This window comes from Pseudoalteromonas sp. EB27, from assembly GCF_001974875.1.
Lineage (GTDB): Bacteria > Pseudomonadota > Gammaproteobacteria > Enterobacterales > Alteromonadaceae > Pseudoalteromonas.
Window position 1 is genome coordinate 173,015 of record NZ_MTQD01000005.1, and the last position, 57,671, is coordinate 230,685.

Genomic DNA, 57,671 nt, shown 5'->3' on the forward strand with positions numbered 1-57,671 from the left:
ATGCCTGTATTTTGGCTCGCATTGTTATTAATAATGGTTTTTTCGTTAAAGCTTGGCTGGTTTCCTATGTCAGGCCGAATGGGGCTCCTTTATGAGATACCCGCAAATACTGGGTTTATTTTAATTGATATTGCACTGGCTGGTTTTCCATATAAAGGAATGGCCTTTATTGATGCGCTACGCCATTTAACGCTCCCTACTATTGTACTGGCCATGTATCCGACCACTGTATTAGTGCGCTTTACTCGCGAGTCTATGCTTAAGGTAATGGATCAAAACTTTATTAAAACAGCTAGGGCAAAAGGCCTTAATCGCCGCCAACTTATCATGCACCATGCACTGCGTAATGCATTACTGCCGGTAATTAAGCAAATTGGTTTGCAATTTAGTACGCTAATAACGCTTGCGATGATTACCGAAGTTATTTTTTCTTGGCCGGGTATTGGCCGGTGGTTAATCGATAGTATTTATCAGCGTGACTTTCCAGCAATTCAAGGCGGATTAATGGCAGTATCTTTATTTGTTATTTTAGCCTCTATTACAGCTGAACTTACTTACACTTTATTCGATCCACTCTCGCGGAATCAGGCCCATGGCAAAGTTTAATTTATTTTCTGAAGAGTCGAATAAATCGCCACTTGCGCGATTTTGGCGAAAGTTTAAAAATAACCACCCTGCTTTGGTTGGTTTATGGATATTTATGGCGTTTGCATTATTGGCCGCCACAGCTCCTTTTTTAGCCCCTTATGGTGTAAACCAACAGCATAGTGATGCACTACTTATTCCACCATCGTGGCGAGAAATGGGCGATGTACGCTTTATTTTAGGCACCGATGATTTAGGCCGTGACGTGCTCTCGCGCTTAATGAATGGTGCTACGTATACGTTTGGGCTTTCTGTTGTAGCCGCCCTGATCACAACTATTTTTGGTGTATTAGTGGGTACTTTTGCAGGAATTAGCAAAGGACTTCGTTCAAGCTTTTTAAATCACTTACTTGATATAACCCTTTCTATTCCTTCTTTGTTATTAGCAATAATAATAATTGCCATACTCGGCCCGGGTTTAATGAATACCGTATGGGCAATTATTTTAGCGTTACTGCCGCAATTTATTCACTCAGTGCGTAACCTGATTGTTGATGAATTAAGTAAAGATTACATTACCGCGTTTAGGCTCGATGGTGCGTCTAATTGGCATATTATATCGCGTGGTATTTTCCCTAATATTTATGAGCATATTGTGGTTATATTCACGATGGCGCTTTCTACCGCTATATTAGATATTTCAGCACTGGGGTTTTTAAAATTAGGAGCTCAGCCACCGACGACCGAATGGGGCGCAATATTAGCCGAAAACTTAGGCCTTATTTATTTAGCACCTTGGACTGTAGCGCTACCTGGTGTACTGTTATTTTTAGCCGTGTTATCTACTAATTTAGTAGGCGATGGCCTGCGACAAGTGCTAAAAGCACGTAAGGCTGATTAAATGCAATTACTCGATGTTCGTAACTTAACAATTGAACTACGTACCTCTGAAACTGTAATTAGAGCCGTAGACAGAGTGAGCTTTAGCTTAAAAGAAGGCGAAGTACATGCGCTTGTGGGCGAATCGGGCTCTGGTAAAAGCCTAATAGCAAAAGCGATTATTGGTGTATTAAACGAACGCTGGGATATTACGGCCGACCGTATTCATTGGCGCGGCGTAGACTTAATGCGTTTAAGCCCAGAAAAACGCCGTAAGATAGTAAGCCAAGATATAGCGATGATTTATCAAGATCCAAGTCGCTGTCTTGATCCGACCGCTAAAATATTTGATCAAATTGCTGAAACACTCCCAGAGGTCGCAACTAAAGGTTTCTTTTTAAAACGCAACCGCGAGAGAAAAGACAGAGTAAAAGCGCTTATTCATAAAGTGGGTATTAAAAACCACGAAGCGGTACTAAGTAGCTACCCTCACGAGCTCTCAGAAGGCGTATGCCAAAAAGTAATGATTGCAATGGCCATTGCCCGCACTCCAAAGCTATTGATAGCTGATGAGCCAACTACAGCGCTTGAGAGCACAACTCGCGCACAAGTATTTAGGTTATTAAAAAGCTTAAACCAACTTAAAAATATGTCTATTTTAATGATCTCTCATGAGCTTGAAGAGATTGCACATTGGTCGCATGGCATTCATGTTTTATATTGCGGGCAAATGGTTGAAGCAGGCCCAACCCATGAAATATTTAAACAGCCTCGCCATCCTTACACTCAAGCATTATTAAAAAGCTTGCCAGACTACGAACAAGGTTTAGCGCATAAAGAACCTTTTTATGCACTTAAAGGGACTATCCCTACTCTGCAACATTTACCTATTGGCTGTCGCCTCGGGCCGCGTTGCCCGCAAGCACAAAAAGCCTGCGTGGTAACGCCAGCCCTTACTAAGCATCATGGTCATAGTTATGCGTGCCACTTTCCGTTAATTAAGGACATGAAATAATGCAGCCGCTGCTAAAAGTACAAGCACTATCAAAAACATTCAATGTGCGAGCGGGGCTTTTTTCACGTAAAAAGTTTGAAGTACTTAAAAATATTTCGTTTTGTGTTGGTAAAGGCGAAAGTATTGCCATAATTGGTGAAACAGGTGCAGGTAAAAGTACATTAGCAAAACTACTTTCAGGAGCTGATACTGCTGATAGCGGGCAAATTTTACTCGAAAATAATATTATTGAAGATAATGGCGTACGCGATAATCAATGTCGGGATATTCGTATGATTTTTCAAGACTCAGCTGCATCGCTCAACCCAGGGCTAACCATAGGTGAAATGCTTGATGATTGCCTGCAATATAATACAGAGCTTGATGCCAGCGAACGAGCTGAAAAGATTGATGCAACGCTTTCAAAAGTGGGTCTATTAATTGATCATAAACACTACTACCCGCATATGTTTAGTGTGGGGCAACTACAGCGTGTGGCGTTTTCTCGTGCATTAATTTTAGATCCTAAGGTGATTGTGCTCGACGAAGCTGTTTCGTCTTTAGACCCTTCTATACGTGCGCAAATAGTGAATTTATTACTTAAGCTACAGCGCGACACTGGCCTTACGTATGTGATGATCACCCACCATTTAAGCCTAGTGCGCCACATCAGTGATTATGTGGTTGTACTCGACAAAGGCGAAGTGGTTGAATACGGCCCTACTGAAGATGTTTTTCAAAACCCCCAATCAAAAGTAACGCAGCGATTACTGAGCTGCTAAAAGCAGCTTTCTAATCACCAAACTCGACTTCTTTGCAATGTAACCTCGTTTATGAAGGTCTTTGTTAAATGCGCAATTTAACAACTAAAACCATAAAGAGGATCTATGCTAAAAAAAACATTACTCACAGGCATTTCATCATTAGCTTTATTGCTGCTATCAACAACTTCAATAGCTGACGAAAACTCTGCCCCTAAAAGTTGGGTTGGTGGCATTGATCATTTAGGTTTAACCGTATCAAACTTAAATGCATCCAAAGCATTTTTTACTGATGTACTTGGTTTTAAAACGCTAGGAAATGACCCTGCCTATCCCGCTTATTTTTTATCAAACAATAAAATAACCATTACATTATGGCGCGTAAAAAATGATGAAAAACGTGTGGAGTTTAATCGAGCAGAAAATGTGGGCTTACACCATTTAGCACTCAGTGTTGAAAGTATCAAAAAGTTAAGCGAGCTACATACACACTTAAAAATGCAAAATAATATTATCATAGAGTTTGCACCAGAAAACTTAGGTAAAGGTCCAACCCAACATATGATGATAAGAGAGCCTAGCGGCAATCGGATTGAGTTTATTGCCAGAGGTAATTAATACCAATCCGCAATAATGCTTAATTAAGCGAATTGGTAATATATCAACTTTGCTCAAGACAATAAAAAAGGCGCTTTAAAAGCGCCTTTCTTTATGAGCTAAAATTAATTATTCAACAGTTTGTGTAGCCGTTGGTAAGTTAAGTTCAGCATTTGCTTTCAGCGCTTCAATAAACACCATGTAGTTTTTATTAGCTTGCGCCATAGTAATGCTTTGTTTTGCTTGAGGATCAATATTAGCTGCAACTTGTGCATCTGTTACCGATTTAAGCGCAACAATTGCTGCATCACCATTATTTAAATTAACAAGCTCAACTACCGCAGAATCTGCTGGGTGAGCCATTTTGAATGCTTGAGTCACAATAGCAGGTGAAACAGTATAGCTTTGACGTGTTAACTGCGCTTCTTGACGAACAGTTAAGCTTTGCTCGCTCGCTACATCATTTAAGCTCTTACCTGCTTGTACTTCTGCAAATAAGCTACGCGCTTTTTCTTTAGCAAGCTCTGATGATTTTTCATTAACTAAACGCGCTTTAATTTGCTCGCTTACTTCATCCAGCGGTTTAGTAGCAGCAGCTTTATGCTCGTTAATACGAACAATAATTGCATGCTCCTCACCAAGCTCAATAACTTCAGAGTTTACTTTATCTTCAAGTAAATCAACTGATGTTAGTGCTGTTACAACTGCAGGGCTGTTTAACGGCTCCGGAAGAGCATTAAGTGCTAAAAGAGGCGTAGATTTAACTTCCACTTCAGCAACTTCTGCAGCATCGTCTAAGCGGTCTGAAATTTCAAATGCAAGTGCACCCATTTCAGTTTGCTTTTCGTAAAATGCATCTACTTTTTCAGCTTGTTCTAGTTCAGCACGTAAGTCAGCTTTAACATCGTCATACGCTTTAACTTGTTGTGGTTGAATGTCTGTGAGTTTAATTATGTGATAACCAAACTCAGAAGCAACAACCTCAGAAATGTCACCTTTGTTTTGAAGTGCGAAAGTCGCATCTTCAAATGCAGGGTCCATTACATCACGTTCTATCCATTCAAGATCGCCGCCCATTTCGCCACTAACGATATCGTCAGATGATGATTCTGCTAACTCAGCAAAGTCTGCACCTTGTTCTAGTTGTGCATGAAGTGCATTGGCTTTTTCTTTTGCTGCGTCATCGTCTTCACTGTTATCAATTAAGATATGTGATACGCGACGCTTTTCTGGCTCAACGTATTGTGCTTTATTTTGCTCGTAATACGCTTTAACGTCATCCTCGGTTACCGATTCAACATTAATATCTGATGCTTTAAGCTCAATATAACTTACTGAGATAAGCTCTGGAGATAAAAATTGTGATGCGTTTAGCTCGTAGTAATCAGACACTTCTTGCTCTGATACTTCTACGTTCGCGGCAAGCGCTTCTTTATTAATAACTAAGTAATCAATACTACGAGTTTGCTGCTGCAGAGCGATTGCGCTTTTAAGCTCGCTCTCTAGTGCAAAGTCTGTACCTGCAACAGCAGATACTACCTGACTACGTGTCATATCTTTACGTAAGTATTCACGAAAAGCATCTGGTTGAAAGTTCATTTGACGAATTACTTGTAAGTAACGATCGTTATTAAACTTTTCACCAATTTGAAAGTACGGTAGTTCTAAAATTGTTTTACGTACACTTTCGTCGCTTACGCGAAGGCCTAAATCAGCCGCTAGCTGTGATTGCAATTCTTGTTGTACTAAGCGGTCAACTACACCTTGGCGAATTTGCGCCATGTAATTTGGATCAGCGGCAATTTGTGTAAAGTATTCACCAAATTGTTGCTCTAAACGGCTTCGTTCATTTTGGTAAGCACGGTTAAAATCGGTTTGACTAATTTTAATTCCATTTACTTCAGCAACGGGTTGTTCTGTGGTTTGACCTAAGTAACTACCGATCCCTGCTAAGGCAAAAGATAAAATCACCGCGCCTAAAATTATTTTGGCTACAGGTCCTTGCGAACCTTCTCTGATTTTCTCAAGCATTTGTTTATCTCTTTTTGATCAAGGTATTTTACCTTGTCACATGTAAAAAAAGCGTATCTTACCAGATACGCTTTTTCACTTGAAGTAACTGGCGGTAAAGTTACTTAATTCATCTGTTGTGGTGAATCAGTAACTTTACACTCGCCATAACTAATGTGTTTAAAACAGTGATTAGTTTACTGCGTCTTTAAGCGCTTTACCGGCTTTAAAAGCAGGAATAGTTGCAGCAGCAATTTGGATTGTTTCACCAGTTTGCGGGTTACGGCCTGAACGTGCAGCACGGTCACGTACTGAGAAAGTACCGAAACCAACAAGTGCAACTGAGTCGCCTTCTTTTAGCGCGCCAGATACAGATTCGATGAATGAATCTAGTGCACGACCTGCAGCCGCTTTAGAAATGTCAGCATCAGCTGCGATTTGATCGATTAATTGAGATTTATTCACAATATCATCCTCTTTCATTGTTATTATCAAGAGCGACGGTTTTTTAAACTAACATCACTTTTTTGAAAATTGTAGAGCAAATTTTTAATGCTCACATGATTATATTTTTCTTAAGCCTACGCCCCATAAGGGCTAGGCTTGAAAACCAGTGCTTAACTTATCATACCGTTTAGATTTGAAAAGCCCTAAAAAGCACTTTTTTTAGCTTTTTTCTTGGTTTTTAGGTGTTTCGACCGAAAAACTCTCAACAGGATGCACTAAAGCAAGCTTTAACACCTCGTCAATCCAAGTAACTGGGTGAATATCAAGACCTGCCAGCACGTTCTCTGGGATCTCTTTTAAGTCACGTTCGTTAATTTTTGGAATGATGACTGTTTTAATTCCACCACGATGCGCTGCTAATAATTTCTCTTTTAAGCCACCAATAGGAAGTACTTCACCACGTAGCGTAATTTCACCGGTCATTGCAACATCTGCTCGTACAGGGTTACCCGTTAAGCTAGATACAAGACCTGTTACCATTGCTGCACCCGCACTTGGGCCATCTTTTGGTGTTGCGCCTTCAGGTACGTGTACGTGAATATCACGTTTTTCGTAAAAGTCGCTATTTATGCGGAATGTATCTGCACGATTACGTACTACCGTCATAGCCGCTTGAATCGACTCTTGCATTACATCGCCCAGTGAACCGGTATAAGTTAACTTGCCTTTACCTGGTACAGCCGCACATTCGATTGTTAGCAAATCACCGCCAACTTCTGTCCATGCTAAGCCTGTAACTTGACCAATACGGTCACCGTCTTCAGCTTTACCATAATCAAAGCGTTGCACACCTAAAAAGTCTTCTAGGTTATCTTGATTGATAGTCACTGTTTTAGTGTCTTTTTCAAGTAAGATATTTTTAACGGCTTTACGACATAGTTTTGAAATTTCGCGCTCGAGGTTACGTACACCCGCTTCACGTGTGTAATAACGAATAATGCCAATAATTGCACTATCCTCTATTTCAATTTCAGACTCTTTTAAGCCGTTACGTTTTACTTGTTTAGTAATTAAGTGCTCTTTTGCAATGTTTAGCTTTTCATCTTCGGTGTAACCCGATAAGCGAATAACTTCCATACGATCCAGTAATGGGCCAGGAATGTTAAAGCTGTTTGATGTTGCTACAAACATAACATCAGATAAATCGTAATCTACTTCAAGATAATGATCAGCAAAATGGCTGTTTTGCTCTGGATCAAGCACTTCTAATAGAGCTGATGCTGGGTCTCCACGCATGTCAGCTGACATTTTATCAATTTCATCTAACAAGAATAATGGATTTTTAACGCCCACTTTTGTCATGTTTTGAATTAACTTACCTGGCATTGAACCGATATATGTACGGCGATGACCACGAATTTCAGCTTCATCACGTACGCCGCCTAATGCCATACGCACATACTTACGACCAGTTGAACGCGCGATAGATTGCCCTAGGGATGTTTTACCAACACCTGGTGGCCCAACTAAACATAAAATTGGCCCTTTAAGCTTATTGGTACGCTGTTGTACCGCGAGATACTCGATAATGCGCTCTTTTACTTTATCTAAGCCATGGTGATCGCTATCAAGAATTTTTTGCGCGCCTGCTAAGTCTTTTTTCACTTTAGAGCGTTTTTTCCAAGGTACGTTAATTAACGTATCAATGTATGAACGCACTACAGTGGCCTCTGCAGACATTGGCGACATCATCTTAAGCTTATTAAGCTCTGTCGTCGCTTTGTCTTGTGCTTCTGTTGGCATACCCGATTCTTCAATGCGCTTTTTAAGTGCTTCAAATTCATCAGGTACATCATCAAGCTCACCCAATTCTTTTTGAATGGCTTTCATTTGCTCATTGAGGTAATACTCGCGCTGTGACTTTTCCATCTGCTTTTTAACGCGGGTACGAATTTTTTTCTCAACTTGCAGTAAGTCTATTTCGCCTTCCATTAATGCCATTAAATATTCAAGACGTTCTGTCACGTTTGAAATTTCTAGCACTTTTTGTTTTTCAGGTACTTTTAATGGCATATGGGCAGCCATTGTATCAGCAAGGCGCGCTGGCTCATCAATACCTGAAACTGAAGTTAGTACTTCAGGAGGAATTTTTTTATTTAGCTTTACATAGCCTTCAAACTGGCTAATTGCGCTACGAATAAAAATTTCTTGTTCTTTCTCGTCTACCGAATCAGATTCAATAAATTGAGCATTAGCTACAAAAAAGTCTTCGTTATCTACAAATTCTTCGATTTGTGCGCGCTGTGTACCTTCTACTAAAACTTTAACTGTACCGTCCGGTAATTTTAATAACTGAAGTACAGTGGCAATAGTGCCGATACGATAAATATCATCTTGCTCAGGTTCATCTACAGTTGCATCTTTTTGTGCAACCAAGAAAATTTGTTTGTCTTTGTCCATTGCCGCTTCTAGGCATTTTATTGATTTTTCACGGCCTACAAAAAGCGGGATCACCATGTGCGGATATACCACAACATCGCGCAGTGCAAGGACTGGGATTTCGACTCGGTCGGTTCTCTCAAGCGTCATTATAGTTTCTCTTCGCACTTAATTTATTTTAAAGATTACTCAAGTATATGGGGATAACCTAATTAAAGTTCAACAATTTTCCCTTACTCGATTAAATTAATTATAAAAAAAGGAGCCTAAGGCTCCTTTTTTCACTCAAATAGCTTAAAAACTATTCTGATGCAGCTTTATCTTGTTTATTATTTTCATAAATCAAGATTGGGTCTGACTCACCTTTAATAACGGTTTCATCAATAACCACTTTGCTTACGTCATCCATTGAAGGAAGTTCGTACATAGTATCAAGCAACACACCTTCAACGATTGAACGAAGACCACGTGCACCTGTTTTACGCTCCATTGCTTTGTGAGCAATTGCAGCTAAGGCATCATCACGGAACTCAAGTTCAACGTCTTCCATACCAAACAATACTGAAAACTGTTTAGTAATCGCGTTTTTAGGTTCACTTAATATTTGCACAAGAGCAGCTTCGTCAAGTTCTGTTAACGTAGCAACTACCGGCAAACGACCTATAAACTCAGGAATTAAGCCGTATTTAACTAAATCTTCTGGTTCTACGTCTTTAAATGTTTCACTTAAAGAACGACTCGCCGCAGACTCTTTTACGCTAACGCCAAAACCGATACCGGTATTTTTGTGGCTACGTTGCTCAATTACTTTATCTAAACCTGAAAATGCGCCACCACAAATAAACAAGATTTTAGAAGTATCTACTTGTAAAAACTCTTGTTGTGGATGTTTACGACCACCTTGCGGTGGAACAGAAGCAACTGTGCCTTCAATTAGTTTAAGTAGCGCCTGTTGAACGCCCTCGCCCGATACATCACGCGTAATTGACGGGTTATCTGATTTACGAGAAATTTTGTCAATTTCATCAATGTAAACAATGCCACGTTGCGCTTTTTCAACATCGTAATCGCACTTTTGTAAAAGCTTTTGAATGATGTTTTCAACATCTTCACCTACATAGCCTGCTTCGGTTAATGTAGTGGCATCGGCCATAGTAAACGGCACATCAAGTAGACGCGCTAACGTTTCTGCAAGTAATGTTTTACCACTACCTGTTGGACCGATAAGCAAAATATTACTTTTACTTAATTCAATGTCTTGCTTAGTCGATTGGTTACGTAGGCGTTTATAATGGTTATAAACGGCAACAGACAATACTTTTTTAGCATGATCTTGACCAATAACATAATCGTCTAAGTGTTTACGAATTTCTTTTGGTACAGGTAGTTTGTCAGACGTATCATGCTTAGGAGCAATGTCTTTGATCTCTTCCCTGATAATATCGTTACACAACTCTACACATTCATCACAAACGTATACTGAAGGGCCTGCAATTAATTTACGCACTTCATGTTGGCTTTTGCCACAAAAAGAGCAGTATAACAATTTATTACTTTTGTCGCCGTCTGTAGGAGTGTCAGACATTCAGCTACCTCATTTTATTACGTTGGCCACCAAAACTGTTGGCGGCTATTTCAATACGCTTTAACTATACCAAAATTTATTAGTTTTCGCATAGTAACTCAAAGTGGCAAACAGGCAATCCTGCTCACCAAGCGCTTACTTTTTATCGCGATTTGTAAAAACTGAGTCTACCAAGCCGTAATCTACAGCTTGCGTGGCACTCATAAAGTTATCACGATCTGTGTCTTTAGAGATAATATCCAATGGTTGGCCTGTATGCTCAGCCATTAAGCGATTAAGCTTAGCTTTAATAGACAGAATTTCTTTAGCGTGTATTTCAAAGTCAGATGCTTGACCTTGGAAACCACCTAATGGTTGGTGAATCATCACACGAGAGTTTGGTAAACAAAAACGTTTACCTTTAGCGCCAGCAGTAAGTAAAAAAGCACCCATGCTTGCAGCTTGACCTACACATATTGTACTTACATCTGGTTTGATGAAGTTCATTGTGTCGTAAATAGCCATACCCGCAGTTACTGAACCACCTGGTGAGTTAATGTATAAAAAGATATCTTTATCAGGATTTTCTGATTCTAAAAATAGCATTTGCGCTAAAATCAGATTTGCCATGTTGTCTTCAACTTGACCTGTTAAAAAGATAATACGCTCTTTTAATAATCTCGAATAAATATCATACGAGCGCTCGCCTTTTGGTGTTTGTTCAACAACCATTGGGACCAATGCATTTAGGGGATCTGTAATACCAGTATTCATACTTATTTAATTCCTTATGCGCTTATACTTATCCTTATTATAAGGAAGCATAGTTATCGTTTTTCGCAAATTTAGAGCCAAAAACTAAAATGGCCCGGGCACGCTGTATAAACAGAGTAGCACGAGCCATTTAATCGTTAGCGAGAGCTTAAGTCAATGACTTATTAAGCACCTTGCTGTGGATTCATGATGTCATCAAATGCTTTTTCAACATCAGTAACAACTGCTTTAGCTAAAATAGCTTCAACAGCTTGCTCTTCCATTGCTACATTACGCATTTGCTGCATAAGTTGATCATTACCTTTGTAGTATTCTACTACTTCAGTTGGATCTTCGTATGCAGAAGCTACCGTTGCAATTAATGCTTCAACTTTAGCGTCATCAACTTTAATCTCGTTAGCTTTAATCACTTCACCTAATAAAAGGCCAGTTTTAACACGTGTTACAGCTTGCTCGTGGAACAATTCAGCTGGAAGCTCTGGCATGTTTTGAGCGTCGCCGCCAAAACGTTGAGCTGCTTGCTGACGTAGAGCATCAACTTCTTGATCAACTAGTGCTTTAGGCACTTCGATTTCGTTGTTAGCTAAAAGACCTTTGATTGCTTGGTCTTTAACGCTTGCTTTAACCGCTTGGTCTAGCTCACGTGTCATGTTCTTTTTAACTTCTTCTTTAAGCGCGTCTACGCCGCCTTCGGTAACACCGAATTTAGTTGCAAACTCTTCGCTTAATTCTGGTAATTCTTGCGCTTCAACTTTTTTCACTGTGATAGTGAATTGAGCCGCTTTACCTTTTAAGTTTTCAGCGTGGTAATCATCAGGGAAAGTTACATCAGCAACTACTTCTTCGCCTGCTTTTTTACCTACGATGTTATCTTCAAAACCTGGGATCATACGACCTTGACCAAGTTCTAATGGGAAGTCTTCAGCTTTGCCGCCTTCAAATACTTCACCGTCGATAGTACCTACGAAATCAACTGTTACACGGTCGTTTTCGCCAGCAGCTGTATCAACATCAGCCCACTCAGCGTGTTGCTTACGAAGTGTTTCTAGCATGTTAGCTAAATCTTCGTCAGTTACTGTTACCGCTGGTTTCTCAACAGTAATTTTATCTAAACCTTGAACTTCAACTTCAGGGTAAACTTCAAACGTTGCTGAGAACTCTAAATCTTTACCTGCTTCAAGTGATTTAGGTGCGAATGTAGGCGCGCCAGCTGGATTGATTTTTTCAGAAACGATTGCTTCGTAAAAATTACGTTGCATTACTTCGCCAGCAACTTCTTGACGAACTGCAGGGCCAAAACGCTTGTTAATTACAGATACTGGAACTTTACCAGCACGGAAACCATCTATACGCTGTGTTTTTGACAGTTGTTGTAGGCGTTTTTTTACTTCGGTCTCAACGTTCTCTGAAGGAACGGTGATAGTTATACGGCGCTCAAGGCCTTGGGTCGTCTCAACAGAAACTTGCATGATTTACCTCAATATTCAATTTTGGCGACTGTTCGCCTTCCTTTACAAACAAAGTGATCTGCATGAGTCTTGATAAAGTTTAAGCGGTTTTTCACACTTAAAAACATCCGTCGCTACCATGAGATACCATTGCTGCTTTGCCCTTCGGGCACTATGTTAAACAATAGACGCGGCATTATAACCTAATATTTATGATAGTCGAGTATAGGGGGCAATTATTTGGACTAGATAAGGGACTATAGAGACTAACTGAATAAAAAACAGGCTAACTGAGCATTGAATAGAATAAAATACAAATTATTTAATAGAATTAAAGGCTAACGAATTTAGATTTATAACTTAGAGGAGTTTATTTATTATTCTTATTAGATAAGAAAATGGTCGGCGATGCAGGATTTGAACCTGCGACCCCTTGGACCCAAACCAAGTGCGCTACCAAACTGCGCTAATCGCCGACATTGAAGAGTTAACTTCTTTTTTCATACTGAACACTTAAACTGAGAGTTTAAGACCATTTTAAGAAAATGGTCGGCGATGCAGGATTTGAACCTGCGACCCCTTGGACCCAAACCAAGTGCGCTACCAAACTGCGCTAATCGCCGATATTCGTTGTAAATGGGGTGACTGATGGGGCTCGAACCCACGACAACCGGAATCACAATCCGGGGCTCTACCAACTGAGCTACAATCACCGCTATATTTACATGTTTTCAAATGGTGCACCCAGAAGGATTCGAACCTTCGACCCACGCCTTAGAAGGGCGTTGCTCTATCCAGCTGAGCTATGGGCGCATCGAAAACTTCATAGTTTACCAATAAGCTATTCGATTATAATAAATTATAAAGATGGTCGGCGATGCAGGATTTGAACCTGCGACCCCTTGGACCCAAACCAAGTGCGCTACCAAACTGCGCTAATCGCCGAAACTTATTATTGTTAGCGAGTGACCTCGTTGACAACGGGGTGCATAATAGTGATTTGACGGGGTTAGGTCAAACGTTTTTTTAATAAAACCAATCAAGTGCTCATTTTTAGTGCACAATGGTTAAATATTACAATAGTCGGCTGAAATTTAAACTATTTAACAACTCAAATGTTATATACATTAAAAGCAACTTGGCGCTGCTATGCTTTTCTGCGAAAATAGTAGGCACATTATAAAACGAGTTATATAAAGAGTATGTTTTCTTTATTAGCATTTTTACCCCTATTTTATTATGCACTCGTTTTTAGAGTATCGGTATCTAGTTAATTAACCCCAATTAAAGGTCACCCATGACGGCAAACATCATTGATGGTAAGGCAATCGCAAAACAAGTACGTAGCGCTGTAGCAGAACGCGTAAGTGAACGTGTAGTAAATGGTTTACGTGCACCAGGACTTGCAGTAGTGCTCGTTGGACTTGATCCAGCAAGCCAAGTTTATGTTGGTTCAAAACGTAAAGCCTGTGAAGAAGTTGGCTTTATCTCTAAATCATTTGATTTACCAGCAGACACACAAGAGCAAACTCTTTTAGATTTAATTGACGAGCTAAATAATGATGCCGAAGTTGATGGGATTTTAGTGCAGTTACCACTGCCAAAAGGCCTTGATGCTGAAAAGATTTTAGAACGTATTACCCCACATAAAGATGTTGATGGATTTCATCCATATAACATTGGTCGGTTAGCACAGCGTATGCCTGCTCTTCGCCCATGCACGCCTAAAGGTATTATTACATTACTTGATTCAACGGGTGTACGTTATAAAGGGATGCATGCCGTGGTAGTTGGCGCGTCAAATATTGTTGGTCGTCCAATGTCGTTAGAGCTTTTATTAGCCGGTTGTACTACCACAGTGTGCCATAAGTTTACTCAAGACTTAGAAACGCATGTTCGCCGCGCTGACTTATTAGTTGTGGCTGTAGGTAAACCTGAATTTATACCTGGAGATTGGATAAAAGAAGGCGCTATCGTTATCGATGTAGGCATTAACCGCTTAGATACGGGTAAATTAGTCGGTGATGTTCAATACAGTGTGGCTGAACAAAAAGCGCATTTTATTACACCCGTACCGGGTGGCGTTGGCCCGATGACGGTCGCTAGCTTAATTGAAAACACACTTGAAGCATGTGAGAAATATCACAGCTAAGCAGTTAAAAAATCAAAAAAGGGTTGCCATTTGGCAACCCTTTTTTAGTTAAACGTGAATTACTTTGAACGTTTACGCTTTACGCCACGTTGTTTTACCGGCTGAATCTTCAAGTATTACGCCTAATGCATTAAGCGCATCACGTGCTTCATCAGCAGCAGCCCAGTTTTTACTCGCACGTGCTTCATTACGTTTCACAATTAATGCTTCAATTGTCGCAACTTCGTCGTCATCTTGCCCGCCTTGTAAAAAAGCTTCCGGTGCTTGTTGAGCAACCCCTAGCACTTCACCAAGGCTGCGCAATATAAAGGCTAATTTGCCAGCTTGGCCTGCATCAGTGTCTTTCACGCGGTTTAGTTCTTTAGCAAGTTCGAACAACACAGGTAGTGCTTCTGGTGTATTAAAGTCGTCATTCATTGCTTTTCTAAATTTAGCAACAAACTCATTGCCTTCTAAATCGCACTCTACCGGTTCTACATCACGAAGCGCTGTATAAATACGTTCAAGTGATGAACGCGCTTGGTCTAAATTTTCTTGTGAGTAATTTAGTTGGCTGCGGTAATGGCCTGAAATTAAAAAGTAACGAACAGATTCGGCATCGTATGCTTTTAAAACTTCTCGCACAGTAAAAAAGTTATCTAACGACTTAGACATTTTTTCTTTGTTTACCTGAACCATGCCAGTATGAATCCATGTATTCACATACTTGCCGTTATTTGCACAGCACGATTGCGCAATTTCGTTTTCATGATGTGGAAACTGTAAATCAGACCCCCCACCGTGAATATCAAAATGCTCGCCTAGGTGTTTTGAGCTCATTGCCGAACATTCGATATGCCAACCCGGTCGCCCTTCACCCCACGGTGATGACCATGATGGCTCACCTGCTTTAGCTTTTTTCCATAACACAAAATCAAGTGGATCGTCTTTATCTTGAGCCACTTCAACGCGAGAACCTGATTGCAACATCGTTAAATCTTGCTGAGAAAGTGCACCGTATTGCTCAAACGTTGATACATCAAACAAAACATCGCCGTCAGCTGCAACATAGGCATGGCCTTTTTCAATCAAGCGCTTAACCATAACGATAATTTCATCCATATGGCTTGTAACTGTCGGTTCAATATCTGGGCGTAGCATATTTAAACTATCAAAATCTTCATGCATTGCTTTAGTCATGCGCACAGTTAAGTCATTTATTGACTCACCATTTTCATTCGCCCGTTTAATTATTTTATCGTCGATATCTGTAATGTTTCGCACATATTTTAAATCGTAACCAATATGACGTAAGTAGCGCACAATAACGTCAAAACCTACAAAAGTACGAGCGTGTCCAATATGGCAGTAATCATAAATGGTGATACCACACACATACATGTCGATTTTTCCTTCGACCATAGGTTTAAATTGCTCTTTTTGTCGCGTGAGTGTGTTGTATATATTTACCATTTACTTTGAGTCCTTGACTATTTACTTGAACAGTTATGTTACCACTTGAAAAGCCCCTGCTCTAGCGCTTTATAACAAACCAAACATCTACTTTGTTAATCTTAGCCAACTACGATAAAATAGCGCCAATATTTAAACCGGATATAGGAAAACACATGGTTGTTCTACACACTAATTTTGGTGACATCACCATTAAAATGTTTGAGAAAGAAGCTCCAAACACAGTTAAAAACTTTTTAGAGTACGCAAATGCTGATTTTTTCAACGGCACTATCTTTCATCGCGTAATCGATGGTTTTATGGTTCAAGGCGGTGGTTTTGTTCCAGGTATGGAACAAAAAGAAGTAAACGACCCAATTCAAAATGAAGCTAATAACGGTCTGTCTAATAAAGTAGGCACTTTAGCTATGGCACGTACACCTGATCCTCATTCAGCTACAGCACAGTTTTTCATTAACGTGAACAACAACGACTTTTTAAACCATAGCAGCGAAACATCGCAAGGTTGGGGTTATTGTGTTTTTGCTGAAGTAGTAGAAGGCATGGACGTAGTAAATAAAATTAAAGTAGTTGCAACAGGTAGTACTGGTTTTCACCAAGACGTACCTCTTGATGATGTGATCATCGAAAGTGTTACTGTTAGCTAATAGCGTTTGCTTACACTATTGTGAGCACTTAAGCGGGCATCTGCCCGCTTTTATTTAATAAAAAATAGACTAACCTATGACTCGCCAAACTTACTTTATTGCAGATTTACACCTAAGCGAAAACCGCCCCGACATCAGCGCTGCATTTTTTGACTTTTTAAATACACATATACTAAATAAAGATGTAGATGCACTTTATATTTTGGGTGATTTTTTTGAAGTATGGGTTGGAGATGACTACATTACTGCTCTGAGTGCCGATGTAGCAAAACATTTAAGCGCCATTAATGATGGTGGCACACCTGTTTACTTTATCCATGGCAATCGTGATTTCATTATGCGCAAGCAGTATGCCGACATGGCCGCAATGACATTACTCGATGAACAAACAGTCATTGATTTATATGGTACGCCTACCGTAATTTTACATGGCGACGAAATGTGTACTCAAGATACTGAGTATCAAAAATTTCGTAAAAAGAGCCGTGGTTGGTGGTGGCCAAAATTGATGCTTGCAATGCCGCTTTGGTATCGTAAAAAAATAGCGCGTAATGCCCGCGAAAAAAGTAAATTAAGCCAGGCTGATAAACCTATCGAAATTTTAGACGTTGTCGATGAAGCTGTACTTGCAACCTTTGCCAAACATAACGTTACGAATATGATTCATGGTCATACTCACCGCCCTAATGTTCATACGTATAAAGTTAATGAACAAACACTTACTCGCACAGTGCTAGGTGACTGGTACACCCAAGGCTCTTATTTAGTCGTTACCCCTCAATCACAAGAATTAATTAGCACGCCTTTCGCATAATTTAAAATTCTGACTATTATTTATCTATACATTTGAATAATAGTGAGAGGTTTAATGATTAAGCTGTTAATTTTCATCGTAGTAATTGCCATTCCAACAAAAGTATTTAGCGAACAAACATGGCAAATTGTTACTGAAAACTACCCTCCCTATTTTAGCGAAAACTTGCCCAATAATGGTTGGTTATATGAAATAGCCCAATCAGCACTTAAAACACAAGGTATTAATAGCGAAGTCGAGTTTACGACATGGAATCGCGCTTTAAAGCTATTAGAAAAAAACAGAAAAACAGCTATTTTAGGTGCTTTTTATTCATTAAAAAGAAATGAAGTTTTTTACTACTCCCGTCCACTTGCAGTTGCTCACTCAGGAGTTTTTAAGCGAAAAGAAAGTATTATTAATTTCGATGGTACAGTTCAATCATTAACTCCTTATAGTATTGGTATAGAAGACAATGCCGTTGTAAGCCAAGAGTTTGCTAGAAATACGGATCTGGCAATAACGTCCACTAAAAGTCTTCCTACAAGCTTATATTTACTACAACAAGGGCGTATTGATTTAGTCGCGGGTACTAAAGAGGTTGGAAAATATTGGCTTGAAAACACTAAAACCGAAGATTCGGATGATAATAATATTGAGTATTTATCGCCAGATCTTGCTTCTCATAAACTATATTTAGTTGTCTCTAAATCAAATTATAGGGCCAAAGAATACTTACAAAAATTTAATAGAGGAATTGATATAATAATTAACAATGGTCGCATTGCTAAAATTATGAAAAAACATAATTTCAGCAATCAGAAAATAACAGAGTATATTAATTTTTTAAAAGAAAATGAGGATATTTAAACAGTAGGAATACCGCTATGAAATTTAAAATCAGTATCGGTTGTAGAAATTAACTCTTTTTCTTTTTCACCAAAAAAGTTTACGCGTTCGGTAATATCAAAATCAGCAATTTCTTGCGCTAAAGTTAAATAATCTTGGTAATGACGCGCTTCTGAACGTAACAACGAAATATAAAAATCACCTAAGCGTTTATCAACATGCGGTGCAAGCTTTGCAAAACGCTCACACGAACGCGCCTCAATATAAGCGCCTACTATTAGCTTATCGACTAATGCATCAGGCTCGAACGTTTTAACATGACGAAGCATACCTTTTGCGTAACGACATGGTGTAATACTACGATATTCAATACCGTACTCGTCCATAATTTCGAGAACTTGATAAAAATGATGTAGCTCTTCTTTTATCAGCAAAACCATTTTATCGATTAGCCCTTGCCCATATGGAGAACTCGATTTAGGAATTATGGATTTAGTTAGCTTATTTTTAGCTGCCAGATCGCGCCAATTACCTTCTCGTTTATAAATAAGCGTTTCAAACGGCTTTAGCCACTCGAGTAATGCATCACTACCCTCTTTATCTACCGCGTATTTACGTATTAAAAACATCGCACTTTGAGCTGCTTTTAATTCACAAATTAAGTGATCTATTAAAATGACTGATAAGTTTTCTTTTTTAATTGCTTGCCGCACCCACTGCTCTGGGGTGGTACACAATAAAAAGTTATTAATCGGCTCTAAAAGTTGGCTATGTGGCACGTCGACTGCTCATTACTAAATAAATTTGATAGACCGTTATTTTAACACGAAATTTTGTTTGGGATAAATCAAAGCACTCACCGACTTGATAATGTTAATAGCTAGTTAACTTGACTTTGCAAAATAAGTGAACCATAACTGTACAAAGACTGTATAAAAATAAACCAACCAAAACAGTAATACGTTCCTTTTATGGAGTAAGCACTATGATATTGAATCACCTCTGGGGCATTTATGCTCATCCACTTGAAGAATGGCAAACAATAGATAATCGCCATGAAAGTTTAACCTATAGTTTGTCACATATTTTATTGATTGCTTTATTCCCTTCAATAATGGGCTACTACTCATCTGTTTATTTAGGGTGGAGTATAGGTGCCGGCGATCCCGTATTTTTAACACACGATAGTGCTCTGCTAATTGCAGGCGCAATGTATTTTGCTTTAATAGCGGGCGTATTCGCATTGGCTTATTTAGCCCATTGGATGGCCGTTACATTTGGCTCTAAGCCTACATTTACACAAACACTTGAACTTGCAGCATATACTGCAACGCCAGTGTTTATGTCAGCACTCGCCGCTTTTTGGCCTGTACTCTGGTTTGTAGTTTGTGCAGGAATTATTGCACTAGCTTACTCGGTCTATTTACTCTATACCGGCGTACCTATACTTATGCATATCCCCGAAGAGCGTGGCTTTATTTACGCCAGCTCGGTAGTAACGTGTGGATTAATATTACTGGTTATTATTTTAGCTGTAACAGCGATGCTTTGGACAAATGGGATTGTTAGCCCTATGTTTACTTAATAAAGAGTCGTGTTTGATGGAAATATTCCCTTTCTTTCCTTCGCAAAAAAGGAGCTAATTAGCTCCTTTTTTTATATTTAATAGTTTTTATCAATAACCATTAATCAGCTTCGTTTTCGTCTTGGTTGTGTATTTCTAAACTTGAAGACATCGCACTTTCGCGGGTGCTTTTTGCTGAATCGTTACGTAGCTTATCAATTCGATTTAAATAGTTTTGATCAATATCGCCAGTAATATATTGGCCATCAAATACTGAGGTTTCAAACTTAGTAATTTCAGGATTTTCTTGGCTAACTGCTGCAATTAAATCTTTTAACGATTGAAAGATTAAACCGTCAGACCCTATGCTTGCATTAATATCTTCTACTTCACGTCCGTGAGCAATAAGCTCAGCTGCTGAAGGCATATCAATACCGTACACATTAGGGAAGCGTATTTCAGGTGCCGCTGATGCAAAGTAAACGTTTTTAGCGCCAGACTCTCGGGCCATTTCAACAATTTGTGCTGATGTTGTACCACGAACAATTGAGTCATCAACCAATAATACATTTTTACCTTTAAATTCGCGATCAATTGCGTTTAGCTTTTGACGCACTGACTTTTTACGCATTTCCTGACCAGGCATGATAAATGTACGACCAATATAACGGTTTTTAACAAAACCTTGGCGATACGGTAAATCAAGTACACGTGCAATTTCCAGCGCTACATCACATGAAGTTTCTGGAATTGGGATAACTACATCAATATCTTTGTCTGCCCATTCGCGTGCAATTTTTTCGCCTAGTTTAGTCCCCATATTTACACGTGTTGCATACACAGACATACGGTCTATTGTTGAGTCAGGTCGAGCAAAATAAACAAATTCAAAAATACACGGCGAGTAAGATGCCTTATCAGCACAACTAAGTGAATGGAATTCACCCTCTTCTGTAACATATATAGCTTCACCAGGTGCAACATCACGTACAAACTCAAAACCATCCGGTTTCAACGCAACGCTTTCTGAGGCAAACATGTACTCAGTACCTTTTTCGGTTTCGCGTTTACCAAATACAAGTGGGCGGATACCATTAGGGTCGCGAAAAGCAACAATGCCATGGCCGATAATCATAGCAATCGTTGCATAGCCACCGCTTACTTTATTGTTTACTTCGGTTACCGCAGTAAAAATATCTTCAGGGTCTAAATGCAACTTATCAGACTTACTTAATTCATGTGCCATGATATTAAGTAAAATTTCAGAGTCTGACGTTGTATTAACGTGACGACGTGCTTCTGAGAATAACTGCTCTTTTAAAGCTTCTGCATTAGTAAGGTTGCCATTATGGGCAAGCGCTATACCAAACGGTGAGTTAACATAAAAAGGTTGTGCTTCAGATGAGCTTGAAGATCCTGCTGTAGGATAACGCACATGGCCAAGGCCAATTGTACCTTGGAGTCGTTTCATATGACGGGTGTGAAAGGCATCTTTCACAAGGCCATTTGCTTTGCGTAAGCTAAACGTATTATTCTCAATGGTAATGATACCCGCGGCATCTTGACCACGGTGCTGCAAAACAGTTAAGCCATCATAAATCGCCTGATTCACAGGGGATGTTCCGACTATTCCAACGATACCACACATGTAATTTATCCTCGCCGATTAACGGTTTACTGAATTTAAAAAGCTCGAGTTGTTTTCTAGGTACGAAAAGAACCATTCAACTACAAAGCCAAATTCTGGAATCAAAATAGAATTGCCCCACCAGTGCGTATTGGGTGCACCAGTAAAAGCATCAAGAAAGAAGAGTAACGCGCTCACGACCAACACGCCTCGTAGAGCACCAAACACTATGCCAAAAACACGGTCGGTACCCGATAAACCAGTACGATGTACAAGCTCACCTAAAATATAGTTTAGTAAACCGCCTAACAGTAGCGTCGCAAAGAATAATATGGCTATGGCCGCAGCATTTCTTAAAAGGGGTTCAGAAATGGTTGTTAGGAAGGAAGCTAAATATTGGTAAAATAAGCTAGAGATGATAAAGGCGCCAGCCCATACCGCTAATGACATTGCTTCTTTTACAAAGCCGCGTATTAAACCGATGATGGTAGACAATGCAATGATGCCAATAATGGCGTAATCAACCCAGATCATAAGAACCAATTAGTCGCTAATTTGGGGCGCATTCTATACCCAAACATCGTTAGTATGCAAGTTTAAACGGGAGATTACTGGGTTGTAGTCAATACAAAAAATTAACATTATAGAATGGGTATTATGAGATAAAGATAATGATAAAAACAAATATAAATAAATAAAAAAAGGCTTGTGATACAAGCCTCTTTATAATTATTTTGTAACTTCGTATTGCGTAACTTTACCATTCAATTTAGTAAGCTCTTTCAGCTGGGGAAGCTGCTTTTGTAATTCATTTTTATCAAGCGAAGGACCAACAAATACCTTGGTTAACGTCCCATTTGGGGTTTTAATCGGTTTAGTAAACGTTTTAAACCCTTCAACTTTTAATTTAGCCTGTAATGCTTTTACATTTGCAACATGTGAAAAGCTACCTAATTGAATAACGTAAGCCATACTTGTTAGGTTTTCATCACTTTTACGAGGCGCAATAGATTTTGGTTTAGCTTGAACAGGCGCTTTTGTAATTGGTGTAGCTTTAGGTTCAATAGTCGCTTCAACAACTTTATTCTCTACAGCGTAGTCACTCTCATCCATAGCATTTTGCTGCTCAAAAGCTTCATCATCAGCTTGAATATCTTCAATTTCATCTTGTTTTAGTGGTTCAGCATTAGCCATGTTTTCATCAATTGACTCTTGAAGATCGATTGTTTTGAACTCAGGGCTATCAGGAATCGCTTTAAAGCCTTCTTTATAATGCACTTTTTCGCCATCGAGTATATTAGGGATAAACACAATTGCTGCGATCACTACTATACTTGTTCCGACTAAGCGATTAATAAAACTTGAGTTCACCGACATCCTCTCTATTTTTTAAAGTAATTAATAGCGCCGGCCACTGTAAAAAATGAACCAAATACAATCAACATAGTATCACTTTGTTGTTTTGGTAAAATTACACTTAGTGCCTGTGCCACACTATCATAGCTATTGATAGTATTATGATGAGATATACCCTGCAGCGCATTTTGTAAATTACTTGCAGTGTCGCCTCGGGAGCCACTTAAACTAGCTAATGACCACTCATCGACTAAGTGACTTACTTCTTTAAGTACACCTGCTTTATCTTTATCAGCAAGCATAGCGGCTAATGCATGAATTTTAAAGCCTTTATCTTTATAGCTTGATAACTTATTGGCTAAATAACGTGCCGACTCAGGGTTATGTGCTACATCGGTAAAGACTAAAGGCTCAGTAGTTAACTGCTGAAACCGCCCTTCTACAACTAAATTAGCGAGGCAACTTCGTATGACTTGCTCACTAGGTAATAAGCTTAAAACACTTAGTGCAGTTAACGCCGTTGCTGCATTTTGACACGGTATTGCTGGCTTATCTATTTCAAGATTATGTTCTTTATATTGCCAATTAAAGCTCTCAGCATTTTCTTTGAAAATAAAGTCACTGCCCGACAACGTCATATTGGCATTAATCTCTTTGCCATAATCAGTCATTGTGTGAGGAATATTTAAATCCCCTATAATAGCAGGCGTATTTTCACGAAAAATCCCGGCTTTATCATAAGCCACTAACTCTCGTGTATCACCTAGGTACTCTTTATGATCTAAATCGATGGTGGTGATCACGCTTGCAAAGGGAGTTACTATATTTGTAGCATCAAAGCGCCCACCTAGACCCACCTCTAGTAATACATAATCGACGCTGCAGCGTTTAAAAATTGCCAACGCACCCAAAGTACCGTATTCAAAATAAGTCAGAGGAGTGTCTTTACGGCCTTGCTCAAGCTGGTGAAAAGCATCTATATGGAATTGGTCTGCCAGTTCTTCGCCATTAACTCGTACACGCTCGTTATAACGAATTAAATGAGGAGATGCGTAAGTACCCACGCTAAACCCCTGCGCTAGCAATAGCGACTCTAAGCAGCGTGCAGTGGTGCCCTTACCGTTTGTACCGGCAATAAGAATAATTTTACTTGGGGTGTTTAAAAGGCCAATAGTGTTGGCAACATTAGCAACTCGTTCTAACCCCATTGCAATGTTAGCTGGGTGAACACTTTCTAAATAAAAAAGCCAATCATCAAGGCTTGATGATTGGCTAGGAATTGATTTTGTCATAGCGTGTAATCAGTAAAGCTGAAATTTACGCTACTCTATGCTCTTGTTCCGTAGAAGGCAAGTTCATAAATTTAGCTAAAATGCGTGCAAGGGTATCGCGCATTTCACGGCGGTCAATAATCATGTCAATTGCACCGTGTTCTAGCAAAAATTCACTACGCTGAAAACCTTCTGGTAATGTTTCGCGAACAGTTTGTTCAATAACACGAGGACCTGCAAAACCAATTAACGCTTTAGGTTCAGCAACGTTAATATCACCCAGCATAGCAAGTGATGCCGATACACCACCCATTGTTGGATCGGTCATTACTGAAATAAATGGAAGACCTTTTTCAGTCATTTTTGCAAGTGCAGCGCTTGTTTTAGCCATTTGCATAAGCGACATAAGCGCTTCTTGCATACGTGCTCCGCCTGATGCAGAAAAACAAATAAGCGGCATGTTATGCTCTAAACATTGATCAACAGCATCAACAAAGCGAGCGCCAACAACAGAAGCCATTGACCCCCCCATAAATGAGAATTCAAATGCTACCGCTGCTACCGGAATACCTTTTAATCGGCCTTTCATAGCTACAAGTGCATCTTTTTCACCACTTGCTTTTTGCGCTGCACTGATACGGTCAGAGTACTTTTTAGAATCTTTAAACTTAAGAATGTCTTTAGGCTCATGTTGTGTACCAAGCTCTTGACGATCACCTTCATCTAAAAAGTGCTCTAGGCGCTTACGGCCACTAACACGCATGTGGTGGTCACACTTAGGACATACGTTTAATGACTTTTCTAATTCAGCTTTATATAAAATTGAATCACACGATGTACACTTAGCCCAAACACCTTCTGGGATTTCTTTACGACCTGATGATTTTGTCGTTTTAGGTAAGATTTTTTCTAGCCAACTCATTTGCAACTCTCTTAATACTGTTCTGTGTCGCGAGCCTACTAATAGCAATTAGCAGACAAATTTTTTCAATTAAAACATGAATTACACTAACGCGGTATAAAAAACTGGTCTTAGTAGTTCAAAGTGCTTATAAAAAGTACTTATACCACATCTATATCAGGCAAAAATAAAGGGCCTAAAGGTGTTTGAGGAATATTAAATTGCTCAGGGTAGTCAACATCCACTAAATACAAACCAGCGGCCTTAGCGGTAGCACTGGCCTTTGCGCGTTCTTTACAATCAAGTAGCTCTTTTATCCATATAGGTTGTTGTTTATGTAAACCAACATCCATTAAGCTGCCTGTGATATTACGTACCATATGATGTAAAAATGCATTCGCTTTAATATCAATAATAACGTAAGTACCTTGGCGCTGTACCGACAGATGATGAATTGTTCTTGTCGGTGTATTCGCTTGGCAATGTATAGCCCTAAAAGAGGTGAAATCGTGTTTACCTATTAAATACTGACACGCCTCTTGCATCTTTGTTTCATCAAGATGGTGATGAAAATGCGTAACACCCTCGTTTAATACAGCTCCTCGTAGGGGGGAGTTATAAATAACATAGCGATAACGACGGGCTGTAGCACTAAAACGGGCATGAAAGTCATCAGCAACCGGTTGGGCAAAGCGAATAGCAATATCTTTAGGCATTAAAGTATTCATACCTAGTGTAAATGCGACCATATCGCGATCGGCTTGCGTTTCAAAGTGTATTACTTGGCCTGTACCGTGCACACCAGCATCTGTACGCCCTGCACATATAACCTCAACAGGATGATTACAGATACGCGACAACGCTTTTTCTACTTCTTGCTGTACGCTATTTACATGTGATTGACGCTGCCAACCACTGTAACGTGCGCCGTTGTATTCAACTCCAAGTGCTACTCGCATAATTACCGTTTTACCTACTGTGCTAATGAACGAGGCATTTTATGCTATCTAACGATGCAATAAAAGGAGACCTGTCGTAATCAATCCAATACACATAAAAAAACCCGTATTTAGCTGAGCCAGATACGGGTTCTTATAAACATTTTAATTATTTTATTTTAGTTTAGCTTTTAAGCTAAGTGCTTCCTCTTGAACTTCTTCAGGACCTTTGTTAATGACATCCTCAATGACTTTAAGCGCAGAATCAAAATCATCAATTTCAATATAGGCACGCGCTAAATCAAGTTTAGCTGAGTAGCCACCACTTTCAGCATCAACATCCGTCGGATTATCACCGGCAAGTAATGCATCAAACTCACTCAAACCGACATCCATATTAACGTCGGTGTAAGGTTCATGTTCAAGTTCAGCGTCGTCACTTTCATCTAATAATGAATCAATATCTACAAATTCATCATTATCAAACTGCTCAACATCACTACTTTCAACAAGTGACTCTTTTGTAGTTAATGGGTCATCTGTCTCTAAGTCCTCTTTTAACAAGCTGTCAAAGTCAACATCAAATTCACTGCTGTCATCAACACTTAACTCTTCAGGCTCTGCTAACTCACTAAGTAATGAATCAAAATCAGTTTGCGTCAAATTTGACATAAACTCTTCATCAAGTTCGTCGTCAGAGCTAATATCAGTGCTACCCACTTCATCTAAGCTTGTTAACTGTGCTTCGCGCTCTGCATTTGTTTGCTCTTGCGATTCGTCTGATAACTCATCAGTTAGCGCTTGCTCTAAACTATCTTCGTCAAATTCAGCATCTAATTTAGAAAAATCATTTTCAATTAAAATCTCATCATCAAAATCATTTTCTAAACCATCTAAATCAGCATCTGTCATAAGCGCATTTGCTAAATCTTGCTCTGCCTGACTAGAAGCTATTCCTGGTGCCTCGCCATCTAAATCATCCCCTTGTAATTCTTCAGGGGTAAATGGCAACTCACTTTCTAATGTTTCTTGAACTTCATCAAGGTTAAGGGGTTTGGTGTCATCTTCTATACTTGGTGGTTCAACAGAATCAACCTCATCATTAATTTTTTGACGTAATTCATCATCAAGTGACTCATCTTCAATCTCAGTTTCTAATTCAGAGAAGTCATTATCAATTAATAGTTCATCATCGAAATCATATTCTAAACCATCTAAATCAGCATCTGTCATAAGCGCATTTGCTAAATCTTGCTCAGCCTGACTAGAAGCTATTCCCGGTGCCTCGCCATCTAAATCATCCCCTTGTAATTCTTCAGGGGTAAATGGCAACTCACCTTCTAATGTTTCTTGAACTTCATCAAGGTTAAGAGGTTTGGTGTCATCTTCTATACTTGGTGGTTCAGCAGAATCAACCTCATCATTAATTTTTTGACGTAATTCATCATCAAGTGACTCATCTTCAATCTCAGTTTCTAATTCAGAGAAGTCATTATCAATTAATAGTTCATCATCAAAATCATCTTCTAAACTATCTAAATCACCATCTGCCATAAGCGCATTTGCAAGATCTTTCTCTGTTTGACTAAGTGCTACTGCATTTTCATCATCTAATGCTTCTTCTTTGGGTTCTTTCGACTCAAACGATGGCTCACTCTCTAATAATGGTTGAGCGTCGTCTAATTCAAGTTCAGGGTACTCATCGAGTTCTTCACTTGGCGTTACAAGCTCGCTATCAAGCTGATCTTCAGTACTTGTAATATCTGAGTCATCGTCGCCTGCTAGCGGATCGTCACCAAGGTCTACTTCTATTTCTTCAAGATCATCATCAAGCTCGTCTAAAGACCAATCAGGTGTTTCTAAATAGTCATCATCTGTAGTTTGCTGTAGCTCATTTAAAAGCTCATCAACGCTCTTTAAAGTATCATCTGTATATTCTTCAAGTGCATCTTCAGGATCAAGAAGCGACTCTGATGTGTCTGAAAAATCATCTACGGTAATATCTATAAGCTCAGGCTCTTCTACAAGTTCTGGTTCTTCTTCAAGTTTAGGCTCTTCTAAAAGATCTGATTCTTCTTCAAGCTCTGGCTCTTCTAAAATTTCAGGTTCTTCTGCAAGCTCAGGCTCTTCTTCAAGCTCAGGCTCTTCTGCAAGCTCAGGTTCTTCTAAAAGCTCTGGCTCTTTTTCAAGCTCAGGCTCATCGCTAAGCTCAGGCTCTCCTGCAAGCTCGGGCTCTTCTACAAACTCGGGCTCTTCTAAAATTTCAGGTTCTTCTACAAGATCAGGTTCTTCTAAAAGCTCTGGTTCTTCTTCAAGCTCAGGCTCTTCATTTAATGATGAAGCAAGCGACTCAATATTATCAACATTTAATTCTTCTTGAGCATCTGCTAAATCCTCAACTGAGTCTGCCAATGCATTATCAATTTCTGAATCTCTTACATCTGAATTTTTTAGTTCATCGTCAATTAGGTTATCTATATCGTCTAAATCAAAGTCGTCACTTTCCTCAACTAATAAATCATTTGCAGTATCAACCGCGGCCTCATCAATTAAGCTATCTATATCGTCTAAATCAAAGTCGTCACTTTCCTCAACTAATAAGTCATCTGCAGTATTAACCGCTGCCTCATCAATCAAACTATCTATGTCGTCTAAATCAAAGTCGTCACTTTCCTCAACTAAAGATTTATCTGCTGTATCAACTGCGGCCTCATCAATTAAGCTATCTATGTCGTCTAAATCAAAGTCGTCACTTTCCTCAACTAATGAATCATTTGCTGTATCAACTGCTGCTTCATCAATTAAACTATCTATGTCGTCTAAATCAAAGTCGTCACTTTCCTCAACTAATGAACCATCTGCAGCATCAACTGCTGCTTCATCAATTAAACTATCTATGTCGTCTAAATCAAAGTTGTCGTTTTCTTCTAGAAGTTCATTTTCGTCGAGTAACTCTGCATCAATTGAGTCATCTACCACATCACTTTTTGGTTCATTCGCTTCATCAATTAAGCTATCTAAATCAAAGTCGTCGCTTGAATCAAGTTCATCTAAAGTGTTATCTGAGGTATCTAATTCTGTTGATGTTTGATCTAATAATTCATCTATATCAAAATTATCATCATCTGCAAGCTCCTCACTTAAAGCCGCCATTTCATCATGAGACTCTAAGCTATCATCTTCTAAAGCTTCGCTTGTTTGTGGTGCATCAAACTCAGGTAGACTATCGTCTTCATCAAACAAGCTATCTAAATCGTCATTAGTTAGAATTTCATCATTGTTTATTGAGTCATCAGATAAGTCTAAATCTATATCTTCAGCGTTTTCATCTGAAGGTTGATCAAACCCTTGCTGCATAAAAATATCAAGTTCATCATTGTCATCGGTATTTTCATCATCAAAAACAATGTCATCACTTAGTAGGCTTTCGAGCTCATCCTGATCGAGCAAATTTTCACCACCTGAAAAATCATCTAGGCCGTCATCTAAATCATCATCAGGCAACATATCATTTTCGAGATTATCATCAAGTTGAACACTCAAGTCATCTAAAGGATCGGGTACAATTGGATCGTCATTTAAACTTGGATCTAAATCATCATCGCCAGTATAAGTTGGGGTTTGTGGTAAAAAGTCATCATCGTTTTGTAGCTCTTCTTGATTACTTGCTCGTTTGCGTAAAAACATAACAATTGCAAAAATAATCAGTAGCCCAGGAATAAACATTAATAAACCCAGCACTATAGGATTTGAAAATAATGAGCTTAAATCAAACGATTCTTTTGGTATTACCTCTTGTTTTTTTTGTTGTGCAATAATCTCGTTTTGTTTAACAATTAGTTCTTTTAACTGATTTTGAATTTCGCTGTCTTGTCCTAACTGTAAGCGTAAGTTTTCGAGTTCGTTCGAAATACCTGATAATTGTTTTTTAAGATTATTATTTTCAACTAAAATTTCTTCTACATTGCTTACAGAATTTTTAAACTGTTGTTGTAACTCAACCAGCTTAGTACCTTGCTCTGTTTTTATTTCATTTAATTCTTTCTGTATCTCTTTTTTGGCATCGTCTACGTCGACTTTACGAGCTTGAGTTACTTTTGTTTGCGCTGAGGTAATTTCGCTTTGCGTAAGTGTGCCATTTTTTTTCTTTTCCCATAATGCATCATCTTGCTCAGAACGTTGCTTTGCAAGCTGTGTATTTACACTTTTTATTTCGGCTAAAGTTGGGATTTTTAAATAGGCACCATTTTGAATATGGTTAAGATTTTGTTCTAAAAATGAGTTGGGGTTTTTGTTATACAAGGCCTGCATAACTTGATAAATGCTGACGGAGTTATCTGGGCGCACTTTAGCCGCTATACGCCAAAGTGTATCAGTTGGTTTAATTGGCCCAATAGATCGCCCTTGCGCACCATAGTCAACGCCTTTAGGCCCCTTTAATTGGGTACTGTCTTGAGAGTAAACTGGCGTTACTATCAATGCAGACGCTAATATAATAAGTGTAACTAAACCGCGCATGCTGATCCTTTAATATTTAAATATTAACAAAACACTTAAAGCTTAAGTGCATAAATATTGTTGATTATTGCTGTTATCAGCCAAATGACTGACTCGCATTTATTATTACAATCTATTTTTATTGCAAGCTCTATTCCAATTACAAACTATAAACCAGTTAGGGCTTAATATCCATCGCAACACCTTGAAAATAAATGCCTTAAAACATCTTTATAAATATTAATTTATTGAGTGTTATCAATCAGTTTTTATACTTTTAGAATTAAACGGCAAAAAATTGACAAGCTCTATAAACAAAAAGCGGCAAACAAATAATGTTTACCGCTTCTCAAGTGTGTTCAACGCTATTAACTATTACATGTAATTAGCAATAAGCTCTTCTGCAATTTGAATACTGTTAGTTGCAGCACCTTTACGAGTGTTATCACTTACAACCCACATGTTTAATCCATGAGGATGAGAAATATCAGCACGTAATCGGCCTATATAAACAGTATCGTTACCACTAGCGTCAGACACTGCTGTAGGGTAATCACCTTCATCATCAATTAGCTCAACACCAGGCGCGTCTTTTAAAAGTTGCTTAACGTGTTCAAAGTCATAAGGCATGCGCGTTTCAATATTAATTGATTCTGAGTGACCAAAAAATACGGGAACACGTACACATGTAGGATTTACTGCAATGGTGGTATCACCCAAAATTTTATGAGTTTCATTTACCATTTTCATTTCTTCACGCGTGTAGCCATTATCTTCAAAGCTATCAATTTGAGGAATAACGTTAAATGCAATTTGCTTTGGAAATACTTTATTGTCCATAGGGCGTGCATTCATCAAATTAGCTGTTTGCTTTGCAAGTTCATCAACCGCTTCTTTACCTGCACCCGATACAGCTTGGTAAGTAGATACGTTGATACGGTCTATTCCATAAGCATCATAAATTGGTTTAAGTGCTAGCATCATCTGAATAGTTGAACAGTTAGGGTTAGCAATAATATTACGGTTTCTAAAATCAGCTAGACTTGAAGCATTAACTTCTGGCACCACTAGCGGGATTTCAAAATCATTTCTAAAGTGCGATGTATTATCAATTACAATACAGCCGGCATCAGCAGCAATAGGAGCATATTTTTCAGATACACTACCACCAGCAGAAAACAAACCTATATGCGCTTGGCTAAAGTCAAAGCCTTCAACGTCAAGTACTTCAATGGTCTCACCACGAAACTTTATGTCTTCACCTGCGCTGCGGCTGCTCGCAAGTAAAAAAAGCTGATCGACAGGAAACTTACGATCTGCTAGCGTTTCAATGATTTGACGGCCTACTAAACCAGTAGCGCCAAGTACGGCAACGTTATATTTTTGCGACATATTTCTTCCTCTATAAACGACATTAAAACAACATCGTTAGTTAAATTATTATTTAGCTATGCTAAAGCCAAGTTGACTAAGTGCTGCTAGTTGTGGGCTATCACCTTGTAGGAATAAGGTGCTAAATTCTCGCCTTACCGGATAGTTTTTACGTAAACTATCAAAGCCCTCACCTTCTAAATGACGAAGTAAAATTCCGTCATCGCGGCGTACGTCATAAATTAAATGCACCAAACGGGCAATATCTTGCTCATTAAGGCTTTGCGTAACAGCTGCATTTGTAATAGCAGGCATTGGTAAAAAATCATCCAACGATTTACTCACCTCTATACCTTTTAGGTCACACAATTTTTGATACAACATTTGTGTACCTCGTGCTTTCCCCTCAAGTGTATGACCTGCGATATGCACACTGGCATAACGCACATGCTCTAGTAATTCAGTTAGAATATTGGGCTCTTTTTCCCATACATCAAGTACTAAATCTAAATCAGCCCCAGCTTCCATTACCTCAAGCAATGCGCGGTTATCAATTACATCGCCTCGGCTTGCGTTAATTAGCGTGAGTCCTGGCTTAAGTGCTTTTAATCGCTCTTTATTCATCATGTGCAGCGTTTTGTGCTCGCCACTTATAACAAGTGGAACATGAAAAGTAACAACATCTGATTGCGCTAATAACTCATCAAGCGCTACATGCTCTTGTAGTAAGCCCTTTTCGTGCTTAATTGGATCGCACAGCAGTACGTCGACATTTAATGCTTTTAATTTTTGCGACAAACACGTTCCAATGTTACCCATTCCTACAATACCAATTGTTTGACCACATAATGGGCGCGCATTTTCTTGGCTTAATGCAAATAAACTACTAATTACATATTCAGCTACAGCAACGGCATTACAACCAGGTGCACTGGTAAAAGCAATATTTCTATCATGTAGTAATTGCGTATCAATATGGTCAATGCCAATTGTGGCAGTCCCCACAAAGCGCAGCTTGTTAGCTTGTGCCAATAGTTCATGATTAACATTAGTCACTGAACGAGTAAGGAGTACATCTACATTTATTAATTGTTCAGGCGTTAATTTACGACCATCAAAACGCTCAACCTCACCAAAGTCTGCAAAGTACTGCTCAACTAAAGGCATATTTTGATCGGCAAGAATTTTCATCACTGAGTCCGTTTGGCAATTAAGTGGCGCCATTGTAACGAACAACCAAGCCTTTACACAAACTAAAAAGGCGCATTTAAGCTGATACAAATACTTAAAAGTGGTTATGTTGATTGTTTTAAATCAGCAATTTAAATTAGGGATTTAAATTATGCGGATAATAATTTTACTATTGAATATATAAAGGCCGAATCACAGCATGATTCGGCCTTTATTATGAAAAATAAACTTCAATTACATTGAATTTTATTTACTTGATTTTAGTTTATAGCTCAAAATCTTTTTTGAATTTTAAACCAAATTCGCTGCGGTCATTACTACGCATTACACCAACAAAACCTGATTGTTGTAGACGACCAACATCGTAAACTTCGTTTAGAACGTTTTCACCATACAGTGTAACTTCCATATCGCCATATGGATTAGTGTACGAAATATTAAAACCAACTAATTCACGAGAATCAATAGTCTCACTTTGGTTGTAAACTGATTGACCTTGCATTTCACTGCGATACGAATAATTAGCATTAAACGCAAGTGTTGCGCCACTCTCTAAATCCATAAAGTAAGAAGGTGCAACCATGACAGTCCAGCGTGGTGTAAGTGCTGGTGAATCGCCTTTACCTATGCCTTGTACGCCCTCAGTAACTTCTGTTATTTCAGAATCTAAATAACCAACTGCACTACGAATAGTAAAGTCATCGGTAATAGCAACGGTTGTTTCAAGTTCAATACCTTGCGCTTTAGATTGACCCGCATTTTCTACAATTGTTACAAAGCCACCACCCGCTGTTGGATCTGAAAACGGTAATGCTAAATCGGTGTAATCAGTCACAAATACCGCAAGCATCATAGATACATTTTCGTGTACTTGGCCTTTTAAACCCATTTCGTAGTTAACCGCTTTTGTTTCGTCAAACGATACAAATTGATCTGGTCCACCAAATGGACGCGGTGGAAAACCACCTGTTTGATAACCTTTTTGAACCTGGCCATACACATTCATATTATTGCTAAGCTGATAAGATGCATTTACATCCCACGTAACTGCATCAAAATCCGCACTTACATACTTACGAGTTGGAAATGATGGGAATATAGCATTTGCATCTTTCTTATCTTTTGAATAACGAAGGCCACCACCAACCGTTAAATCGTCTGTTAAATCGTAGCTGGCATTTATATATGCTGCATACGAATTAGTTTCTTGGTTAATTTCAAATTCGCCGTAACCACCAAATGATTCTGTTACACCATCATTCAACAAGCCATTAGGTGTATTAAATGGGCTAAATACAAACGGGCCTGAACGTGTAAAGCCATCTTCATTAAAAAAGTAAAGACCAGATACAAAGTCCATATTATCGAATGTTGCATTTAGCTGAACTTCAAAAGAGTATTGATCAGCACCGCCCTCCTCTGGGAACTCAGACAAGTTTAAAGGTGATGCATCATCATCTAGGCCACCTTCATACTCAGATGTACGGTAACTTGAGATAAACTTAGTAGTATAAGTGTCGTTAATTGCCCAATCGGCTGAAAACGATGTGCCCCAACCTGAGTAAGAGGTAGATTCAATACCCGCAACGGTTGTACCTAAATCATCAGGGTCTGATGGAATTAAATCTTGAGTCAATAATGGGAAATCTCCATTAAACACATCGCTTGCATCTAGCGGATCAGTTAATTCAATTGTGTAGGGCGATTGGCCAGATTCGTTATCGACACCATCTAAAGAAAAAGTAAATGCTAAGTCGGTATTTACTTGCCATTTAAGTGCAACACGGCCGCTAAACTCCTCTTCTTCACCAATTTCTTTTTCTGGGTTTGCTAAATTAACTGCCTCGCCCACACCATCACGTGTTTTGTACGATGCACTTGCAGACATACTTACTTCATCTGTTAGTGAATTGTTAAAATAAACATCACCTGCAATACGTCCGCGACTCCCCAGCTTTGCAGTAGTAGTTACAATACCTTCATCACCAGGTTGTTTGGTAATTACATTTACAGCGCCACCTAATGTATTACGGCCATATAAAGTACCTTGTGGGCCACGAAGCACTTCAACACGCTCAACATTAGGTAATGATAAGTTAGAACCCATTTGACGACCTAAGTACACACCATCAAGATACACACCCACACCCGGATCGGTAGTTATTATATGATCTTGCAAACCTATACCGCGGATAAATACAGACGCATGCGCAGAATTACCCACGCCATAGCGGGTAATATTTAAATTTGGAACATATTTACCAATATCTTCTAAGTTACTCATATTGGCTTTATCAATTAGATTAGCGCCAATTGACGTGATAGCGGTTGGAGATTCAAACAGGCTCTCTGTACGTTTACGAGCTGTGACTTCTATCTTTTCGAATGCGTCTTGTTTAGCTGTTGTTTTAGCTTCTTCGCTGTTTACAGAGGTAGTGAGTGAAGCAAGAATTGCTAAGCTTAACTGTGAGAGGTTACGTAATTTCAAAATATTCTCCAAAGGATACCGGATGATTTAGTTATGCATTTATACTTAAGAGTATAAAATTCAGGCATAAAAAAGATGCTTAATAGCACCTTTCCTCTGGACGGGTATTATATGACAGAATTGTGAAGAAATGTATAAATTATTTGAATGAATGTATAAAGAATAAAAGTGATTTAGACATTGTTAGTTTTTGGTGGATTATCACAAATCAACAACATTGATATCGACCTCACTAAAAAATTGTTTTAAAACAAAAAATCGCATAAGTTCAATTTTAAAAAACACATAAAATGTACTTTACACATGCACTTTAGTGTATAAAAAAAGAGCTAAAACACATTCTCCTATCATTGAAATTAACTAAAAATAAGAATATAGTACTAAAATGTAATCTATGGATAGAATATTATGAATATTATGAATATTGTAAATACAGTAGATAAAAGCCAAAAATGCTTCACCAACTCAAATTACACCTCACTTTTTTGTGTTGCAGCTGACTTCAACGTCCTACTCGTTAATTATCAAGCTTTAAACGTCATTACCAATTATGAACTTATAAATCAGTTTATGCTAAAAAACGGTCATCAAGGACTCGTTATTTTTGACGTACCCAAAGACGGAGATGTACTCGCATTAAAAGAATGGCCTAATTTAAAAGGGTTGTTTTATGAAGGTACTGACGAGATACTATTTCAGCAAGGGTTAGAAGCTATAGAGCAAGGAAAACTTTGGTTTCCACGTGCTGTAACTGACGGTTGGATGAGACAAATGCTAGCGAGTGAACAGCAAACCACACTGCAATCCAACAATTTAACATGTAAAGAAATGAAAGTATTAAACTTATTATTTTCAGGCTTACATTCAAGTGCAATTGCCGACACTTTATTTATAAGTGAAGCTACTGTTCGCGTACATTTACACAAAGTTTATCAAAAGATTGCTGTGAAGAACAAGCAACAAGCATTACTTTGGTGTCAAAAAAACTTAAATAGAATTAATAGTTAAGCGGGCTTATTTGAAACCTTATTGTATCTGAATATTCTCCGGCAGCTTGCCTTTCAAAATCATTTAGTTGAATTTTTAAAGGTAATAAATAAACGGTCTGCCTTGAATATAAGAATTTATGTTGTGATACGTTATTTAGTTCAAGCCAACTTCCTGCCAGATCTAGACTGTAATTAATTGCATATTTATCTCTATAGAGACTATGTATTAATCTACCATTATTATCTGAACTTACAGATAATTGAATATCTGAATTAGTAACAACTTGTAAGCTAGGTAACATAGTGTATTCCTTACCCGGAATTAACTCTCCCAAATTAATAGTATTTGAAAATGTATTATACCCAAGTACAGAAAGACTTGTTCTAGGCGCAATATTTTCTTGAATGCTATATTCTTGTTCATCTAACAACTTGCTCCCCTGGTCGTATAATTTCATTTGAAGTCTATCTGTATAAACACCAGCTTTAATAGGCGTTCCTGATGGTATTAGTAAAGACAATATCGTCGAAGAATTAGTAAAGCTCAACTTTAAAGTTGATGTGCTTACTAACTGACTCTGTATACTTTGCATTTGGTACGGAACACTTTGAAATTGCCCTTTTAACTGAGCTTGGTTCTCACTTGTAATCAAGAGCTGTAATTGACAATTCTCATCATTAATAACGCTTATACGTAGCTCTTTCTTAGAGTCTACTTGCTGTAAGGCATGGTAGCTTTCAAAATCATCATAAATATGTTCAATCTTATCGAACCTAGCAGCACATTGCGCATGAATTAAAGGCGTAAAAATAAATAGTGCTAAACCACCCAATAATAAACTTACTTTTTTATTGTACATAAATAGCTCCTTTGCGCTGTAATTGCTCACCTTCAGATACTTCAATCGTAAAATGTGACTTTTCTGCATTATTAAGTGTAATTTCATAATTACAGGCGGTTAAACCTGTTAATGCAAATCGTCCTTTTTTATTCGTAAAAAATGTATGCTCCTTCTTACTACTATTATCTAAACAAATAGCTGTTCCAACCTGTAACGATAGTGGTTTTTTTTGTTGGTCGAACAACGTTGCAATGACTGATATGTTAGCAGCAGTCCCTATTGTAATTGCATGGCCCGTTCGATAAGGTGAATAAAGAGTAATAATACCAGAACCTATATCATACCCTGGCGCTAAGTTGTCAATATCGACTGCAACGTTGGTCGAGGCGTATGAACTTATATCGTTTAATAAAATAGTCTCGAAGTCTTCATTATCTGCTCTATATACATCTTCATATTGCCCCAATATAACTTTTTTTCCTTTAAGGCTAGAGTGAGGCTCTATTAAAGCGAAGCTATCGTATATTGGTTTCCCAACAGCCCAACTCTTATCTGCAAATGCTATACTTGACGCCAAGCTTAATCGGCTCTGATGGTAAGCTGAGTCCTCATTAAATTGCTCATAAAAACTCCCATGATCAAAGTTCATAACAAAACGATTCGCGTTGTATTGAGTATTTAAATCAAAAATAGCTTCATTTAGATCATTTTTTTCAAGCCCAGCTCTTATGTTCAAAGCTCCAACATAGCGCTGATTACTATCTTGAGAGAATTCTAAACGTGTTTTGTCACGCCTAGATTGATGAGATAATTTAGCCCGTCGAGTATTAGAAAACTTATAAGTGACAGACAACCTTACATCCCATTGACTTTCTTCAGCGAGACCCTCCCACTGCCCACCTAAACTATATCTCCATTGGCTATTATCGATCTCACCAGAAAGACTAACCCCAATTGATTTATCAAACTGAGCTTCATCATATGACCTTGATAAGCTTGTAAAAAAAGATGTTTGCGTATTATCTCCCCAAAAAAAACTATAATTAGCCTGAATATAATGCTCTCTTAAGCGAGAACTAGATTGAGAATCAGGCCGATAACCAAGGCCAGTAAAATATCTTGATGAGTATTCATAACCCACCGTAATGTCAGTGTTATTATCACTATGATTTCTATAGTTACTATAAACAATGCGATAGGCATGGCCTGTTTTTTCATTGAAACTTATCGCATTTTCAAACGCAATCTGTCCAATTTTAGCTGCATAAATATTTTTAAAACCAACCTGCTGAGAATACTCATCACCTTGCACTGCCGCACCAGCTGTCCAGCTAGGTGTAATACCATAATCAAGATAAAAGCTGACTAGTGGCTCGTCGTAATCATAATCTAGATCACTACCTAAGCGTGAAGGAACACCTAAATGAAACTCATATTCAAGTTGCCCTTGAGCAAAAAGATCTAAACCGGTCGTTACATCAAAATCAACAAAACGGACTACTCCTGCTATATCAGTGATCCTCAGAGTAATATTATTGCTTCCTTCAGTAAGGGGAATATCATCAAGAGAATATATACCTGCGGCTAAATTAAGCTTTTGTACTATCCGCTCGCCAACTAACACCTCTACAGAGGATGGACTCTCTAAGGTAAAGCTACGTGAAGCGCTGGGCCTGATAGGTCTGTCAGAAACTAGCGAAAAATCATGTGAAAGCGACAAACCGAGTACCCGTGCTGTTGATTGAAAATAACTACCTGAACTATAATTATCACCAATTGATATCCGAAGCCCACTGAGCGGTAGGTCATGTATTACACGAGTACCTAAGCGCCTAATATTTGATGAAGTAGGGGCTACTTCAGATAAATACTCAACTTCGTTTTCTAAAACCCACCCTTCCCAGCTCACTACCATTTCAGAGCGAATAGCTAAAAGCTCATCTATTGTGTCCTCGCTTTTATCTTGCTGATAAAAATAACTTGAATAAGCATTAATAAACCCACTTAGTTTAGCGGGTTCCGATGCTGTTAAATTCCTTGAATCAGATTTTAAACTTAGCTGCTGAGGGCGAGTCAGAGTAAGAGGTACTGATATTGCTAAGCTAAAATCACTCATATCGAATGAAATATTATATCCAAATGACTCTAATGCTTTTGTATCAACAATATTCTTATGAACTTTAGACTCTAAAGAATCAAAATCTTCTGAAAATAAAAGTCGTTCGAATGAAACTTTAATTTCACTCCATTTAAGTGATAGATTATCATTTGGATCAACTGCGAGAGTTAATTTACCAATAGCATTTTTATTCAGTTCTGCTTCAACGCTGAGTTCGATGGTTCTTTTAGACGGGTTAATTTTTGAGTAACATAATTGAGTAAAGCTCAATAAAAATATGCATAATAAAACTCGCATAACTAGCGAGCCAGCACTAAACGTAAATGATTTAAACTTCCTCTCTGTAAAGATTGCGGAATAGGGACTTTTATGACACTGGTGCTATTAGGAGCAAAAAAAACATCGTATCCGTTTGCTTTTAATTGATCTTTTAAAATTCGATCGCTCAAGGTTTTATTTTTAGTAATCTTTATTTCATAATCACTTAATCGTCCAGCCCCTTTTCCTTCATTTAATACTTCAGTGACGATAAAGCCATCCTCAACATGAGGTTCTTTTATAATCAGTTTAGGAACTAATCTAGGTTGATCCAAATGAACAATTAAATTTACATTTAACAACATCGTAAGTTGTGACTGTTTATTTATAGACTGATTTGCAATGGGCTGCTCAATCAAACTAACTTGATAGCTTTTATCTGTACTAGGAAGTTTTTTATCTAACCATCTAAATTGCAACTGTTGGCTTTGCCCTGGTTGCAAAAATAGCGATGGAGGAAAAACCCACAATGGAGAGTCATCTAAAGAAATTAATTTAGGCGTGCCTTGAGAAAAGTCAATTTCGTAAATTTGAATATCAAAAGCAATGTCTCTTGGTAATTGATTATGGACCAAGCTAGAAGCGTTACTTGAACGACTATCAGGAGAGAAAGTAACCACCATAGGCGTTACCTCTACAGCAAAAACAGGTGCAATTACAATTATATATATAAAAAAGTAACTGCATATCCGCAGCATTAAAAATTGACCTCTAGATCACTGCTTGCTGCATTAAATTTTGTTGGAATTTTTATTGAGACCTCACGGCTAGATTTTGGTAATAAAATTTTTCCAGTCAATGCTTTACTTAATTCAGCACCTTCTAATAATAGCTCTTGATCATCGCCTTTAATAAGCCACTGTGCCTGCGATAAGCGAATATATTTATTGCCTGTATTTTCCAGAAGCACATTCCATGTTTCTGTATCTACTTGGCGTTTATTTTTAATTAATAATTTTGCCTCAGCACCTTTAGGCACCACATTAAACAAAGTCCTAAAGCTAACTGACATACCAACGCCTGATTGCCCCGCTTTCTCTAAATCAACAGATACCTGATCAATGGCTATACGGTACGCTTTCGAATTTTCTAATATTGGCTCCCCAATATATCGAACAATTACTGATTGACTCTTTCCGGACGGTATAATCGTAGTCATAGGAATAATTAAAAAGTCATCTTCGTTCGCTTTTAATGCTTCATCACCGTTAGGAGCAATTAGTAAATCAAAAGCTGATATTTCGATAGTTAAAGGGCTATCTGAAGGGTTTGATATGCGAATGGTTTGCTGTGACTGGCTACCTGATGATTCAAGCTCTGCGACCATTGGCTTTACTTGAAAAGCCTGTGATGAGTATGAAGTAAGTAAAAAAACAATTAAAAATAGATAGCGCATATAAAGTCCCTCTTAATAAATTAAAAGGCAGTAGCTACTGCCTTTTAATATACTGAATGATTAGTTAGCTGTAATTGCTAGCATCAGCGTATCTGCGTAAGTACCTGCATAAACAGGGGCTTGCGTCACAGTTAGTAAAATATTACCTGCGACTCCTCCGGCAGCAAGCGTTGGCGAACCAGGCTGACTTTGCGATTCAGACTGATCGTTTTGGCCATTTTCAGCTGAAAGCGTAAAATCAAATGTTCCTGCAGTTAACTTGGCTGTGTAGCCGACACCACGATCTTCATGGTCAGCATTTTGTAAATGTCCTTCAGATGTTGTTAATGACATTGTTGCACCATCAACATCATTACACTGCAAATCAAAACCTACATTTTTAGTTGCACCATTTGATAATGTTTGAAAGAATTGTGTAGTGTTAATGTTGCTCACCCCACAAACCGATGACACTGCACCACCTACATTTAGATTTTCAGCAAATGCTGCGCCAGATGTTAGAGTTGCGATTGCTGATAACACGATTAACTTTTTCATTTTAATATTCCTTATCCATGTGACATATTTGTTTATATTTAATAGTTAGTGTTTTACCAAACTCCACCAGATACAACCGATGGTGTCATTTCTATGCGAAGCACATCCTGGTAACTTCCGGCATAAATTAAAGGCTCATCTAGTTTTAGTTGTAATTTAGCTACGCTGTTAAATAAAATCTCATTAACGTCAAAATTGTACATAGATTTGAGCTCAAGTGCTGTTGCAGAAACGTCGCTTGAAACCCCCTCTATTGACCAATTTAGGTTATAAGAATTTATTTGAGTACTTTGCTGATGGCGCAGGCCACCGTTTTCAGATTGCATTGATACTCGCATAGGTGAATTACAATTAATCACTAGCTTTGTACTCGCGAGGCCATCTGAAGAAAAACGTAGGTTGTTATTTTGAGTAGTAAAGCCGCACACTGGTGAGATATGACCTACCAGAGTTAAACTTACTTCATCGTTACTGAATGCATTCATTGCAAAGCAGCATAATAAAAACCAAGTTAGCTTCTTCATCAGCGCCATTTCCTTTGAACAACCTCGCTAAGACAGGAGTAATCCTATGATAAAAACACCGTTTAGAAAGTTTCTATTTGCTTATGTCTAGCTTTACTTATTGATAATTTCGACTATACGACAATATAAAATATAAACATTTAAACTAAATAACTTATGCAAAACACTTATAATTAGATGTTAACAAATCTATATAGCAGTAAATGTAATAGTTACGGCCTGTAAGTTACATTCAGACGTTATAAACAAGAATTATCAGGCGTATATTTTATATTCAACCCCAGTACTAAACATTTTTAAACACAAAAATTCGCATCTGATTAATTAAAATACAAAATAATATTGATTAAAAATTAAATAAACACCTCAAACCATTCTGTTTATTAGATAAATACTCGTTATGCACTTATACTAATAAAGAAATCAACATTTAAATAACAAATAGGAACAACATATGAAAAAGCTATCTGTAGCAGTGGCTGTATGTGCAGTTTTAGCATCTAGCTATGCTAGTGCTGAGGTAAGAATTAATGGTTTTGCATCAATTGTCGGTGGTAAAAGTCTGGATAGTGACAGTACTTTGTACGGCTATGATGACGATATCTCTTTTAAAAATGAGAGTAAATTCGCTTTACAATTATCTGCAGACCTACATGAAAAGCTAACAGCTACGGCTCAAATTATTGCGCGTGGAGAGGATGACTTTGACGCTACATTCGAATGGGCATACGTTACTTATGAATACAGCGATGAACTGCAATTTAGCGCTGGTAAAATGCGTGTTCCTTTTTACAAGTACTCTGATTTCTTGGATGTAGGTTATGCTTATCGCTGGGTACGTCCGCCAAAATCAGTATACGGTATCCCATTTTCAACTTATGAAGGAGTTAGTGTAGTTTACAGCTCTCAATTGGGTGATTGGGATTCTACGCTTCAAGGCTTTTATGGTGCATTCGATGGTGATATTGATGTATTTGGAACAGAATTACCTGCTGAATTAAATAATTTAGGCGGTATAAACTGGAGTCTATCATACGACTGGTTCAGTGCGCGAGCTGCATACATTGTGGCCGACACTAGCATTTCATCAGAGGATAGCGGCCTAATTGGTCTCGTAAGTGTATTGTCTGATAGTGGCTTAACTAATACTGCGAATGACCTAATCACTGAAGAAGATAAAACGAGCTTCGTTGGCGTTGGTTTTTCTATTGATTATGAAAACTTTTTGTTTGATGCCGAATATACGCAATTTGAGGTTGAAGACAGTATACTACCAGAACAGTCACAGTATTACGCATCAGTTGGTTACCGTATTGACAGTGTAATTGTTCATTTTACTTATGAAGACAATGATGACAAACATGACTCATCACGTTTTAATACCATTGAGTCAATACCAACCTTAAATTCAGCTGTAAATGGTGCTCTTGAAGGTCTTCGTGCACAAAGTAACGTATACACAATTGGTGCACGTTATGATTTTCATCCTTCCGCTGCTTTCAAGATCGACTTTAGTCGTTTTGAAGATGACATAACTGATACAGAGACGGATGTTGTAGCTGTCGGTGTAGATCTTGTCTTTTAATTGGAGCCTATGATGAAAAAATTAATTTTAGTAAGTGCACTTTCATTGTGCTCAATTAATGTATTTGCAGAAGTTGCTGTGATTATTAATCCAAGCAATGCTAGCTCTGTAGATGCTGACACAATAAAAAAGATTTATCTGGGAAAAAGTAAGTCATTTAGTAATGGCGATAAAGTTAATCCTATAAATCAAGACGGTACATCTGTAGCCGATGAATTTAACGACAAAGTAGTGGGTAAGTCTAGCAGTCAGTTAAATGCATATTGGTCAAAGCTTGTATTTACAGGTAAAGGTACCCCACCTGAAAAACTAACAACTGACCAAGCTGTTATTGATTTTGTTGCCGCTAATAACGACGCTATTGGCTATGTTGATAGCGCTAAAGTGACCGATAAAGTTAAAGTAATTGCTACTTTTTAGCAGTAAAATTGATATAACCCCAGAGGTTAATGCAGATAGGTTGATAAGTATTTAACTAATCGATAAACCGGCCTTCTGGTTCGTTTATAAAGGCTTCTGAATTTATTCAGAAGCCTTTTCTTTTCCAACCCACTACAACACTTCATCTAGCCAATAGCTACGTACCCAATTCAGAAGACTTCTGTGAACTGAGTGTTGCGACGTGTGTAATTAATATTATTAACTTAATTCAGACTATGTTTATTGAGAACTCAGGGAGCATCCCTAAATAAATAGAGTAATCGTAAGCTTAAGTAGAGCATCAAATATTACTAATAAAGCGAGGGTGAGCATAAACTAGGTATGTCAAATATCCAAAAAAAGCCAGTCAGCGGTTAACTAACTGGCATCAACCCTTGGGTAGATTTTTATACTGACTCAGTACTAAGCTTTACTCAATTCTAAACTTAGCTGTTGCATCTAATAGGTTGTCTGATAGGTAGTGAAGGTTTTTGGCTACGTCGCGAACAGCAAGTAATGAGTCCATAGTATCTTCGAACGATACATGCATATTTGACACATTATCTACTACCATAGCTGCAACGGATGTTTGTTCCTCTGTCGCTGCTGCTATTTGCGAATTCATACCATTAATTTCTAACATTTGCTCTGCGATTTTCTCTATTGAAATACCTGTTTTCTCTGCGGCTGTAGCATTATCTGTTGCCATATCTCGTGCTGAAGTCATAGCTGCTACAGATTCATTTGCGGCAGTCGTTAATGACCCCAATAGTTCACGTATTTCATTAGTAGAATGTGCAGTGCGAGAAGCCAGTTCACGAACCTCATCAGCCACTACCGCAAAACCTCTTCCATGTTCACCTGCTCGAGCGGCTTCAATAGCAGCATTAAGGGCAAGTAAGTTTGTCTGATCTGCAATAGACGTGATTACATTCAAAATCTGCGATACATTTTTTGTATCGTCCGCAAGCTTATTGATAGTACTTGCAGCTCGATTGATTTCATCACTGAGCGTACGAGAGGCGGTAACTGACATTTGCACTTGTGTACGACTTTGTTCAACTTCTTTCTCGGCCGTTTCAGCAGCGTGAGAAGCGTTAGCCGCAGATTCTGATATGTCACCAACACTCTGCTTCATTTCTTCCATAGATTGCTTAACAATTTCAGCATCAGTGGTTTGTTTTGTTGTAGCGCGCTCAGCTTGTTCCATACCTTGAACTAGTCGTGTTGAGTTTTCCATTAAAGGCTCACATACAGCAATAACTTCAAGAACCGTTTCTCTTAGCAAGGAAATAAATGCATTGAAATTAATAGAAACTTGGCCAATCTCGTCTTCTGAATTAACAGATAGTTGGGTGCTTAAAGAACCATTCCCGCTTGCTAATAAACTAAGGTTGTTAGCTGCATCACTAGCAGATGAGCCTATATTCTTAGCAATCCAAATAGCCATAAACAATAATAAAATTAATGAAATAATGGATACAGCTAACATTAGAGTTAATGCTTCATCAGAGCGCGCTTTAGTGTTGGCAACCAGTTCAAAAAAACGATTATCAGCTTTTTGTTGAGCGCCTTTAAAGCTTTCTAAAACAGATCCATATAAGCTTGTTTTAAGCTGCGCTTGTTGCTGAATCTTACTAAAATCAGCTGTACCGTTAACCATACCTGTAGCAATACTTGAGGATATTTTTTCATAATCTGACAACTCATTAATAATATCGTTATTAATGTAGGAGTTATTAAGTTGCGTTATTAATGCAATATTAGACTCTAAAGCTTGATATACCTCATCTGCTTTAACTATAAGGTCTTGCTCACCAAACGTAACAGCTTGGGTATAAAGTTCATCAAGTTTCTCTAAAAGCCCTACGTTTTGCGACGTTATTTTTACAACTTTATACGATGAGTTACTCATTTCATCGAGAGAAACCTTATTATCATTCATAGCTAAATAGTTTATCAATACGATCACTACAAAAGCCACAACCGCAATACATGTTATTGCATGTATTTTTTTTGTTATGCTTAGGTTTTGAAAAGAGAAGCCTGAAGCCATACTGTGCTACCTTATTTTATTGTCTATATCTATTATCGGCTTTATATCTATAAGTGTGAGCTAAATTTGTAATATTTCTAGTTTTTTCTAACAAATAGAAGAATTATTTAACAATAAACACACATCGTTCAAAAAACACCCACAATAAATTCCAGATACAAAAAAACCAGTAACATCACTGCTACTGGTTTCTAAATTTGGTGCGGATGGGGGGACTTGAACCCCCATGCCCTAAAGCACCACCCCCTCAAGGTGGCGTGTCTACCAATTCCACCACATCCGCATTTTAAGCTTTCGCTCAGGTGTTAAACATGTGACTTATTTGAGGAAGATAAATCGTTTAACGATAGCTTTACGCTAAATTAGTTCGGTACTTCAGAGCTTTGCTCTTTTGTAGATGTTACTGGAACATCTTCTTCAACAGGAACTACTGTTTCTACTGCTGGAGCTGCTTCTAGGTTTTCCCATTCGTCGGTCTTTTTAATTTGACCAGCTGTTAGGTTTCCTAACACAATGCTTAAAACAAAAAATACCGTTGCTAAGCTTGTGGTTGTTTTTGTCATAAAGTTACCAGCACCTGACGAACCAAAAACAGTGCCTGATGCACCAGCGCCAAATGAAGAACCCATATCTGCGCCTTTACCTTGTTGAATTAAAACCATTCCAACTAAAGCTAAAGCCACAACTAAATAAACTACTAATAAAATTTCGTACATCTTATACAGTCCCTTTTGCACTGTTACAGATTGCAGTAAAAGACTCTGCCTTTAGACTTGCGCCGCCAATTAAGCCGCCATCTATATCTGTTTGTGCAAATAATAATTCGCTATTTTTTTCATTAACGCTACCACCGTATAAGATGGTAAGCCCTTGTGCTAAATTGCTGTCAAGTGATGCAATTTTGTCACGGATAAATTTATGAACAGTTTGTGCCTGCTCTGGCGATGCAGTCTTACCTGTGCCTATGGCCCAAACGGGCTCGTATGCTATCACAGAATCTTTCAGTGCTGCTACACCTAATTTCTCTATTACTGCATCAATTTGTGCAGCAACTACTTGTTCAGTTTGACCGTTCTCTTGCTCGCTTTCGCTTTCGCCTACACATAAAATTGGTGTTAAACCAACTTGCTGTGCCCTAGCAAACTTTTCAGCGACTGTTGCATTACTTTCGTTATAAATACTGCGGCGTTCAGAATGACCAACGAGTACGTAACTTGCACCTAAATCTTTTATAAGCTGCGCATCAACTTCACCAGTAAATGCGCCAGGTGTATTTTCAGAAACAGTTTGAGCTCCTGTAGAAACACCGCTAGCTACCATTGCAGATACAAGTGGGTATGGAGGAAATAAAACAATGTCCATCTCTTGTGATTTTACATCGTTAATGGCGTCAGACATTTGTTTAACTAACTCTAAAGAGCCATTCATTTTCCAGTTGCCTGCGACCATCGCCTTGCGTATTGCCATTATCCACTCCACATTAGAAAGCGGGCGAGATATTAACTTTTCTCGCCCAAAGTTACAAGAGGTTATTGTTATTAATCAGTTTGTTTGCTCATAGATTCTACAACAGCTGCAATTTTTTGAGCGCTGTCTATTACAATTTTTTCTTGCTCGGCTTCAACCATAACACGAACCACAGGTTCAGTGCCTGATTTACGCAGTAAAACACGGCCTTTATCGCCTAAAGCAAGCTCAACTTCTGCTACAGCTGAAAGTACTTCAGGTGCTTTTGTAGGGTCAGTTCCAGCGGTATAACGCACGTTTATCATTTTCATTGGATACTTGGTAAAACCAGCACCTAAATCTTGTAATGTACGATTTTGTGCAACCATAGCAGCCAGTACTTGCAAGCTTGATATAATGCCATCACCCGTGCTAATTAAATCTAGATTAAGTACATGGCCTGAGCTTTCGCCGCCAATTTTCCAGCCTTTTTGCTGTAGTAACTCCATAACATAGCGGTCCCCTACTTTACTGCGAGCAAACTCGATACCTTTTGCTTTTAAAGCATTTTCAAGGCCCATGTTAGACATAACAGTGCCAACTACACCACCACCCAAATTATCATCTTGGGCTGCTTGGCAAGCAATAATATAAACCAGATCATCACCATCAAAAACGCGGCCATTATGATCAACCATCATTACGCGGTCACCATCACCATCGTATGCAATACCTACGTCGGCTTTAAGTTCAAGCACTTTACGTTTAAGGGCATCTACGTGAGTAGCGCCACATTCATGATTGATATTAACGCCATTAGGCTCGCATGCATGTGTCATTACTTCTGCGCCAAGTTCACGCATAACAGAAGGTGCAATATGATAAGTAGCGCCATTTGCGCAATCGACAACAATTTTAAGACCTTCTAAAGATAGGCCTTGCGGGAACTGGCTCTTACAAAACTCTATATACCTGCCATCCGCACTAACTAAACGCGATGCTTTACCTAATTTATCTGAAGCAACACACGTCATTTGCTCATCAAGCATTGCTTCTATTTCAAGTTCTACTGCATCATCGAGCTTTAAACCTTGACCATTAAAAAACTTAATACCGTTATCGTAATACGGATTATGTGAAGCACTAATTACAATTCCCGCCTCTGCACGAAATGTTTGAGCTAAGTAGGCTACAGCAGGTGTAGGCATAGGACCCAATAATACAACATCAATACCAGCGGCGATTAAACCAGCTTCAAGTGCGGTTTCAAGCATGTAGCCCGAAATACGTGTATCTTTACCTATAATTACTTTTTTAGTACCACTTTGTGATAATACACGTCCAGCAGCCCAGCCTAACTTCATTGCAAACTCAGGGTTTATAGGAGCAGCGCCTACAAGTCCACGCACGCCATCGGTGCCAAAATATTTTCTTTCTTTCATTGTGAAATTCCTTGTTCGCAGGCTTGATATACACCAAGTACATCTGCGGTTTCTTTTACGTCATGTACACGAATAATTTTTGCGCCATTTTGCGCTGCGATTAACGCACCCGCTAAGCTGCCCGCTAACCGTTCATTTGTATCTCTATTTAATAAATTACCTATCATCGATTTACGAGATAATCCGGCCAATAATGGCAAACCTAACTTATTAAAATCATCAAACCTAGCCAATATTTGATAGTTATGACTAAGCGTTTTTCCAAATCCAAAACCTGGGTCTAGAATAAGTCGTGCAAACTTAATCCCAGCTGTTTCACATGCTTTAATACGTTCACTAAAAAACATATTTATATCTGCAAACAAATTATCGTAATGAGGTGCCGATTGCATGCTGCGGGGCTGCCCTTGCATATGCATTAAACAAATTGCTACATCTTCATACTGCGCAACCGTTTCTAAAGCGTCTATTTCTTGTAAAGCTCTAACATCATTGACTATGTCTGCCCCTGCGAGTATTGCTTGCTCCATTACCAGTGCTTTACTAGTATCAATTGAAATAATGCAATCACTGTGCTGACGTATCGCTTTAATAGCAGGGATTACTCGAGAAAGTTCATCCTCTAAGCTGACATCTGGCGCACCTGGGCGAGTAGATTCGCCCCCTATATCTAAAATTGTCGCACCGTCATCTAATAATTGCATAGCGCGCTTTAGCGCTATTTTGGGATCTAAAAACTGCCCACCATCAGAAAACGAATCCGGCGTTACATTTAATATCCCCATAATAACGGGCTTTTCAAGATTAAGCGTACGCCCTCTCGGAAGCTTTAGTATGCTAGTCATTGCCAACCTTTATTCTTTTTCTAAATAGCTGATACAAAAAAGCCCCGAAGTTCGGGGCTTTCATTACTATTTTAACGATTATTCAGCTTTATCATCAAGGTTTGTTTCATCTTTTTTTGATGAATCGTCAGTATTTTGACTTTCATCAACTACTGGCTCTTGAGGTTCTTCCGCTTTTACCGGTTTTGCTTCATGACGGTCATGTGCATCACGCGGCTCACGCACTGGTTGGCGCGCCATTAAATCATCAATTTGCTTAGCATCAATAGTTTCGTATTTCATTAATGCATCTTTCATTGAGTGAAGAATATCAATGTTTTCTTTTAATATTTCTTCTGCTCTTTGATAGTTACGATCTGAAAATAAACGTACTTCTGCATCAATTATTTTAGCTGTATCGTCTGACATGCTAGATGAACGGCTACCACCGCCACCCATATACATTTCGTTCTGATCTTCAGCGTAAAGTAACGGACCTAGTTTTTCACTTAAACCCCAATGCGTAACCATTTTACGCGCTATATCTGTAGCTCGTTCAATGTCATTACTTGCACCCGTTGTTACTTTATCTGCACCGTAAATAAGCGCTTCAGCAATACGGCCACCATAAAGACTAGAAATCATTGATTCTAAAAGCTCTTTTGAATGGCTAACACGATCTTGTTCTGGTAGGTACATTGTTACACCCAGCGCACGGCCACGTGGAATAATAGATACTTTATAAACTGGATCATGCTCTGGCACCATACGACCAACAATTGCATGGCCTGCTTCGTGGTACGCAGTCATTGCTTTTTCTTGCTCGCTCATCACCATGGTCTTGCGCTCTGCGCCCATCATGATCTTGTCTTTAGCAGCGTCAAATTCAGCCATACTTACAACACGTTTATTACCACGTGCAGCATAAAGCGCAGCTTCGTTTACTAAGTTTGCTAAATCAGCACCTGAGAAACCAGGAGTACCACGTGCTATAAGAGCCGCTTCTACGTTATCGCCTAATGGCACTTTACGCATGTGTACTTTAAGTATTTGCTCACGACCACGAATATCAGGTAAGCCTACTTCAACTTGACGGTCAAAACGACCTGGACGAAGTAATGCAGGGTCTAATACATCTGGTCGGTTAGTTGCTGCAATAACGATTATACCTTCGTTACCACCAAAGCCATCCATCTCTACTAGCATTTGGTTAAGTGTTTGCTCACGCTCGTCGTTACCGCCGCCCATACCAGCACCACGTTTACGACCAACAGCATCAATCTCATCTATAAAGATAATACAAGGCGCCGCTTTTTTAGCTTGTTCAAACATATCACGTACACGTGATGCACCAACACCCACAAACATTTCAACAAAATCTGAACCCGAAATTGTAAAAAAAGGTACTTTTGCTTCACCAGCAACTGCCTTTGCAAGTAGCGTTTTACCGGTACCTGGAGGGCCAACCATCAGTACGCCTTTAGGAATACTACCGCCAAGCTTTTGAAATTTTGATGGGTCACGTAAAAAGTCGACCAATTCAGTAACGTCTTCTTTCGCTTCATCACAACCTGCCACATCGGCAAACGTTGTTTTAATTTGGTCTTCGCTCATTAACCGAGCTTTACTCTTACCAAATGACATAGCGCCTTTACCGCCGCCGCCTTGCATTTGACGCATGAAGAATATCCACACACCTATAAGCAGTATCATCGGGAACCAAGAAATAAATATACTTGCTAAAAATGATTGTTCTTCAGGTTGTACACCCTTCACATTTACATCATTTTTAAGTAAGTCATTAATTAAATCTTCATCGTACATTGGCATCGTTGTTTGAAAACGCTCACCACTGCTCTTAGTACCAGTAATATTACCTGTACCACGGTCAATAATAACTTCTTGTAAAGAGCCACTACGGACATCTTTAACAAATTGAGTGTAACTAGTTTGACGATCAACTTGCTCGCCGCCATTAAAGCTCTGAAAGACTGACATCAGCACAACTGCAATCACCAGCCATAGTATTAAATTTTTCGCCATATCGCTCAAGGGGTTAACCTCTTGTATCCAATTAATTTAAGTTCAACTAAACGCCAAGCAACTGTACTACAGTTTGTATCCAGTCGCTACTATATATACTTCCCGAGAACGGGCACGTGAGGCATCAGGTTTGCGTATTTTCACTGCTTTAAAACTATTACGTACATCTTGCAAGTATTGATCAAAGCCTTCGCCTTGGAAAACTTTAACAATAAATGCGCCATTTTTCTTTAGTACTTGGCTACACATATCTAGCGCAAGTTCTACCAAATACATGCTACCTGCTTGATCTACTGAGTTATTGCCACTCATATTTGGTGCCATGTCAGAGAGTACCACATCAACATTTTTACCATCAATACGTTTTAACAACGCATTTAATACTGATTCTTCACGAAAGTCGCCTTGTAAGAAGTCAACACCCGCAAGTGAGTCCATCGGTAATATATCACACGCTATCACTTGACCTTTGTCACCGACTTTCTCTGCTAAATATTGAGACCAACTTCCTGGCGCTGCCCCTAAATCAACAACTGTCATACCTGGACGAAGTATCTTATCTCTATTTTGTACTTCATCTAATTTAAAAACCGCTCGGGAACGCCAGCCTTTTTTTTGCGCTTCTTGAACATATTTATCATCAAAATGTTCTTTCAGCCATCGCTGTGAACTGGCTGACTGTTTTTTATTTGTCATAAATTAACACGCAACTAATTAGTAATATTCTTTAGATGGCGTTAGAATACCCTTAATTCAAGCCATATTCAGCAAAATTTGTATAAACATGACATTATCAAACAAACAAAAGCAGTTTTTAAAAGGTCAGGCACATAGCCTTAAGCCTGTAGTTTTACTAGGTTCTAACGGTTTAACCGAAGGCGTAGTAGTAGAAATTCAAAGTGCATTAGAAATTCACGAATTAATCAAAGTTAAAGTTCCAACTGACGATCGTGAAACAAAAGCACTAATTTTTGAAGCAATCGTACGTGAAACTGGTGCGACTAAGCTACAAACGATAGGTCACACTATTGTGCTTTATCGTCAAAGCGTTGAGAAAAAAATACATTTACCTCGTAACTAATTATTCCTGTTAAAGGATTTAGTGCGTTTAAATTGAAAAAACCAGCTTAATGCTGGTTTTTTATTATTTAACGTTTTAAATCAAAAGCTCATTTTATGATGGGTTAAATCATATTCGCTACCATTACTCCTCGGCTTCTTATTCAATATAAAGTACTGAGTAAATTGTGTTTCACTCATTGCTGACACTTTTTCATTCGAAAGCAGCTCGGCTAGTCGCGGTGTGGTATTACTGTGCCCTATAACAACAACTACACCTTTTAGTTTTAGTAACTCTTTTTTTAAATCACTTAGCTCACCTGCGTTATACACATTTACGTCGGTATTAAAATATGTCTGCAAAGGGGCCGCTGTTTGTAACGTGCGTTTATAGTTACTGCTGAAAATATGTATATTTTGATACTCTTTGAAAAAAGTAACTAAATTATTTGCACGTGCCTTTCCCAACTCTGAGAGCGCTGGATTTTTGCCCGTTAACTTTTCGCTATGACGAAACAAATATATTTTATCCGGTGCCGCAAGCGCCAAACTACTATTAGATAATACGACTAAACAAGTGATTACTAATATTATTTTATTCATATTTTTTTACCCCGTTTGTACTCTAATAGCCTGTCGATAAATTCAGTCGTTAGTTCATTAATTACGCCGGTTTCAGCGTTAACTATTAAGCTAAAACCAATATTTAAATGAGGAAATACAACCAAATCACTTCTATACCCTTGCACCCAGCCACTATGATAATAAAGCGTTTCATCAGCATAGTTATAAACGCGCCAACCTAGCCCGTAATAAGCTTCGTTAAGGTGTTTTTTCCACACCCTACGATACATTTCTTTTTTTGTATTCGTATAAGGGCGTGTTTGTTTTGCGAGAATATCCAATGACAAAACATCAGGATATTGGCCCAACTGCGCTTTTAGCCAAATAGCCATATCACTTGCGCTCGCATTTACACCGGCTGCCGGGCTCACTTTATAGTAATTTTTTTTAAGCTTAGCGCTATACCAACGTTTTTTACCACGCACGTGTGGTAGCGCGTAATTTTTGTCATTTGTCATTGATTCAAAGCCTAAGCTCGCATCACTCATTTTCAATGGCTCAAAAATAGCTTCTTTTAACCACTGTTTGTAACTTGTATCGGTGCTTTGTAATATCACATCACCTATAAGGCTAAACATAACGTTTTGATAGCCATAACATTCACCAGGTTTACAAATTGGTTTGACACTAAGTAGCTTTTCAACAATACCGGGGTAATCCATACGAGATTCAATTAAATTATCGTATGCATTAGGAACTAACCCGCTTGAATGACTTAAAAGATGAAACACCTTTAAATCATTTTCATATACAGTTCCTTTAAAATCAGGTATGTAATCACTAACAGGCTTATCTAACTCCAGTAGGCCGTTAGCAGCCAATTTAGCTGATAACGAGCCTGCAAATGTCTTAGAAACAGACGCAAGTCTAAAGCGGGTATGCTTATTAACTTTTTGTCCATTTCGTGTTTTAGTTACGCCCATAGTGTGGATGTAGTCTGAGTTGTTAATATTTACAATCGAAAGCGCTGCACCAGGTATACCTTTACTTTTTAATTTTTTTTGTGCGTAACGGCCGTACTTTTTTACAAATGCATCCCAATCAGGATCCGCTTTTGCTGCAAAACCCACAGAGCTAAACAACAAACACAAAGCAGGTAAGCTATACATTAAGGAGTTGAGATACTTCATTTTTATAAATTTTATCTTTTTAACCACATCTGCGCAGATAATATCATGAAGTTTTGTTTAGACTAACGTACAATACGACGATTATTTGGTTTTTAGCGGGTGTTTAGTACTTATGCGTTTTTTAGTTGTGTCACTTTTTATATTATTATCAACTGGTTGTGCTATTACAAAGCAGCCCGCCGAGCCATTGGCTATGCCGTTAAAGCCAACATTAAAAAGTCAGACCTATCAGCTTGAGTACACTACAGAGCACTCATCTCCAAAAGTTAAATCTGTGCAATTACCTGCACATAAAGTAGTTAGAAATCAGACAGTAAAAATCATTACCGATAAAGCGAGCGTGACCGATAAACTTCTATCGCAAATTAGCCAAGCACTGAATGATAAACAACTAAAAGTGACAACTAAAAATAACAGCGACTATACACTGACAATTCAGCAACTAGATTTAACTTTTACAGACGATACCAAGTACGCAATAAAGCAACCAGAGAATCCTTTTACTTTATATTCAAATGTTGCACAACAATATCCAACCCAGCAGTGCGCAGCTATGTTCGCACAAGTTAGTATGCGTCTTACGCACAAGTCATCGGGTGATGTTGTTTGGTTTGCTAAATCATCTATCGACAGTGCAAGTTTTCATCGCGAGCCGCTAATTTACAATTTTACCGAAGAGCAAAAAATAACTAATGAGCTTGAGGTTGTCGCTTTTGTTCATCAACAAAACACTGATGAAGCTCGCATTGAAAGACTTGGGAAAGACATTCAAATCCCTCAGTACAAAACGTTGTCAAAACTATCTAGTCTTACCAAACTTAGCGGTCCATGTAACAGAACAGAAGTAAGTGCATTAACACCTATGATGCAGTTTTACTTGAGCAGTATATTAATCGATAAAATTAAAGTTCAGTAAATTAGGGTCTGTTGATCTTTACGGATTAAAATTTGTTCAAACTAGGGGCTATTTAATCGCGGCGCGAGATTTGTAACCTAGTAGGCTCGATAACTGCTCCTGCGTTATTCTACTGGCTTACATCCATGTAAGAATAAGTAAAACGAGCAAAGCTTCCGCGTCCTGCTCACGCCCCTTACCTACGTCCATGTAGGCAACAAAGAGTAAATAGCCCCTAGGAAGAACCCTTTGGGCAGCGCCTGTTTGGTATTAATGCTACGTTATCGCCTATTTATGGGGAATAACCACACTGTATAGGCTCTGCCTTGCCTAAATACCAAACAGACTGCTGCAAATTTAACCTTGAAAGATCAACAGACCTAACACTTACTACATTTTTTTACAGATTAAAGGAACGAATTAACAATATACTACGGTTAATAACAAATAATAATTAGGCCCTAAGGGATGAGAAACGCTTTGCTTAACCATACTTTACTGAGCATAACACTGCTTTTTTGCTGCATTTTTAGCACATCGAGTATGGCAAGTAACCGCTATTATGCAGATAATACGTTAGAGCCAACCCAAGGCTTTGCGTGGGATTGGAGTGCTGGCGCGGGCTTTTATATTGAAGATTCTTACCTTGTCGGCATTGAGTCTTACGACAAAGGCGTTGAGCTCGATTTAAGTCTTGCTGTTTCCTACGATAAATTTTACCTTGATTTCGATCACAATCAGCTCAGTGGCGGCCTTGTAATAGGCTACAGTCTTATAGATAAATTTGATTGGGGCCTAGATATATTAGGCACAAATACTCAAGCTGGATTTGACGAAAAAGGCCTAGGGTTTTATAACCACGGTGTTATACAAGAACTCCAAGGTATAAAAAAACGTAATTACGACTTTGACGTCGGCCTTCGACTTTCTCGTCGATTTGAAAATTCTCAATTCTCTTTTGAATACCTTCATGATGTATCTGGCGCGCACAATGGCTGGGTTATAAACAGCTTTTTTAGTCACATTTTGCCATGGCGAAACTGGGAGTTTAGATCGGGTGTTGGCTTAAGCGCCTACTCTGCTGACTTTACTAATTATTACTTTGGCATTGATAGCGATGAAGCCACCAACATTCGCCCTATTTACAGCAGTAATGCCAGTACCAGTATTATTTTTGAGTTCCATGCTGAGTACCCAATAAGCCAAGATTGGGTGTTTTTATCCGGCTGGCTTACCACATGGTTTTCAAAAGAAATTGACGACAGCCCAATTATTTCCCAAGGATATCAACATAAAGCCAAGGTAGGCCTACGTTATGTATTTTAGATGGATCTGTGTATTACTGATCTTCCCCAGTACTTTTACTGTTAAAGCTCAGGAACCTCCTGAAGCACTCATAGCACTACCCGACACGTGCGTTGCACTTCGCGAAGGGCGAAATTGCTATGCTGACGTTACGCTAACGTGGGAGCAACCTATCATTGGTAATTACTGCCTACGTGACGCCACCTCAAAGTACATAATGCAATGTTGGCTCAAGCAACAGAGCGGTACTTTTAATTATGCATTTGATTCACAGCAAAGTATTTCATTTGAACTATTCGACAGCAATACATCTAAAATAATTAGTGTTGCCGAAGTAAAGCTTCAATGGGTATATCAAAACAGGCAAAAAAAGCGCCGCTGGCGACTATTTTAATACCAATCGCATTAAGGATATTTTCATGGATAACTACGGCACTATTTTACTCGTTGAAGACGATGTATCTCTTGCTCAATGGGTTGCTGAATATTTAACAGAGCAAGGCTACACAACGCATGTTTGTC

General features: G+C 38.6%; 51 protein-coding genes and 6 tRNA genes (2 of these 57 running past the window's edge). 18 read left to right on the top strand and 39 right to left on the bottom strand.

The features are described 5' to 3' along the window. From BW142_RS07605 to BW142_RS07625, 5 genes are all read left to right on the top strand, one after another. A protein-coding gene (locus tag BW142_RS07605) for an ABC transporter permease (RefSeq protein ID WP_024600106.1) crosses the window boundary here: on the top strand, positions 1-606 show its 3' portion. 429 nt of this gene lie to the left of the window's left edge; only the last 606 of its 1,035 coding nucleotides appear in the window; the start codon falls outside the window, past its left edge; it ends in the stop codon at positions 604-606. Then, positions 593-1,486 carry an ABC transporter permease subunit gene (locus BW142_RS07610; RefSeq protein WP_024600105.1) on the top strand — a complete coding sequence of 298 codons (894 nt, stop codon included), beginning with the start codon at positions 593-595 and terminating at the stop codon, positions 1,484-1,486. The genes BW142_RS07605 and BW142_RS07610 overlap by 14 nt, the downstream gene beginning before the upstream one ends. Next, positions 1,487-2,479 carry an oligopeptide/dipeptide ABC transporter ATP-binding protein gene (locus BW142_RS07615; protein ID WP_002958338.1) on the top strand — a complete coding sequence of 331 codons (993 nt, stop codon included), beginning with the start codon at positions 1,487-1,489 and terminating at the stop codon, positions 2,477-2,479. Next, on the top strand, positions 2,479-3,240 hold the full coding sequence (locus BW142_RS07620; protein ID WP_024600104.1) for an ABC transporter ATP-binding protein: 762 nt from the start codon (positions 2,479-2,481) through the stop codon (positions 3,238-3,240). The genes BW142_RS07615 and BW142_RS07620 overlap by 1 nt, the downstream gene beginning before the upstream one ends. 105 nt (positions 3,241-3,345) lie before the next feature. Further along, positions 3,346-3,837 (top strand): VOC family protein, encoded by a 492-nt coding sequence (locus BW142_RS07625; RefSeq protein WP_076924468.1) that lies wholly within the window; start codon positions 3,346-3,348, stop codon positions 3,835-3,837. Positions 3,838-3,945: 108 nt separating this feature from the next. Here the strand turns inward: BW142_RS07625 and BW142_RS07630 are convergent, their stop codons facing one another. The 11 genes from BW142_RS07630 to BW142_RS07680 form a co-directional block, all read right to left on the bottom strand. Beyond that, positions 3,946-5,847 carry a SurA N-terminal domain-containing protein gene (locus tag BW142_RS07630; RefSeq protein WP_076924469.1) on the bottom strand — a complete coding sequence of 634 codons (1,902 nt, stop codon included), beginning with the start codon at positions 5,845-5,847 and terminating at the stop codon, positions 3,946-3,948. Between the two features lie 171 nt (positions 5,848-6,018). Next, positions 6,019-6,309, bottom strand: a complete 291-nt coding sequence (locus tag BW142_RS07635) for an HU family DNA-binding protein (protein WP_157823336.1) — start codon at positions 6,307-6,309, stop codon at positions 6,019-6,021. Between the two features lie 183 nt (positions 6,310-6,492). Further along, positions 6,493-8,862, bottom strand: coding sequence for an endopeptidase La (lon, locus tag BW142_RS07640; RefSeq protein WP_076924470.1), 2,370 nt, complete (start codon positions 8,860-8,862; stop codon positions 6,493-6,495). Between the two features lie 151 nt (positions 8,863-9,013). After that, entirely contained in the window at positions 9,014-10,297 is a 1,284-nt protein-coding gene (gene clpX, locus BW142_RS07645) for an ATP-dependent protease ATP-binding subunit ClpX (RefSeq protein ID WP_002958344.1), read from the bottom strand. Between the two features lie 135 nt (positions 10,298-10,432). Then, positions 10,433-11,050, bottom strand: a complete 618-nt coding sequence (clpP, locus tag BW142_RS07650) for an ATP-dependent Clp endopeptidase proteolytic subunit ClpP (RefSeq protein WP_024590978.1) — start codon at positions 11,048-11,050, stop codon at positions 10,433-10,435. 164 nt (positions 11,051-11,214) lie between these two features. Next, entirely contained in the window at positions 11,215-12,519 is a 1,305-nt protein-coding gene (gene tig / locus BW142_RS07655; protein ID WP_024600100.1) for a trigger factor, read from the bottom strand. 378 nt (positions 12,520-12,897) lie between these two features. Next, a tRNA-Pro gene (locus BW142_RS07660) sits at positions 12,898-12,974 on the bottom strand. 70 nt (positions 12,975-13,044) lie between these two features. Next, a tRNA-Pro gene (locus BW142_RS07665) sits at positions 13,045-13,121 on the bottom strand. 14 nt (positions 13,122-13,135) lie between these two features. After that, positions 13,136-13,211 (bottom strand) — tRNA-His (locus BW142_RS07670). Between the two features lie 23 nt (positions 13,212-13,234). Continuing rightward, positions 13,235-13,311, bottom strand: a tRNA-Arg gene (locus BW142_RS07675). A 55-nt stretch (positions 13,312-13,366) separates the two neighbouring features. After that, positions 13,367-13,443, bottom strand: a tRNA-Pro gene (locus BW142_RS07680). A 352-nt stretch (positions 13,444-13,795) separates the two neighbouring features. Here BW142_RS07680 and folD point away from each other — a divergent pair. Continuing rightward, on the top strand, positions 13,796-14,650 hold the full coding sequence (gene folD, locus BW142_RS07685; protein WP_076924471.1) for a bifunctional methylenetetrahydrofolate dehydrogenase/methenyltetrahydrofolate cyclohydrolase FolD: 855 nt from the start codon (positions 13,796-13,798) through the stop codon (positions 14,648-14,650). A 72-nt stretch (positions 14,651-14,722) separates the two neighbouring features. Here folD and cysS read toward each other — a convergent pair whose 3' ends face one another. Further along, complete coding sequence (cysS, locus tag BW142_RS07690; RefSeq protein WP_024600099.1) at positions 14,723-16,102, bottom strand: cysteine--tRNA ligase; 1,380 nt, start codon at positions 16,100-16,102, stop codon at positions 14,723-14,725. A gap of 155 nt (positions 16,103-16,257) precedes the next feature. Between cysS and BW142_RS07695 the strand changes: the two genes are divergently transcribed. The 3 genes from BW142_RS07695 (at position 16,258) to BW142_RS07705 (ending at position 18,412) form a co-directional block, all read left to right on the top strand. Next, complete coding sequence (locus BW142_RS07695) at positions 16,258-16,749, top strand: peptidylprolyl isomerase (RefSeq protein WP_076924472.1); 492 nt, start codon at positions 16,258-16,260, stop codon at positions 16,747-16,749. A 76-nt stretch (positions 16,750-16,825) separates the two neighbouring features. After that, positions 16,826-17,563: a UDP-2,3-diacylglucosamine diphosphatase gene (locus BW142_RS07700; RefSeq protein ID WP_024600097.1), complete on the top strand. Its 738-nt coding sequence runs from the start codon at positions 16,826-16,828 to the stop codon at positions 17,561-17,563. A gap of 54 nt (positions 17,564-17,617) precedes the next feature. Next, the gene (locus tag BW142_RS07705) at positions 17,618-18,412 is read left to right on the top strand and encodes a transporter substrate-binding domain-containing protein (RefSeq protein WP_076924473.1); all 795 of its coding nucleotides are present in this window, start codon (positions 17,618-17,620) and stop codon (positions 18,410-18,412) included. Here BW142_RS07705 and miaE read toward each other — a convergent pair. Continuing rightward, a complete protein-coding gene (gene miaE / locus BW142_RS07710) occupies positions 18,409-19,170 on the bottom strand; it encodes a tRNA isopentenyl-2-thiomethyl-A-37 hydroxylase MiaE (protein WP_076924474.1) in 762 nt (253 codons plus the stop codon). The two genes, BW142_RS07705 and miaE, sit on opposite strands and share 4 nt — an antisense overlap. Before the next feature lie 206 nt (positions 19,171-19,376). Here miaE and BW142_RS07715 point away from each other — a divergent pair, with 206 nt between their 5' ends. Beyond that, complete coding sequence (locus BW142_RS07715) at positions 19,377-19,976, top strand: Yip1 family protein (protein WP_024600094.1); 600 nt, start codon at positions 19,377-19,379, stop codon at positions 19,974-19,976. 100 nt (positions 19,977-20,076) lie between these two features. Here BW142_RS07715 and purF read toward each other — a convergent pair whose 3' ends face one another. The 10 genes from purF to BW142_RS07765 all read right to left on the bottom strand — a co-directional run bounded on the left by purF (position 20,077) and on the right by BW142_RS07765 (position 35,595). Further along, positions 20,077-21,603 carry an amidophosphoribosyltransferase gene (purF, locus tag BW142_RS07720; RefSeq protein WP_024600093.1) on the bottom strand — a complete coding sequence of 509 codons (1,527 nt, stop codon included), beginning with the start codon at positions 21,601-21,603 and terminating at the stop codon, positions 20,077-20,079. 18 nt (positions 21,604-21,621) lie between these two features. Further along, positions 21,622-22,116: a CvpA family protein gene (locus tag BW142_RS07725; RefSeq protein ID WP_007376853.1), complete on the bottom strand. Its 495-nt coding sequence runs from the start codon at positions 22,114-22,116 to the stop codon at positions 21,622-21,624. A 195-nt stretch (positions 22,117-22,311) separates the two neighbouring features. Next, the gene (locus BW142_RS07730) at positions 22,312-22,953 is read right to left on the bottom strand and encodes an SPOR domain-containing protein (RefSeq protein WP_076924475.1); all 642 of its coding nucleotides are present in this window, start codon (positions 22,951-22,953) and stop codon (positions 22,312-22,314) included. 11 nt (positions 22,954-22,964) lie between these two features. Continuing rightward, positions 22,965-24,230, bottom strand: coding sequence for a bifunctional tetrahydrofolate synthase/dihydrofolate synthase (gene folC / locus BW142_RS07735; RefSeq protein ID WP_076924476.1), 1,266 nt, complete (start codon positions 24,228-24,230; stop codon positions 22,965-22,967). Positions 24,231-24,255: 25 nt separating this feature from the next. Continuing rightward, positions 24,256-25,131, bottom strand: a complete 876-nt coding sequence (gene accD, locus BW142_RS07740; RefSeq protein ID WP_007376856.1) for an acetyl-CoA carboxylase, carboxyltransferase subunit beta — start codon at positions 25,129-25,131, stop codon at positions 24,256-24,258. A 140-nt stretch (positions 25,132-25,271) separates the two neighbouring features. Then, positions 25,272-26,069, bottom strand: a complete 798-nt coding sequence (gene truA, locus BW142_RS07745) for a tRNA pseudouridine(38-40) synthase TruA (protein ID WP_007584098.1) — start codon at positions 26,067-26,069, stop codon at positions 25,272-25,274. Between the two features lie 153 nt (positions 26,070-26,222). Then, a complete protein-coding gene (locus BW142_RS07750; RefSeq protein WP_076924477.1) occupies positions 26,223-30,566 on the bottom strand; it encodes a FimV/HubP family polar landmark protein in 4,344 nt (1,447 codons plus the stop codon). Positions 30,567-30,920: 354 nt separating this feature from the next. Next, complete coding sequence (locus tag BW142_RS07755; protein ID WP_007586655.1) at positions 30,921-31,937, bottom strand: aspartate-semialdehyde dehydrogenase; 1,017 nt, start codon at positions 31,935-31,937, stop codon at positions 30,921-30,923. A 48-nt stretch (positions 31,938-31,985) separates the two neighbouring features. After that, positions 31,986-33,107, bottom strand: a complete 1,122-nt coding sequence (locus BW142_RS07760) for a 4-phosphoerythronate dehydrogenase (RefSeq protein WP_076924478.1) — start codon at positions 33,105-33,107, stop codon at positions 31,986-31,988. A 265-nt stretch (positions 33,108-33,372) separates the two neighbouring features. Beyond that, positions 33,373-35,595 (bottom strand): TonB-dependent receptor, encoded by a 2,223-nt coding sequence (locus BW142_RS07765; protein ID WP_076924479.1) that lies wholly within the window; start codon positions 35,593-35,595, stop codon positions 33,373-33,375. 417 nt (positions 35,596-36,012) lie between these two features. Between BW142_RS07765 and BW142_RS07770 the strand changes: the two genes are divergently transcribed. After that, on the top strand, positions 36,013-36,603 hold the full coding sequence (locus BW142_RS07770) for a LuxR C-terminal-related transcriptional regulator (protein ID WP_076924510.1): 591 nt from the start codon (positions 36,013-36,015) through the stop codon (positions 36,601-36,603). Here BW142_RS07770 and BW142_RS07775 read toward each other — a convergent pair. The 6 genes from BW142_RS07775 to BW142_RS07800 all read right to left on the bottom strand — a co-directional run bounded on the left by BW142_RS07775 (position 36,593) and on the right by BW142_RS07800 (position 42,320). Beyond that, positions 36,593-37,444: a hypothetical protein gene (locus tag BW142_RS07775; protein ID WP_076924480.1), complete on the bottom strand. Its 852-nt coding sequence runs from the start codon at positions 37,442-37,444 to the stop codon at positions 36,593-36,595. The two genes, BW142_RS07770 and BW142_RS07775, sit on opposite strands and share 11 nt — an antisense overlap. Then, positions 37,434-39,842: a fimbria/pilus outer membrane usher protein gene (locus BW142_RS07780; RefSeq protein ID WP_076924481.1), complete on the bottom strand. Its 2,409-nt coding sequence runs from the start codon at positions 39,840-39,842 to the stop codon at positions 37,434-37,436. Before BW142_RS07780 ends, BW142_RS07775 begins: the two co-directional genes overlap by 11 nt. Before the next feature lie 2 nt (positions 39,843-39,844). Continuing rightward, positions 39,845-40,486, bottom strand: a complete 642-nt coding sequence (locus BW142_RS07785) for a hypothetical protein (protein ID WP_253188807.1) — start codon at positions 40,484-40,486, stop codon at positions 39,845-39,847. A gap of 74 nt (positions 40,487-40,560) precedes the next feature. Continuing rightward, on the bottom strand, positions 40,561-41,259 hold the full coding sequence (locus BW142_RS07790; protein WP_024597954.1) for a molecular chaperone: 699 nt from the start codon (positions 41,257-41,259) through the stop codon (positions 40,561-40,563). A gap of 60 nt (positions 41,260-41,319) precedes the next feature. Beyond that, positions 41,320-41,796, bottom strand: coding sequence for a hypothetical protein (locus BW142_RS07795; RefSeq protein ID WP_024597953.1), 477 nt, complete (start codon positions 41,794-41,796; stop codon positions 41,320-41,322). 53 nt (positions 41,797-41,849) lie between these two features. Further along, on the bottom strand, positions 41,850-42,320 hold the full coding sequence (locus BW142_RS07800; RefSeq protein ID WP_076924483.1) for a hypothetical protein: 471 nt from the start codon (positions 42,318-42,320) through the stop codon (positions 41,850-41,852). Positions 42,321-42,774: 454 nt separating this feature from the next. On the opposite strand from BW142_RS07800, the gene BW142_RS07805 reads away from it, so the two are divergent. Beyond that, on the top strand, positions 42,775-43,905 hold the full coding sequence (locus BW142_RS07805) for a porin (protein ID WP_076924484.1): 1,131 nt from the start codon (positions 42,775-42,777) through the stop codon (positions 43,903-43,905). 12 nt (positions 43,906-43,917) lie between these two features. Further along, positions 43,918-44,325 carry a phosphate ABC transporter substrate-binding protein gene (locus BW142_RS07810; RefSeq protein WP_024597950.1) on the top strand — a complete coding sequence of 136 codons (408 nt, stop codon included), beginning with the start codon at positions 43,918-43,920 and terminating at the stop codon, positions 44,323-44,325. A 430-nt stretch (positions 44,326-44,755) separates the two neighbouring features. Here the strand turns inward: BW142_RS07810 and BW142_RS07815 are convergent, their stop codons facing one another. From BW142_RS07815 to rlmE, 8 genes are all read right to left on the bottom strand, one after another. Further along, a complete protein-coding gene (locus BW142_RS07815) occupies positions 44,756-46,381 on the bottom strand; it encodes a methyl-accepting chemotaxis protein (protein ID WP_076924485.1) in 1,626 nt (541 codons plus the stop codon). Between the two features lie 198 nt (positions 46,382-46,579). Continuing rightward, positions 46,580-46,664: transfer RNA gene (locus BW142_RS07820), tRNA-Leu, on the bottom strand. Between the two features lie 79 nt (positions 46,665-46,743). After that, positions 46,744-47,097, bottom strand: coding sequence for a preprotein translocase subunit SecG (gene secG, locus BW142_RS07825; RefSeq protein ID WP_024597872.1), 354 nt, complete (start codon positions 47,095-47,097; stop codon positions 46,744-46,746). A gap of 1 nt (position 47,098) precedes the next feature. After that, positions 47,099-47,848, bottom strand: a complete 750-nt coding sequence (gene tpiA / locus BW142_RS07830) for a triose-phosphate isomerase (RefSeq protein WP_024597871.1) — start codon at positions 47,846-47,848, stop codon at positions 47,099-47,101. A gap of 71 nt (positions 47,849-47,919) precedes the next feature. Then, a complete protein-coding gene (glmM, locus tag BW142_RS07835; protein WP_024597870.1) occupies positions 47,920-49,269 on the bottom strand; it encodes a phosphoglucosamine mutase in 1,350 nt (449 codons plus the stop codon). Beyond that, the gene (folP, locus tag BW142_RS07840) at positions 49,266-50,114 is read right to left on the bottom strand and encodes a dihydropteroate synthase (RefSeq protein WP_076924486.1); all 849 of its coding nucleotides are present in this window, start codon (positions 50,112-50,114) and stop codon (positions 49,266-49,268) included. The genes glmM and folP overlap by 4 nt, the downstream gene beginning before the upstream one ends. 78 nt (positions 50,115-50,192) lie before the next feature. Then, complete coding sequence (gene ftsH / locus BW142_RS07845; protein WP_033012255.1) at positions 50,193-52,136, bottom strand: ATP-dependent zinc metalloprotease FtsH; 1,944 nt, start codon at positions 52,134-52,136, stop codon at positions 50,193-50,195. Between the two features lie 66 nt (positions 52,137-52,202). Beyond that, positions 52,203-52,832, bottom strand: coding sequence for a 23S rRNA (uridine(2552)-2'-O)-methyltransferase RlmE (gene rlmE / locus BW142_RS07850; RefSeq protein ID WP_024597867.1), 630 nt, complete (start codon positions 52,830-52,832; stop codon positions 52,203-52,205). An 88-nt stretch (positions 52,833-52,920) separates the two neighbouring features. Here rlmE and yhbY point away from each other — a divergent pair, with 88 nt between their 5' ends. After that, entirely contained in the window at positions 52,921-53,217 is a 297-nt protein-coding gene (yhbY, locus tag BW142_RS07855; RefSeq protein WP_002963153.1) for a ribosome assembly RNA-binding protein YhbY, read from the top strand. Between the two features lie 80 nt (positions 53,218-53,297). Here the strand turns inward: yhbY and BW142_RS07860 are convergent, their stop codons facing one another. Then, positions 53,298-53,798 carry a histidine phosphatase family protein gene (locus BW142_RS07860; protein WP_076924487.1) on the bottom strand — a complete coding sequence of 167 codons (501 nt, stop codon included), beginning with the start codon at positions 53,796-53,798 and terminating at the stop codon, positions 53,298-53,300. Beyond that, complete coding sequence (locus BW142_RS07865) at positions 53,795-54,949, bottom strand: serine hydrolase domain-containing protein (protein WP_076924488.1); 1,155 nt, start codon at positions 54,947-54,949, stop codon at positions 53,795-53,797. Before BW142_RS07865 ends, BW142_RS07860 begins: the two co-directional genes overlap by 4 nt. A 112-nt stretch (positions 54,950-55,061) precedes the next feature. On the opposite strand from BW142_RS07865, the gene BW142_RS07870 reads away from it, so the two are divergent. From BW142_RS07870 to BW142_RS07885, 4 genes are all read left to right on the top strand, one after another. Continuing rightward, positions 55,062-55,865, top strand: coding sequence for a hypothetical protein (locus BW142_RS07870; RefSeq protein WP_024597864.1), 804 nt, complete (start codon positions 55,062-55,064; stop codon positions 55,863-55,865). A gap of 522 nt (positions 55,866-56,387) precedes the next feature. Beyond that, positions 56,388-57,170, top strand: coding sequence for a MipA/OmpV family protein (locus BW142_RS07875; protein ID WP_253188808.1), 783 nt, complete (start codon positions 56,388-56,390; stop codon positions 57,168-57,170). Beyond that, positions 57,160-57,543, top strand: coding sequence for a DUF3019 domain-containing protein (locus BW142_RS07880; RefSeq protein WP_024599162.1), 384 nt, complete (start codon positions 57,160-57,162; stop codon positions 57,541-57,543). The genes BW142_RS07875 and BW142_RS07880 overlap by 11 nt, the downstream gene beginning before the upstream one ends. 25 nt (positions 57,544-57,568) lie before the next feature. Continuing rightward, positions 57,569-57,671: the 5' portion of a response regulator transcription factor gene (locus tag BW142_RS07885; protein WP_024599163.1), read on the top strand. The gene runs 602 nt beyond the window's last position; only the first 103 of its 705 coding nucleotides appear in the window; the start codon lies at positions 57,569-57,571; the stop codon falls past the right edge of the window.

What these genes read in the sequence shown, in the direction of transcription:
- BW142_RS07610 (WP_024600105.1), top strand. Translation starts at nt 593, where the DNA reads ATGGCAAAGTTTAATTTATTTTCTGAAGAGTCGAATAAATCGCCACTT.
- BW142_RS07615 (WP_002958338.1), top strand. Translation starts at nt 1,487, where the DNA reads ATGCAATTACTCGATGTTCGTAACTTAACAATTGAACTACGTACCTCT.
- BW142_RS07620 (WP_024600104.1), top strand. Translation starts at nt 2,479, where the DNA reads ATGCAGCCGCTGCTAAAAGTACAAGCACTATCAAAAACATTCAATGTG.
- BW142_RS07625 (WP_076924468.1), top strand. Translation starts at nt 3,346, where the DNA reads ATGCTAAAAAAAACATTACTCACAGGCATTTCATCATTAGCTTTATTG.
- BW142_RS07630 (WP_076924469.1), bottom strand. Translation starts at nt 5,847, where the DNA reads ATGCTTGAGAAAATCAGAGAAGGTTCGCAAGGACCTGTAGCCAAAATA.
- BW142_RS07635 (WP_157823336.1), bottom strand. Translation starts at nt 6,309, where the DNA reads ATGAAAGAGGATGATATTGTGAATAAATCTCAATTAATCGATCAAATC.
- lon (WP_076924470.1), bottom strand. Translation starts at nt 8,862, where the DNA reads ATGACGCTTGAGAGAACCGACCGAGTCGAAATCCCAGTCCTTGCACTG.
- clpX (WP_002958344.1), bottom strand. Translation starts at nt 10,297, where the DNA reads ATGTCTGACACTCCTACAGACGGCGACAAAAGTAATAAATTGTTATAC.
- clpP (WP_024590978.1), bottom strand. Translation starts at nt 11,050, where the DNA reads ATGAATACTGGTATTACAGATCCCCTAAATGCATTGGTCCCAATGGTT.
- tig (WP_024600100.1), bottom strand. Translation starts at nt 12,519, where the DNA reads ATGCAAGTTTCTGTTGAGACGACCCAAGGCCTTGAGCGCCGTATAACT.
- folD (WP_076924471.1), top strand. Translation starts at nt 13,796, where the DNA reads ATGACGGCAAACATCATTGATGGTAAGGCAATCGCAAAACAAGTACGT.
- cysS (WP_024600099.1), bottom strand. Translation starts at nt 16,102, where the DNA reads ATGGTAAATATATACAACACACTCACGCGACAAAAAGAGCAATTTAAA.
- BW142_RS07695 (WP_076924472.1), top strand. Translation starts at nt 16,258, where the DNA reads ATGGTTGTTCTACACACTAATTTTGGTGACATCACCATTAAAATGTTT.
- BW142_RS07700 (WP_024600097.1), top strand. Translation starts at nt 16,826, where the DNA reads ATGACTCGCCAAACTTACTTTATTGCAGATTTACACCTAAGCGAAAAC.
- BW142_RS07705 (WP_076924473.1), top strand. Translation starts at nt 17,618, where the DNA reads ATGATTAAGCTGTTAATTTTCATCGTAGTAATTGCCATTCCAACAAAA.
- BW142_RS07715 (WP_024600094.1), top strand. Translation starts at nt 19,377, where the DNA reads ATGATATTGAATCACCTCTGGGGCATTTATGCTCATCCACTTGAAGAA.
- purF (WP_024600093.1), bottom strand. Translation starts at nt 21,603, where the DNA reads ATGTGTGGTATCGTTGGAATAGTCGGAACATCCCCTGTGAATCAGGCG.
- BW142_RS07725 (WP_007376853.1), bottom strand. Translation starts at nt 22,116, where the DNA reads ATGATCTGGGTTGATTACGCCATTATTGGCATCATTGCATTGTCTACC.
- folC (WP_076924476.1), bottom strand. Translation starts at nt 24,230, where the DNA reads ATGACAAAATCAATTCCTAGCCAATCATCAAGCCTTGATGATTGGCTT.
- accD (WP_007376856.1), bottom strand. Translation starts at nt 25,131, where the DNA reads ATGAGTTGGCTAGAAAAAATCTTACCTAAAACGACAAAATCATCAGGT.
- truA (WP_007584098.1), bottom strand. Translation starts at nt 26,069, where the DNA reads ATGCGAGTAGCACTTGGAGTTGAATACAACGGCGCACGTTACAGTGGT.
- BW142_RS07750 (WP_076924477.1), bottom strand. Translation starts at nt 30,566, where the DNA reads ATGCGCGGTTTAGTTACACTTATTATATTAGCGTCTGCATTGATAGTA.
- BW142_RS07755 (WP_007586655.1), bottom strand. Translation starts at nt 31,937, where the DNA reads ATGTCGCAAAAATATAACGTTGCCGTACTTGGCGCTACTGGTTTAGTA.
- BW142_RS07760 (WP_076924478.1), bottom strand. Translation starts at nt 33,107, where the DNA reads ATGAAAATTCTTGCCGATCAAAATATGCCTTTAGTTGAGCAGTACTTT.
- BW142_RS07770 (WP_076924510.1), top strand. Translation starts at nt 36,013, where the DNA reads ATGAATATTGTAAATACAGTAGATAAAAGCCAAAAATGCTTCACCAAC.
- BW142_RS07775 (WP_076924480.1), bottom strand. Translation starts at nt 37,444, where the DNA reads ATGTACAATAAAAAAGTAAGTTTATTATTGGGTGGTTTAGCACTATTT.
- BW142_RS07780 (WP_076924481.1), bottom strand. Translation starts at nt 39,842, where the DNA reads ATGCGAGTTTTATTATGCATATTTTTATTGAGCTTTACTCAATTATGT.
- BW142_RS07785 (WP_253188807.1), bottom strand. Translation starts at nt 40,486, where the DNA reads ATGGTGGTTACTTTCTCTCCTGATAGTCGTTCAAGTAACGCTTCTAGC.
- BW142_RS07790 (WP_024597954.1), bottom strand. Translation starts at nt 41,259, where the DNA reads ATGCGCTATCTATTTTTAATTGTTTTTTTACTTACTTCATACTCATCA.
- BW142_RS07795 (WP_024597953.1), bottom strand. Translation starts at nt 41,796, where the DNA reads ATGAAAAAGTTAATCGTGTTATCAGCAATCGCAACTCTAACATCTGGC.
- BW142_RS07800 (WP_076924483.1), bottom strand. Translation starts at nt 42,320, where the DNA reads ATGAAGAAGCTAACTTGGTTTTTATTATGCTGCTTTGCAATGAATGCA.
- BW142_RS07805 (WP_076924484.1), top strand. Translation starts at nt 42,775, where the DNA reads ATGAAAAAGCTATCTGTAGCAGTGGCTGTATGTGCAGTTTTAGCATCT.
- BW142_RS07810 (WP_024597950.1), top strand. Translation starts at nt 43,918, where the DNA reads ATGAAAAAATTAATTTTAGTAAGTGCACTTTCATTGTGCTCAATTAAT.
- BW142_RS07815 (WP_076924485.1), bottom strand. Translation starts at nt 46,381, where the DNA reads ATGGCTTCAGGCTTCTCTTTTCAAAACCTAAGCATAACAAAAAAAATA.
- secG (WP_024597872.1), bottom strand. Translation starts at nt 47,097, where the DNA reads ATGTACGAAATTTTATTAGTAGTTTATTTAGTTGTGGCTTTAGCTTTA.
- tpiA (WP_024597871.1), bottom strand. Translation starts at nt 47,848, where the DNA reads ATGGCAATACGCAAGGCGATGGTCGCAGGCAACTGGAAAATGAATGGC.
- glmM (WP_024597870.1), bottom strand. Translation starts at nt 49,269, where the DNA reads ATGAAAGAAAGAAAATATTTTGGCACCGATGGCGTGCGTGGACTTGTA.
- folP (WP_076924486.1), bottom strand. Translation starts at nt 50,114, where the DNA reads ATGACTAGCATACTAAAGCTTCCGAGAGGGCGTACGCTTAATCTTGAA.
- ftsH (WP_033012255.1), bottom strand. Translation starts at nt 52,136, where the DNA reads ATGGCGAAAAATTTAATACTATGGCTGGTGATTGCAGTTGTGCTGATG.
- rlmE (WP_024597867.1), bottom strand. Translation starts at nt 52,832, where the DNA reads ATGACAAATAAAAAACAGTCAGCCAGTTCACAGCGATGGCTGAAAGAA.
- yhbY (WP_002963153.1), top strand. Translation starts at nt 52,921, where the DNA reads ATGACATTATCAAACAAACAAAAGCAGTTTTTAAAAGGTCAGGCACAT.
- BW142_RS07860 (WP_076924487.1), bottom strand. Translation starts at nt 53,798, where the DNA reads ATGAATAAAATAATATTAGTAATCACTTGTTTAGTCGTATTATCTAAT.
- BW142_RS07865 (WP_076924488.1), bottom strand. Translation starts at nt 54,949, where the DNA reads ATGAAGTATCTCAACTCCTTAATGTATAGCTTACCTGCTTTGTGTTTG.
- BW142_RS07870 (WP_024597864.1), top strand. Translation starts at nt 55,062, where the DNA reads ATGCGTTTTTTAGTTGTGTCACTTTTTATATTATTATCAACTGGTTGT.
- BW142_RS07875 (WP_253188808.1), top strand. Translation starts at nt 56,388, where the DNA reads ATGGCAAGTAACCGCTATTATGCAGATAATACGTTAGAGCCAACCCAA.
- BW142_RS07880 (WP_024599162.1), top strand. Translation starts at nt 57,160, where the DNA reads ATGTATTTTAGATGGATCTGTGTATTACTGATCTTCCCCAGTACTTTT.